Source organism: Flavobacterium branchiicola (assembly GCF_018383905.1).
Lineage (GTDB): Bacteria > Bacteroidota > Bacteroidia > Flavobacteriales > Flavobacteriaceae > Flavobacterium > Flavobacterium branchiicola.
In genome coordinates this window covers 737,546-795,216 of sequence record NZ_JAGYWA010000001.1, presented here as the reverse complement: position 1 = coordinate 795,216, position 57,671 = coordinate 737,546, and the positions used below count along the sequence as shown (strand labels likewise).

The 57,671-nt window shown below is 33.3% G+C and carries 54 protein-coding genes (2 of these 54 running past the window's edge); 20 read left to right on the top strand and 34 right to left on the bottom strand.

The features are described from left to right. The 3 genes in view from KHA98_RS03360 to KHA98_RS03350 are tightly spaced (each overlapping or abutting the next) and all read left to right on the top strand, a layout consistent with a single transcriptional unit that may run on beyond the window. Positions 1–126: the 3' end of a DUF6624 domain-containing protein gene (locus KHA98_RS03360; protein ID WP_213255267.1), read on the top strand. The gene continues 837 nt to the left of window position 1, outside the view; the window shows 126 of its 963 coding nt (coding positions 838–963); its start codon lies off the left edge, out of view; it ends in the stop codon at positions 124–126. After that, positions 123–497, top strand: coding sequence for a BlaI/MecI/CopY family transcriptional regulator (locus KHA98_RS03355; protein ID WP_213255265.1), 375 nt, complete (start codon positions 123–125; stop codon positions 495–497). Before KHA98_RS03360 ends, KHA98_RS03355 begins: the two co-directional genes overlap by 4 nt. Further along, on the top strand, positions 494–1,720 hold the full coding sequence (locus KHA98_RS03350) for a M56 family metallopeptidase (protein ID WP_246522130.1): 1,227 nt from the start codon (positions 494–496) through the stop codon (positions 1,718–1,720). The genes KHA98_RS03355 and KHA98_RS03350 overlap by 4 nt, the downstream gene beginning before the upstream one ends. A 223-nt stretch (positions 1,721–1,943) precedes the next feature. Here KHA98_RS03350 and KHA98_RS03345 read toward each other — a convergent pair whose 3' ends face one another. Beyond that, positions 1,944–3,308 carry a saccharopine dehydrogenase family protein gene (locus tag KHA98_RS03345; RefSeq protein ID WP_213255263.1) on the bottom strand — a complete coding sequence of 455 codons (1,365 nt, stop codon included), beginning with the start codon at positions 3,306–3,308 and terminating at the stop codon, positions 1,944–1,946. A 187-nt stretch (positions 3,309–3,495) separates the two neighbouring features. On the opposite strand from KHA98_RS03345, the gene KHA98_RS03340 reads away from it, so the two are divergent. Both KHA98_RS03340 and pckA read left to right on the top strand, forming a co-directional pair. Next, positions 3,496–3,882, top strand: a complete 387-nt coding sequence (locus tag KHA98_RS03340) for a DUF423 domain-containing protein (RefSeq protein WP_213255261.1) — start codon at positions 3,496–3,498, stop codon at positions 3,880–3,882. 300 nt (positions 3,883–4,182) lie between these two features. Beyond that, positions 4,183–5,787, top strand: a complete 1,605-nt coding sequence (pckA, locus tag KHA98_RS03335; RefSeq protein WP_213255259.1) for a phosphoenolpyruvate carboxykinase (ATP) — start codon at positions 4,183–4,185, stop codon at positions 5,785–5,787. A gap of 127 nt (positions 5,788–5,914) precedes the next feature. On the opposite strand, the gene KHA98_RS03330 is transcribed toward pckA, so the two are convergent. After that, a complete protein-coding gene (locus tag KHA98_RS03330) occupies positions 5,915–6,973 on the bottom strand; it encodes a phytase (protein WP_213255257.1) in 1,059 nt (352 codons plus the stop codon). Positions 6,974–7,049: 76 nt separating this feature from the next. Further along, complete coding sequence (locus KHA98_RS03325) at positions 7,050–9,860, bottom strand: TonB-dependent receptor (RefSeq protein ID WP_213255255.1); 2,811 nt, start codon at positions 9,858–9,860, stop codon at positions 7,050–7,052. A 231-nt stretch (positions 9,861–10,091) separates the two neighbouring features. On the opposite strand from KHA98_RS03325, the gene KHA98_RS03320 reads away from it, so the two are divergent. Continuing rightward, the gene (locus KHA98_RS03320) at positions 10,092–11,192 is read left to right on the top strand and encodes a DUF4407 domain-containing protein (RefSeq protein WP_213255252.1); all 1,101 of its coding nucleotides are present in this window, start codon (positions 10,092–10,094) and stop codon (positions 11,190–11,192) included. A 164-nt stretch (positions 11,193–11,356) separates the two neighbouring features. Here the strand turns inward: KHA98_RS03320 and KHA98_RS03315 are convergent, their stop codons facing one another. From KHA98_RS03315 to ruvC, 8 genes are all read right to left on the bottom strand, one after another. After that, a complete protein-coding gene (locus KHA98_RS03315; protein WP_213255249.1) occupies positions 11,357–12,073 on the bottom strand; it encodes a PH domain-containing protein in 717 nt (238 codons plus the stop codon). Between the two features lie 82 nt (positions 12,074–12,155). After that, a complete protein-coding gene (locus KHA98_RS03310) occupies positions 12,156–12,527 on the bottom strand; it encodes an MmcQ/YjbR family DNA-binding protein (RefSeq protein WP_213255247.1) in 372 nt (123 codons plus the stop codon). Between the two features lie 6 nt (positions 12,528–12,533). Continuing rightward, on the bottom strand, positions 12,534–12,884 hold the full coding sequence (locus KHA98_RS03305) for a DUF4260 domain-containing protein (protein WP_213255244.1): 351 nt from the start codon (positions 12,882–12,884) through the stop codon (positions 12,534–12,536). Next, positions 12,881–13,282: a GNAT family N-acetyltransferase gene (locus KHA98_RS03300; RefSeq protein WP_213255393.1), complete on the bottom strand. Its 402-nt coding sequence runs from the start codon at positions 13,280–13,282 to the stop codon at positions 12,881–12,883. Before KHA98_RS03300 ends, KHA98_RS03305 begins: the two co-directional genes overlap by 4 nt. A gap of 471 nt (positions 13,283–13,753) precedes the next feature. Continuing rightward, positions 13,754–14,515, bottom strand: a complete 762-nt coding sequence (locus KHA98_RS03295; protein ID WP_213255241.1) for a cyclase family protein — start codon at positions 14,513–14,515, stop codon at positions 13,754–13,756. Positions 14,516–14,538: 23 nt separating this feature from the next. Beyond that, positions 14,539–15,501: a D-2-hydroxyacid dehydrogenase family protein gene (locus KHA98_RS03290; protein ID WP_213255239.1), complete on the bottom strand. Its 963-nt coding sequence runs from the start codon at positions 15,499–15,501 to the stop codon at positions 14,539–14,541. Positions 15,502–15,516: 15 nt separating this feature from the next. Then, positions 15,517–16,656, bottom strand: a complete 1,140-nt coding sequence (gene hemW / locus KHA98_RS03285) for a radical SAM family heme chaperone HemW (RefSeq protein WP_213255237.1) — start codon at positions 16,654–16,656, stop codon at positions 15,517–15,519. A 104-nt stretch (positions 16,657–16,760) separates the two neighbouring features. Further along, a complete protein-coding gene (gene ruvC, locus KHA98_RS03280) occupies positions 16,761–17,315 on the bottom strand; it encodes a crossover junction endodeoxyribonuclease RuvC (RefSeq protein ID WP_213255234.1) in 555 nt (184 codons plus the stop codon). A 141-nt stretch (positions 17,316–17,456) separates the two neighbouring features. Here ruvC and KHA98_RS03275 point away from each other — a divergent pair, with 141 nt between their 5' ends. Next, the gene (locus KHA98_RS03275) at positions 17,457–18,401 is read left to right on the top strand and encodes a lysylphosphatidylglycerol synthase domain-containing protein (RefSeq protein ID WP_213255230.1); all 945 of its coding nucleotides are present in this window, start codon (positions 17,457–17,459) and stop codon (positions 18,399–18,401) included. Next, complete coding sequence (locus tag KHA98_RS03270) at positions 18,398–19,501, top strand: glycosyltransferase family 2 protein (protein ID WP_213255228.1); 1,104 nt, start codon at positions 18,398–18,400, stop codon at positions 19,499–19,501. Before KHA98_RS03275 ends, KHA98_RS03270 begins: the two co-directional genes overlap by 4 nt. Before the next feature lie 52 nt (positions 19,502–19,553). Here KHA98_RS03270 and KHA98_RS03265 read toward each other — a convergent pair whose 3' ends face one another. Continuing rightward, entirely contained in the window at positions 19,554–20,033 is a 480-nt protein-coding gene (locus KHA98_RS03265) for a hypothetical protein (RefSeq protein ID WP_213255225.1), read from the bottom strand. Positions 20,034–20,082: 49 nt separating this feature from the next. Continuing rightward, the gene (locus KHA98_RS03260) at positions 20,083–20,457 is read right to left on the bottom strand and encodes a hypothetical protein (RefSeq protein WP_213255223.1); all 375 of its coding nucleotides are present in this window, start codon (positions 20,455–20,457) and stop codon (positions 20,083–20,085) included. Positions 20,458–20,499: 42 nt separating this feature from the next. On the opposite strand from KHA98_RS03260, the gene KHA98_RS03255 reads away from it, so the two are divergent. Both KHA98_RS03255 and KHA98_RS03250 read left to right on the top strand, forming a co-directional pair. Continuing rightward, entirely contained in the window at positions 20,500–21,000 is a 501-nt protein-coding gene (locus KHA98_RS03255; protein WP_213255220.1) for a DUF456 domain-containing protein, read from the top strand. Positions 21,001–21,280: 280 nt separating this feature from the next. Further along, positions 21,281–21,883: a DUF937 domain-containing protein gene (locus tag KHA98_RS03250; RefSeq protein WP_213255218.1), complete on the top strand. Its 603-nt coding sequence runs from the start codon at positions 21,281–21,283 to the stop codon at positions 21,881–21,883. 67 nt (positions 21,884–21,950) lie between these two features. Here KHA98_RS03250 and KHA98_RS03245 read toward each other — a convergent pair whose 3' ends face one another. From KHA98_RS03245 to KHA98_RS03215, 7 genes are all read right to left on the bottom strand, one after another. Then, positions 21,951–22,859, bottom strand: coding sequence for a pseudouridine synthase (locus KHA98_RS03245; RefSeq protein ID WP_213255217.1), 909 nt, complete (start codon positions 22,857–22,859; stop codon positions 21,951–21,953). A gap of 324 nt (positions 22,860–23,183) precedes the next feature. Further along, complete coding sequence (locus KHA98_RS03240; RefSeq protein ID WP_213255215.1) at positions 23,184–24,140, bottom strand: geranylgeranylglycerol-phosphate geranylgeranyltransferase; 957 nt, start codon at positions 24,138–24,140, stop codon at positions 23,184–23,186. A 62-nt stretch (positions 24,141–24,202) separates the two neighbouring features. Continuing rightward, positions 24,203–24,793, bottom strand: a complete 591-nt coding sequence (locus KHA98_RS03235) for a DUF502 domain-containing protein (protein ID WP_213255213.1) — start codon at positions 24,791–24,793, stop codon at positions 24,203–24,205. A 73-nt stretch (positions 24,794–24,866) separates the two neighbouring features. Then, positions 24,867–25,805 carry a mevalonate kinase family protein gene (locus KHA98_RS03230; RefSeq protein ID WP_213255210.1) on the bottom strand — a complete coding sequence of 313 codons (939 nt, stop codon included), beginning with the start codon at positions 25,803–25,805 and terminating at the stop codon, positions 24,867–24,869. 3 nt (positions 25,806–25,808) lie between these two features. Continuing rightward, positions 25,809–26,114: a type II toxin-antitoxin system RelE/ParE family toxin gene (locus KHA98_RS03225; protein WP_213255207.1), complete on the bottom strand. Its 306-nt coding sequence runs from the start codon at positions 26,112–26,114 to the stop codon at positions 25,809–25,811. Then, the gene (locus tag KHA98_RS03220) at positions 26,114–26,332 is read right to left on the bottom strand and encodes a hypothetical protein (protein WP_213255205.1); all 219 of its coding nucleotides are present in this window, start codon (positions 26,330–26,332) and stop codon (positions 26,114–26,116) included. Before KHA98_RS03220 ends, KHA98_RS03225 begins: the two co-directional genes overlap by 1 nt. A 30-nt stretch (positions 26,333–26,362) precedes the next feature. Beyond that, positions 26,363–27,445 (bottom strand): diphosphomevalonate/mevalonate 3,5-bisphosphate decarboxylase family protein, encoded by a 1,083-nt coding sequence (locus KHA98_RS03215; protein ID WP_213255202.1) that lies wholly within the window; start codon positions 27,443–27,445, stop codon positions 26,363–26,365. A 164-nt stretch (positions 27,446–27,609) separates the two neighbouring features. On the opposite strand from KHA98_RS03215, the gene KHA98_RS03210 reads away from it, so the two are divergent. Next, positions 27,610–28,086 carry a TspO/MBR family protein gene (locus KHA98_RS03210; protein ID WP_213255199.1) on the top strand — a complete coding sequence of 159 codons (477 nt, stop codon included), beginning with the start codon at positions 27,610–27,612 and terminating at the stop codon, positions 28,084–28,086. A 40-nt stretch (positions 28,087–28,126) separates the two neighbouring features. Here the strand turns inward: KHA98_RS03210 and KHA98_RS03205 are convergent, their stop codons facing one another. The 14 genes from KHA98_RS03205 to KHA98_RS03140 form a co-directional block, all read right to left on the bottom strand. Beyond that, a complete protein-coding gene (locus KHA98_RS03205) occupies positions 28,127–28,831 on the bottom strand; it encodes a hypothetical protein (RefSeq protein WP_213255196.1) in 705 nt (234 codons plus the stop codon). A 6-nt stretch (positions 28,832–28,837) separates the two neighbouring features. Continuing rightward, the gene (locus tag KHA98_RS03200; protein WP_213255194.1) at positions 28,838–29,575 is read right to left on the bottom strand and encodes a hypothetical protein; all 738 of its coding nucleotides are present in this window, start codon (positions 29,573–29,575) and stop codon (positions 28,838–28,840) included. Positions 29,576–29,657: 82 nt separating this feature from the next. Beyond that, the gene (locus tag KHA98_RS03195; protein ID WP_213255191.1) at positions 29,658–30,323 is read right to left on the bottom strand and encodes an MBL fold metallo-hydrolase; all 666 of its coding nucleotides are present in this window, start codon (positions 30,321–30,323) and stop codon (positions 29,658–29,660) included. A gap of 60 nt (positions 30,324–30,383) precedes the next feature. After that, entirely contained in the window at positions 30,384–30,956 is a 573-nt protein-coding gene (locus KHA98_RS03190) for a Crp/Fnr family transcriptional regulator (protein ID WP_213255189.1), read from the bottom strand. A 2-nt stretch (positions 30,957–30,958) separates the two neighbouring features. Further along, entirely contained in the window at positions 30,959–31,606 is a 648-nt protein-coding gene (locus KHA98_RS03185; protein ID WP_213255187.1) for an HAD family hydrolase, read from the bottom strand. A gap of 5 nt (positions 31,607–31,611) precedes the next feature. Further along, on the bottom strand, positions 31,612–32,820 hold the full coding sequence (locus KHA98_RS03180; RefSeq protein ID WP_213255186.1) for a BaiN/RdsA family NAD(P)/FAD-dependent oxidoreductase: 1,209 nt from the start codon (positions 32,818–32,820) through the stop codon (positions 31,612–31,614). 95 nt (positions 32,821–32,915) lie between these two features. Beyond that, on the bottom strand, positions 32,916–33,593 hold the full coding sequence (locus KHA98_RS03175; RefSeq protein WP_213255184.1) for a glycerophosphodiester phosphodiesterase: 678 nt from the start codon (positions 33,591–33,593) through the stop codon (positions 32,916–32,918). 205 nt (positions 33,594–33,798) lie between these two features. After that, positions 33,799–35,466, bottom strand: a complete 1,668-nt coding sequence (locus KHA98_RS03170) for an alpha-amylase family glycosyl hydrolase (protein ID WP_213255183.1) — start codon at positions 35,464–35,466, stop codon at positions 33,799–33,801. Positions 35,467–35,685: 219 nt separating this feature from the next. Beyond that, positions 35,686–37,548 (bottom strand): glycoside hydrolase family 13 protein, encoded by a 1,863-nt coding sequence (locus KHA98_RS03165; RefSeq protein WP_213255181.1) that lies wholly within the window; start codon positions 37,546–37,548, stop codon positions 35,686–35,688. Between the two features lie 166 nt (positions 37,549–37,714). Continuing rightward, complete coding sequence (locus KHA98_RS03160; protein WP_213255180.1) at positions 37,715–39,829, bottom strand: glycoside hydrolase family 97 protein; 2,115 nt, start codon at positions 39,827–39,829, stop codon at positions 37,715–37,717. A 28-nt stretch (positions 39,830–39,857) separates the two neighbouring features. Continuing rightward, positions 39,858–42,161: a glycoside hydrolase family 65 protein gene (locus KHA98_RS03155; RefSeq protein WP_213255179.1), complete on the bottom strand. Its 2,304-nt coding sequence runs from the start codon at positions 42,159–42,161 to the stop codon at positions 39,858–39,860. Between the two features lie 193 nt (positions 42,162–42,354). Next, positions 42,355–43,014 (bottom strand): beta-phosphoglucomutase, encoded by a 660-nt coding sequence (gene pgmB, locus KHA98_RS03150; protein ID WP_213255177.1) that lies wholly within the window; start codon positions 43,012–43,014, stop codon positions 42,355–42,357. Then, positions 43,007–44,527: an MFS transporter gene (locus KHA98_RS03145; RefSeq protein ID WP_213255174.1), complete on the bottom strand. Its 1,521-nt coding sequence runs from the start codon at positions 44,525–44,527 to the stop codon at positions 43,007–43,009. Before KHA98_RS03145 ends, pgmB begins: the two co-directional genes overlap by 8 nt. A 178-nt stretch (positions 44,528–44,705) precedes the next feature. Beyond that, on the bottom strand, positions 44,706–45,737 hold the full coding sequence (locus KHA98_RS03140) for a LacI family DNA-binding transcriptional regulator (protein WP_213255172.1): 1,032 nt from the start codon (positions 45,735–45,737) through the stop codon (positions 44,706–44,708). A 236-nt stretch (positions 45,738–45,973) separates the two neighbouring features. Here KHA98_RS03140 and KHA98_RS03135 point away from each other — a divergent pair, with 236 nt between their 5' ends. From KHA98_RS03135 to KHA98_RS03095, 9 genes are all read left to right on the top strand, one after another. Then, a complete protein-coding gene (locus KHA98_RS03135) occupies positions 45,974–48,943 on the top strand; it encodes a SusC/RagA family TonB-linked outer membrane protein (RefSeq protein WP_213255169.1) in 2,970 nt (989 codons plus the stop codon). A gap of 10 nt (positions 48,944–48,953) precedes the next feature. Then, complete coding sequence (locus KHA98_RS03130; RefSeq protein WP_213255167.1) at positions 48,954–50,471, top strand: RagB/SusD family nutrient uptake outer membrane protein; 1,518 nt, start codon at positions 48,954–48,956, stop codon at positions 50,469–50,471. Between the two features lie 22 nt (positions 50,472–50,493). Then, on the top strand, positions 50,494–51,675 hold the full coding sequence (locus KHA98_RS03125; RefSeq protein ID WP_213255164.1) for a SusE domain-containing protein: 1,182 nt from the start codon (positions 50,494–50,496) through the stop codon (positions 51,673–51,675). Between the two features lie 483 nt (positions 51,676–52,158). Next, positions 52,159–52,392, top strand: a complete 234-nt coding sequence (locus KHA98_RS03120; protein ID WP_213255162.1) for a hypothetical protein — start codon at positions 52,159–52,161, stop codon at positions 52,390–52,392. Positions 52,393–52,451: 59 nt separating this feature from the next. Then, positions 52,452–53,726, top strand: a complete 1,275-nt coding sequence (locus KHA98_RS03115) for a DUF6734 family protein (protein WP_213255160.1) — start codon at positions 52,452–52,454, stop codon at positions 53,724–53,726. Between the two features lie 4 nt (positions 53,727–53,730). Next, a complete protein-coding gene (locus tag KHA98_RS03110) occupies positions 53,731–54,573 on the top strand; it encodes a hypothetical protein (RefSeq protein ID WP_213255157.1) in 843 nt (280 codons plus the stop codon). A gap of 219 nt (positions 54,574–54,792) precedes the next feature. Then, the gene (locus KHA98_RS03105; RefSeq protein WP_213255155.1) at positions 54,793–55,008 is read left to right on the top strand and encodes a hypothetical protein; all 216 of its coding nucleotides are present in this window, start codon (positions 54,793–54,795) and stop codon (positions 55,006–55,008) included. Positions 55,009–55,011: 3 nt separating this feature from the next. Next, positions 55,012–56,292, top strand: a complete 1,281-nt coding sequence (locus KHA98_RS03100; RefSeq protein ID WP_213255152.1) for a DUF6734 family protein — start codon at positions 55,012–55,014, stop codon at positions 56,290–56,292. Positions 56,293–56,294: 2 nt separating this feature from the next. After that, positions 56,295–57,671, top strand: the 5' portion of a protein-coding gene (locus KHA98_RS03095) for a vitamin K epoxide reductase family protein (protein ID WP_213255150.1). Its footprint extends 201 nt past the window's final position; 1,377 of the gene's 1,578 nt are visible here — the first part of the coding sequence; its start codon is at positions 56,295–56,297; its stop codon lies beyond the right edge, outside the window.

Sequence of the window (57,671 nt, the reverse complement as noted above, 5' to 3'; positions counted from 1 at the left end):
AGGCGCGCAGAAGTAGGACTTGGAACTATGGCAGATTATGCTGCAAAAATGAATATTGAATGGAATTTGGAGGCCTATAAAAAAGAATTAGCCGAATCGGAAAAACTTGAAAACAGTAAAAAATGACACAATTAACAAACGCAGAAGAACAATTAATGGAGCATTTATGGAAGCTTGAAAAAGCATTCATGAAAGATTTGCTCGAAGCGTATCCGGAACCAAAACCGGCAACAACAACTGTCGCAACTTTATTGAAAAGAATGATCGATAAGAAGTTTGTAGCGTACAACGAATTCGGAAATTCCAGAGAATATTATCCGCTGGTTAAAAAGACGACTTATTTTTCTAAACATGTAAATGGTCTGATTAGTAATTTCTTTAATAATTCGGCCTCGCAGTTTGCTTCTTTCTTTACAACCGAAACTGATTTATCTACTTCGGAACTGGAAGAACTCAAAAAAATCATTGATTCACAAATTCAAAAAAAGAAAAAATGATAGACTATATTTTAAAATCGGGAATTCTCCTTTTTGTATTTTTTGCTGTTTATAAATTGTGGCTGGAAAGTGAAAAAATGTTTCGTTTTAATAGAGCATATTTATTAGGAAGCATCGTTTTTAGTTTGATTATTCCGTTGCAATTATTTTCAGTCAGAACACTTTTTTCAGATCAGATTAATGTGATTCAATTAGACGGAATTGTCATCAGAACCAATAAAATAGTTTTAGACAAAATAGATTACAATGAAATAATTCTCAATTTTTTAGTTGGAATTTATAGTGTTGTTGCAGTAATTCTACTCTTTCGTTTTGTATTGAATTTGCGTGCTTTTTATAAAAAGATGAACAATAATAAAGTTGAAATTATTGCAGATCAAAAAGTGGTTTTGGTAAAAGAAGCTATTTTGCCGCATTCATTCTGGAACGCCATTTTTATAAACGAAAAAGAGTTTGAAAACGGAGAAATTCCATCGGAATTAATTGCGCATGAAAAAGCACATTTAATGCAAAAACATACGCTGGACATTCTTTTTGTTGAGGTTTTGCAAATTTTATTCTGGTTTAATCCGCTTATAATTTTGTATAAAAAAGCCGTAAAACTAAATCATGAATTTTTAGCAGATGAAGCTGTAAACAGGCAATTTGAATCGGTGTCAACTTATCAGAAATTATTATTGAGTATCGCATCAAATACCAATAATGTTGCCTTAGCGAGTACGATTAATTATCAAATAACTAAAAAACGTTTTCTTATGATGAGTAAAAAAGAATCTCCGGCAAAAGAGATATTTAAAGTATTTACAGTTGGTTTAATTTGTAGCGTGTTATTGTTTGTTTTTAGCTCAGAAATGACAGCTCAGGAAGTCGTTAAAACGGAAACTTCCGCTGATAGTAGTGTTCATAAAGTTGGAGAATTAAATGTAAAACAACCTGATTTTCCGGGTGGAATTATTGAGTTTTATAAATTCGTGGGACAAAATTTCAGAATTCCGGATGAAGCTTCAAAAAATAAAGTTGAAACAAAAATCGCAATGGAGTTTATGGTCGAAAAAGACGGAAGTCTTTCTGAAATAAAAATCGTAAAAGACGCCGGATACGGAATAGGAGAGGAAGCGATCAGAGTTTTAAAACTTTCGCCAAAATGGATTCCCGGCAGTAAAGATGGACAACCAGTTAGGATTTTGTATAGTTTGCCTATTACGATTCAGTCGGAAAAATAGGTTTTTTTAAGGTTCAAAGGGACAAAGGAACAGAGGGACATAGGCTCAAGGGGTCAAAGGCTCAAAGGTTCAAAATTTTAGCTTTAGCTAAAGCCGAATTCAAATCCTTTGTCCCTTTGTCCCTTTGAACCTTTGTCCCTTTTAAAAAAAAATATCCGCTTCTAAATTTTAGAAGCGGATAAAATAAACTAAAAAAAAATTCTAAAACAAGAACAATCCGGGGTCAGAACAAATCCGGATTATACCCAAAGTAAGGCATGGTTTGCTCATTAAAAATGACACCATACTCTTCTAATTCTTTTAATATTGGTTCATAAACTTCTTTCTTTATAGGAAGCTGAACGCCTGGAGTTGTAATCTTTCCGTTTAAAATCAACAATGTTGCCATTGCCACCGGAAGACCAACTGTTTTTGCCATTGCTGTATACGTCTGATCATCGCCAATGCAAACCATTTTAGAATCGATTTGCTTTTTTTCGCCTTTCAGTTCGTATCCAAATTTGTGATACATCACAATCATATCTTTGTCGTCTGGTTCTAAAGCCCAGCTATCGGTTAAAATCTTTTCCAGAATTTGCGCCGGAGTAGCATTAGGTAAATTCACTTTTTTATCCGGGTTAAATAAATCCAGTTCCAAAAGTTTATCCCACATAATATCATCCTGATCAATTTTTAGAATTAATCGTGTTTTAATTTCAACAGAATCTGTTGGATGATAAGGTAAAAACGAATTCATGAATTGGCGATAGCTCATGTTTTCAGAATCTTCGATAACGTAGCTGTCATCTGTCATACCCAATTGTACAAACATATTCCATGCTTTCGAGAAACCAACTCTTCTTATAGTTCCTCTGTATAAAGTCAGGATATCATCTAGTCCGTAAATGGATCTGTATTTAAGAGAATCGCGGTTAGAATAGGCTTCAAATTTTCCGTAATCTTCTACTTCAAGAAATTCGGTTCTACGAAATAAAGCACTATACGGAATGTATTTATAAGTGCCTTCCTGAATAAATTTGGCCGCACCGCCCTGACCTGCCAAAACTACATTTCGCGGCGCCCAGGTAAACTTGTAATTCCATAAATTATTATCAGATTCCGGAGCAACTAAACCACCGCAAAAAGATTCAAAAAGCAGCATTTTGCCACCTTGCGATCTAATTTCATCAATAACTTTCATGGCACTCATATGATCAATTCCCGGATCAAGACCAATCTCGTTCATGAATATCAGGTTATTCTTTTTTGCTTCTTCATTTAAAGCCTGCATCGCATCACTTATATAAGAAGCGGTTACCAGATGTTTTTTGAAATGAAGACAGTCTTTGGCGATTTCGATATGTAAATGTGCCGGAAGCATCGAAATAACAATGGAAGCTTTTTCGATTGCCAGACGTCTTTCTTCAGTATTAAAAATATCTAAAGCAATTGGCGTGGCATTGGGATGATTCTGCGTTTTCTTTTCGGCCAAAGCCAAAGATAAATCGGCTACAATAAGATGTAGGTTTTCGCTTTCTGATTTAGAAAGTAAATACCGTATTAAAGAAGATGCCGATCTGCCAGCTCCAATTATTAAAACGCTTCTCATAATTTAAATATTTAACACAAACATATTAAAATGTTATAAATATAACAATTAAAATTACATAAAATTAAATTATTTTTTTCGGAATAGCTTAAAAATAAGGGAATTTTGAAGTAAATAATTTGAAAATCGAAAGGGTTTTTACATCAGATTGAAGTATTTTTGTGTCAAATTTCAAAAGATATAAATCATGAAAAGAACAATCGTATTAACGGGAACCTTTATCGGAATGTTGGCAATTATTTTAGGCGCTTTTGGTGCTCATTTATTAAAACGATATCTTTCTGTTGATGAGTTAAATACTTTTGAAGTTGGGGTTCGATACCAAATGTACCACGCACTTTTTTTATTGTTTCTTTCAACAAGAAAAGATCTTGCCGAAAAAACCGTAAAAACAATCTATAACTTAGTTGTTGCAGGGGTTGTTCTTTTTAGCGGATCAATTTATTTATTAGCTACAAAAAGTCTTACATTATTTGATTTTAAAATTATCGTATTCGCAACTCCTCTGGGCGGATTCTTATTAATTATTGGTTGGGCAGTATTATTTCTTTCTATTTTGAGGAAAAAATCATAAAATGCCGAAAAAAAAATTCTGTATAAAAATTAATCTTTAATTTTGTCTCATAAATAACATATAGTCTTGTTTATGTGAATTAGTCTTGTTTTTTACTTTATTGAGGAAAAAATATAACAAATTCATTTTTAAGATTATAAGAAAACAAAATAGTAGGGCATATTTTTTTGTTTTGTTGAATTAAAAGATAAAATTTTACTTTTTTGATATTAATAAAAGTGAAATTGAAATATTTTTTAAGGATAAACAATAAAATCATAATTTTGCCTTTTATTAAATATCACACACAACTAAAAATTTATGGACACTAACACACTTTTCTCGCAATCGATTTCGTTAAAAGACTTAGGAATTGAAAATGCAAAGGTTCGCTACCAATTATCAGCAGATGAATTGCATGCGATTACTGTGCAGTCTGGTCAAGGTGTTGAGGCCTCTACAGGTGCTTTGGCAATTAATACAGGCGAATTTACAGGACGTTCTCCTCAGGATCGTTTTATTGTAAGAGACAGCATTACAGAAGACAAGGTTTGGTGGGGAAATGTAAATATCCCTTTTGCACCTGAAGCTTTTGAAAAATTATACAATAAGGTAACAGCATTTTTATCCAACAAAGAAGTTTTTGTTCGTGATTCTTATGTTTGTTCTGATGCAAATTACAGATTAAATGTACGTGTTGTTACAGAAACGGCGTGGTCAAACTTGTTTTGCTACAATATGTTCTTAAGACCGGAAGATGCTGAATTGGCCAACTTTACTCCGGAATGGACTGTAGTTTGTGCTCCAAACTTTATGGCAGATCCTGCTGTAGATGGAACACGTCAGTCTAATTTTGCGATTTTGGATTTTACTAAAAAAGTAGCATTAATTGGTGGAACAGGGTATACAGGAGAAATGAAAAAAGGAATTTTCTCTGCTCTTAACTTTATCTTACCGGTTTTCAAAAACACGCTTCCAATGCATTGCAGCGCCAATGTTGGAAAAGGTGGAGATACAGCTATTTTCTTTGGTTTATCTGGAACAGGAAAAACAACTTTATCTGCAGATCCGGAACGTAAATTAATTGGAGATGATGAACACGGATGGACAAGCGAAAATACTGTTTTCAATTTTGAAGGCGGATGTTATGCAAAAGTAATCAACTTGTCTGAAGAGAATGAACCGGACATTTTTAGAGCAATCAAAAAAGGAGCGCTTTTAGAAAATGTAGTTTTCAAAGCCGGAACAAACGAAGTAGATTATGATGATGTTTCTATCACTCAAAATACACGTGTAAGTTACCCAATAACTCATATTGATAATATTCAGCCGGGTTCTATTGGTCACAATCCAAAAAATATATTTTTCTTAACGGCAGATTCTTTCGGAATTTTGCCTCCAATTTCAAGATTAACTCCAGGTCAGGCGGCTTACCACTTTATTTCTGGATATACAGCAAAAGTTGCAGGAACAGAAGCAGGAGTAACAGAACCACAACCGAATTTCTCGGCTTGTTTTGGAGCACCATTTATGCCTTTGCATCCAACAAAATATGCTGAAATGTTAAGCAAAAAAATGAAAGATGCCGATGTAAAAGTTTGGTTAATCAATACAGGATGGACTGGTGGTGCATACGGAACAGGAAGCCGTATGAAACTAAAATACACTCGTGCCATGATTACTGCAGCATTAAACGGAGAACTGGATAATGTAGAGTACGTTAATCATAAAGTGTTTGGAATTGCACAACCGCAATCTTGCCCGAACGTGCCGGAAGAAATCTTAAATCCTAGAAATACTTGGGATGATAAAGAAACATACGATAAAAAAGCGTTAGAATTAGCTGGAAAATTCAAAGCTAATTTTGCCAAATTTGAAGAGTTTGCCAATGCTGAGATTTTAGCTGGTGCACCGATTACAGAATAAGGGGCAATTACTAATTCAAAATTAAAAAAGCTGTTCAATTTGAACAGCTTTTTTTGTTTGGTTTTCAGTCGCAAAAAAAAAATAAATAGAACACTGACGCCGCGACTGAAAACCTCAAAAAAAAAAATTACTTTTTAGCTTCGTCTATGCGTTTTTGAATTAAATCCCAGGCATAGTAATGAAAAGTCATTCCGTTGCTCATCGCTACAAAAAGCCCATTTTTATAATCTCCTCCTAAATTTAGGCTTGTAACATCTGCACCATCACATTCTACTGTAGAAGTTGGAACTTCAGCCAATAAAGGATAACTGTTTGGATTTCCTTTTGCACCTTCTCTTGGGTAAACCATAAAAGAATTTGCCTGTTGATTCGAAACTAGAATATATCCTGTAGAATCCGTTTTTTTGTAAATAGCAATTCCTTCATTATCAGCTTTAAAATCTTTTTGTCCAAAAAGAGCTAATTCTTTATTATCGTTTAAAGCTGGATCCGCTTTATATTTTCTGATTCCGAATTGTTCGTCACAATACAAAACAGTTCCTAATTCATTATCAACCGCAATCGCCTCAATTTCTTTTTTGCCACTGTAAGCTCCAAATTTGCGAACTACTTTTGCAACCGCATTTTTACCAGAACCCGAAAGTTCATATTGCCATAAATAACTTCCTGACGGACCTGATTTTCTTCCTACGATAGCAAAAATCTTCTTGTCGCTTGGGCGTGTGTACAATGCAATTCCCATCGGGTCGCGTAAATCTTCACCTTCAAAAACCGGAATCCCGCCATTATCAATAGCTTTTAAATCAGGTAAACTAAAAATTCTTATTTTATTGGTTTCGCGTTCTGTAGTTACTGCGATATCTGTTTTTTTCCCGTCTATAACTAATCCGTAAGCGATATCAACATTATTCGGACGTTTTAGAACTTCAGATTTTGCTATAATTTTTCCCTTTAAATCAAAAGCATACAAGCCACCATCGGTGTCTTTATCAGTTCCCACAATAATACTTTTTGAAGCATCAGTTGGATGAATCCAAATAGAAGGATCATCAGTATCGTGTGGCAAAGCTTCCGTAACCGTTGTTGGTTTTACAGCATTTGCTGCAACTGGCGCTAATTTATCATCCTTACAAGCGGTGAAGGAAAGGCTTAAAAGTAAAAAAGCTATTAAAGATTTATTTTTCATTGTGTTATCTATATTTTAATGCAATTAGACAGAGCGCTAAACACTGCCTAATTTAAGAATTTTTGAAAATTGTATTTTACAAGTCCAGTTTCAATCCGAAATTATAACGTGCCTGGTAATATTCAGCTTGTTTTGTATGCGCTTCAACACCTTGATAATAACGTAAAGGCTGATTGGTTAAGTTATTCGCTTCTGCAAAAAGACGCAATTTTGGTGTGATTTTATAAGAAGCATTTGCATCTAAGAAAAATTGCTTGTCATAATAACTGTCTTTGTAAGATTCAGAACCTAATTCATCTAAATAATCTGAAGTAAAGTTGGTTGAAACCCTTGCAGAAAAACGTTTGTTTTCCCAAGATAATGAACCATTAAACATGTGTGGAGTTGTTCCCGGAAGACTGATATCGTTTCTTTCATTTCCATCTTCATCAGCAATACCTTTTGCTTTCGATTTTGTGTAAGTATAGTTTAAATAGATGCCAAAACCTTTAAGGAATTTTCCTGGCAAGAAATCTAACTGACGTTGAAAAGCTACCTCAAAACCGTAAACATCTACCGTGTCACCATTTCTTGATTGTAAGAAGGACCAGTTTTCTCCCGCAGGAATTGGATTTACCTGATTAGGAAAATCGGCTGCAAATTTCGCATCAGTATATTGATTGTCGCTGTAGTTGTAAATGAAATCATGTAATTTTTTGTAGAAAACACCTCCGGAAATCAAACCAACAGATTTGAAATAATTCTCGGCCATGAAATCATAATTGTATGAGTATGTTGCATCAAGATCCGGGTTTCCGGCTGTAATTTCTTTATCGGCAGCAATATTGTTTACATAAGGAGCCAATGCATAATAATTTGGTCTTGCCAAAGCTGTTGTTGCAGCTGCCCTTAAAACTAAATCTTTTGTCGCATTATATTGAAAAGAGATACTTGGCAATAAATTCGTGTACGAGTTTTTCGTATTGATCTGGCTTTCTAATTCTTCTTCATCCAAAACACGATTTCCGGTATAATCAATATGAGTATTCTCCATACGGAAACCTAAAACCATTGAAAGTTTATCGTTAAAATCCTGATCCCATCTTACATAAGCAGCATAAATACTCTCTTTTGCATTGTAGTTTACTGCTAAGAATTCTGCCGGGTCTGATTCTTTGTCAAATAATGCAGGATTGTTTAAGTCTAAACTTCCTAAGAATGCAGCCGAAGCAAATGTTCCCGGTACATATTTACTTCCCGGATTAAAGTTTTTCCCATCGTAATAACTAGTTGGAACTTCAGATAATAATTCCATTGCATCATTAAGAGGTTCGTAAGAATAGAATGAATTGTTTCTTTCTTTTTCTTTTAAACGAAGTCTAAGACCTGTTCTTAATCTTCCTTTTTCTCCAGCAATTACAGAGAAAGGAAAACGGATATTTACTTTTGCTCCAAATTCACTTTCACTTGTATCATCCGTATTTTCTGTAACCGAATCAAATTTGAATTTGTCTAAAGATTCTCCGCTTGTTGTAACCAAAGGAAATCTCAAATCAGATAAATCTTCAACTATATCTAAACCTTTTTGACGGTATTCGATATAACGTTCTCCCGGACGATATTCTCTTGCTTTTGCATAATTTGCTGACCAGTCAAGATCCAGTTTGGAACTGATTAAATGTTCTCCACGAATAGAATAATTCTGAACACGCTGATCTTCTAATCTTCTGTTTTTGTTTCTGTTGTTGTCAACTCCACCTTTTGTCTGACGTTTTACACGACCTTCAAAACCGGTGATTTCTTCGCCATTGTAAATTGGTTCAATATCATCATAAGTAGTTCTGAAACGGTTTTCTCTATCGTCTCTCCAGTTATAAATGGCATTAGCAAAAATGGTATTGTTTTCGTCAAATTTATAATCTAAAGCAATAGAACCACTACGACGAATACGTTGTACATCATACTTTCTAATTTCTGAAGCTTGTAAATATTCGTTTCCGAAATCATCTTTTACCCATTCGTTTTCAATGTTATCAGATCCGTAATCTACATTATTATATGATCCGCTGAAAACTGCTCCAAGTTTATTGTCGAAAAAACGATTTCCATACACTAAACCAGCAGTATAAGAGGCATGTTCGCGAATTGGCAAATAACCTCCGGCAAGTGTTGCAGATATTCTTTCGCCATTTGGAGTTGCTCTTGTAATTAAGTTTACAGAACCTCCAATCGCATCAGCATCCATATCTGAGGTAAGTGTTTTGTTTACTTCGATAGTCGAAATCATATCAGACGGAATCAAATCCATTTGAACATTTCTGTTATCTCCTTCAGCTGATGGAATACGGTCACCATTTAAAGTAACAGAGTTCAAAGAAGGAGCCAAACCTCTAATAATAATGTTACGCGCTTCACCCTGATCATTCTGCATAGTAATTCCCGGAACACGTTTTAAGGCATCTCCAACATTAGCATCAGGAAAACGTCCAACTTGGTCAGATGAAATAACGTTCCCAATATTTTTGTTGTTTTTTTGCTGATTCAGCGCTTTGGCCTGACCTTTTAAGATGTCTCCAACAACTACTTCATTTAACTCAGTTCCCGAAGTTTTAAGCGCAAAATCGATTATGTTGTTTTTACCTTGCTCCACAGTTATATCTTGTGTAATGGCAGTATATCCAATATATTTTACAGTTACTTTATAAGTTCCTGTATTGATGTTTAATAATTCAAAACGGCCATTATAATCTGAAACCGTGTATTTGTTTTCGCCAACGATTTGAATCATCGCCCCAGGCAAAGGAAGTTTATCGTCAATATCTAATACTTTTCCTGAAATTATTGCTTTTTGAGCATAACCGGAAAAGGCCAATAGCATAAATGTTACTAATAAATAAATTTTTTTCATGGTGTGTAGTTTGATTTGGTGCGAAACTAGAACCTTTATGTTATTAAAGGAGTTGAAAAAAATTAACATAACGTTATGATTAGCCGGATAAAAAGCAGAGTTATTAATGTTAAAGTAACATTTATTAAACCTAAATAATCTAGACTCAAATAAAAACAAATCAACTATTTGCCTGATAATTAATTTTTTGGCGCTAAATTTGCCGTATCAATCAATCAAAAATCATCAATCATGTTAAAACAATTTTTTATCCTATGTTCGGGAGCAGACAGCGATCTCCTCGAAGGTTGTTCAGAAGGTGAACAAACCAAATATGTTGGTATAGGCGCCACCGTTTTCTTTACCGCAGTTATGGCTTTTCTGGCCAGTGCTTATGCGCTTTTTACCGTTTTCGACTCTATTTATCCGGCTTTAATTTTCGGGTTTGTTTGGAGTTTATTGATTTTTAATCTGGATCGTTTTATCGTTTCTACCATTAAGAAAAGAGATCGTTTCATGGACGAATTTCTACAAGCTACTCCGCGTATTGTACTGGCAATCATTATTGCTATTGTAATTTCAAAACCGTTGGAAATTAAAATCTTTGAAAAAGAAATTAATACTGTTTTATTGAAAGAGAAAAACGAAATGGAATTAGCCAACAAAAAGCAAGTTGGGAATTATTTCAAATCTGATTTAGATAAAAACAAGGCGGATATTGCAACATTAAAAGCAGATATTGTAAAGAAAGAAAAAGAAGTAGATGCTTTATATTCTACATATATAACAGAAGCAGAAGGAACTGCCGGAACCAAAAAACTAGGAAAAGGTCCGGTTTATAAGGAAAAACGTGAAAAACACGATGCATCTTTAAAAGAGCTTGAAGCTTTGAAAATAACAAACGAAGCTAAAATTGCTGAAAAAGAAAAAACAGGCAAACAATTAGAGGCCGATTTAGATAAAAAAGTTTCACAAACTCAGCCCATTATTGAAGGTTTCGATGGTTTGATGGCGCGCATCAATGCGTTGAATAAATTGCCTTGGCTTCCGTCATTTTTCATAATGTTGCTGTTTTTAGCCATTGAAACTTCGCCTATTATTGCCAAATTACTGGCTCCAAAAGGAGAATTTGATTTCAAACAGGAAGAAGCCGAAACAGCGATGAAAGCGACTTTATTACAAAATAAATATCAACGCGAATTATTAGTTAAAACCAGTGCCACAATGCATGATAAAGTATATGCTGATATTGCCGAAGATAGAGGACTATACGATTTACAGCGAAAAAATGCAAAAGAACTATTGGAACTGCAATCACATAAATTTGTAGAAAAGCAGAAAGCGACTTTGTAAGTCTTAAAGTCGAAAGTCCAAAGTCGAAAGTCTGAAAGTCTAAAAGTTGGAAGTAGAGACTTAAAAAGTAAAGCCAGAAATAGAAAAATACTATTCTGGCTTTTATAATTTACAAAGAGGAAAAAACTTTAAGACTTTCGACTTTTGACTTTAAGACTAAAAAATTACATGTAACTTAATATCTCTTTTTTATAAGCATCATATTCTCCTTGCATGATTAAACCATTATCAAGAAGTTTTTTGTAATTCTGTAATTTATCAAAAAGTTCCTCTTTAGATAAATCACTTAATTTACGATCTCCCGTTGGAGCCTGAGGCTGAATTGGTTCGAAAGTTTCAGTGTAAACTGGAGCAGCTGGCAAAATTTCAGCAAAGCTGGTTACTTCTTCTGCTTCCACTTCTTCAATTTCGTCTTCTGCTTCATCTTCGTATACAGCTTCTTCAATTATGGCAGCTTCCTGAACCGGTGCTCCTGCAGTAACTGGATTTTTCAATAAATCCATTTGCTCTTTAGCATAAGTATAAATCTTTCTGGCCTGAATTTTCGGAATGTAGTCAATAGAAACAGCTAAATCTGTTTTTGTACCAAATGAAAACTCAGAACCTAAAATGTTTTCTTTTACAAAAGTACTTGCAATATCATCCCAGGTATAATCTGTGAAGTCCATAGAAAGACCAAGATTTTTAGGTTTGCAAATGATAATTCTTTTATTAGTTAAAACTATACTGTCAGGAAAAACAGTTATTGCAGGTTTTTTTTGTACTGCTATATATCCAACTTCTTCGCCTTTCATCAATAAATCGGTGAGTTTTGAAGTGATTTTTTCAATCGCTTTTGGATCTTGTTCTTCGTTCAGAAATTTTTTAAATTGTTCTTTCATTTTTTTTAAGTTGCTAAGTTACTGTTCCGAAACCTCGGAACTAAGTCGCTAAGTTTTTTTACTGACGCTACAAATGTAATGCCTAATTTTCTAATTCGATAATTTCATTTTGAATTTTCTTTGTCAAACTTTTGAAAACCAATTCATACGAATGGTCTATAAGTTCTTTTACAAATTTATCAGGCAAATTTCCGTTTAAAGCTAAGGTATTCCAGTGTACTTTACTCATATGAAAACCCGGTTTTATTTCGTCATATTCTGCTCTGAGTTCCTGTGCACGGTCTGGATCACATTTTAAATTGACGGAAGCTTCCTCTTTTTCCCATTGTTTTAAAGAAGATAAAGCAAAAATTTTCCCGCCCACTTTAAACACCAAAATATCTTCATCAAAAGGAAAATGCTCGCTGGCTCCTTTTTTCGAAAGACAATATTCGTAAAACGTTTCTAAATTCATAATTATCTATTTACCAATTTCACCTAAATGTGTGTATTTAAAACCTTTTTCATATTTAAGACCGTATCCAAAAATACGATCCATTGCCGAATGTGAAAATAAAATAATTCCGGCTAACTGAAGCAATTCATTCTTAAAATATAAACCTAAAAGATAAAGCAGAATTGCAATTCCTTTGTGATGAAACACATTATATAAAAACGCTCCGGCTTTATTTCCAAATGCATAACCAATCATCGACAAATCGGGCGCTAAAATTAAAACCAAAAACCACCACCATTCAAAGTTTAAAAGACTGAATAAATAGATTCCAAAAATAAATAAGGCAGTTTCTTCGAGTTTGATTATTGTGTTCATTTTACGATTTTTTCCATCATCTTTTCAGGATGATTCAGTTTTGTAAATCCGAATTTTTCATATAAAAAATGAGCATCGCTGGTTGCCAAACGCCAGATTTTAACTTCCTGAAGTTGTGGTTCGTTCATCATGGTTTCAATTAAAATAGAGGAATACCCTTTTCCGCGATGTTCTTCAGTAATAAATACATCCATTAAATAAGCAAAAACGACATAATCGGTTATGACGCGCGCAAAGCCAATTTGTTTGTCATCTAAATAAATTCCAAAACAAACCGAAGCATCGATTGTGCGTTGAACTTCCTCCATTGTTCGTCCTGCAGCCCAATAAATGTCTTTTAAAAAGTTCTGAATAAACGGAACGTCGAGTTTTGTTTTATCTGTAGAAACGGTAATCATTGGTGTTTGTTTTTTAGCCACAAATTACACAAATTTTCACAAATTTCTTTTTAATATTTTGCCACTCCCGATAGCTATCGGGGTAAAATGATTTTCACAGAATCATTTTAATCCTTTAATCTGTTGCAAAAAATAATTTGTGAAAATTTGCGAAATTTGTGGTTGATTTTTTTAAATCTTATATAAAATAGGATTCGACGGACTCACATCATTTTCAAACGAAGCGATTTTGTTATCTGTATAAAAGAACGTCGAGTTTTGTTTTATCTGTAGATACTGTTATCATTGGGGGTCGGTTTTTAACCACAAATTACACAAATTTTCACAAATTATTTTTGCAAAGATTAAAAAGATTCTCACAGATTAAATCATTTTTAATCCTTTAATCAGTGGCAAAATAAAAAAGAAATTCGCGAAAATTTGTGCAATTGCTTCGCCTGTTCGCTATTGCTCGGGTCGTGGCTAACTTTTTTAAATCTTGTATAAAATCGGCTTGCTTGGACTTGCGTCATTTTCAAACGAAGCGATTTGGAGATTTAGTATATAATTTCCATTTTCAATTTCGTCTGGAACATAAATCATTTCTGTTATAGTTGCGTTTAATCTCGCATCAGCATTTAGATTTACGGTGTCTTTTACATTCCAAAACGCTTTATGAGCCAATAATTTTCCCTCGTCATGTTCTTTATCAACACTTGGCAAATCAATCAATAAATGCTTAATTTCGCTTTCGCGGATAAATATTGCAGCATCTTCAGATAAATAAGGCGGATTTGTATTCGAATATTTTCTCGATTTTTTGTCCAGCAGATTTGGAAGTGTTCTGATAATAATTGCCTCAGTCTTTTCTGTAAGTAAGTTTACAATCTGATTTTTTGTAATAACCAAATCATCTCCAATTTTCTCAGGTTCAACCGTAATCAATTTCGCAGTAAAGAAAAACTGTTTCAACGATTGATTGATGCTGTAAAAATCATTTGTAATATGTCCTAAACATTCCGTATGCGTACCATGCCCATGCGGATTAAAGAAAATATTATTAAAATTAGTCGAAGATTTTCCTTCAGAAACTTTCCCAATCCAGTCACCAAAAACTACGGGTTCAATGGAAGGTTTTTCGATATACCAGGCAATCGGATTTTCATCTGTATTGGTTAGTGGAATTGAGATATCAATGGGTTTTGATAAGTCAATTTCTATTATTTGATTATTATGATTTATAGTTGCAAGCATTTTGAATCAATTATTTTAAGATTTTATAGTACTTCTGGATTTGCAATATTAGTCGGATTATTATTGATGTAATTAATTACGTTTTGAAAAGCTTTTTCAAAATATAACTCATAGCTATTCACTTCGACATAACCAATGTGAGGCGTACAAACAACATTTGGCATTTGCAGTAATTCAAAATTCCCATCATAAATAGGTTCGTCTTCATACACATCTAAACCTGCAAAACCAGGCTTTCCTTCTTTTAGACTCGCAATTAATGCTCCATGTTCAATCAATTCTGCTCTTGCTGTATTTATCAAAGCTGCAGTTGGTTTCATTAATGCTAAATCTGCTTTCTTAACGATCTCAAATGTGGTTTCATTTAAACGTAAATGTAAAGTAATGACATCACTTTCTGAGAAAAAAGACGCTTTAGAATCTGCTTTTTGAAAACCATCTTCAACCGCTTTTTCTCTAGAACTTTCGCTTCCCCAAACTAAAACATCGGCACCAAAAACAGCAGCATATTTTGCAATTTGTTGGCCAATTTTACCGTAACCCCAAATTCCAATTGTTTTTCCTTTAATAGTTGAACCAATATTAACCTGCCATTTTCCTTGTTTCATCGCCTCAATTGCTTGCGGAATTTTACGAACAGTATTCATAATCAATGCCCAAGCCAGTTCTGACGGAGCAACTGGAGAACCAATTCCTTCTGCAACAGCAACTTTATATTTTGTGCAGGCATCTATGTCAAGATGATTTGATTTTTTACCAGTTTGGCTAATCAATTTTAGATTTGGCAATTTAGAAAGTAAATCCTCAGTAATTTGCGTTCTTTCTCGAATTAATACTATGATTTCTGAATCCTTTAAAAGAGTAGCTAATTTTAAATTGTCTTTATGGGTATAATTTAAAATTTGTACTTCGTGTCCATTTAGAATTTTGAAAGATTCAAGTTTTTCAACAGCATTTTGGTAATCGTCTAAAATTGTAATTTTCATAAAGAAAGTTTTTTATTATAAATCTAAATAAAACAAATCACTAGCAATTCCATCCGTTAAAAATTTTCCTTTTGGAGTTGGTTTGAGAATATTATTTTCAATTGAAAGTAAATTGTCATTTAAGAATTTCTGAGATTGTTTTTTTAGGTAATTCAAATATTCCAATCCAAATTCATTTTCAATTCTATCTAAAGAAACGCCCCAAATGGTTCGCAAACCCGTCATAATATATTCGTTATAACGATCTGAAACGGTTAGAATTTCAGTTTCAATAGGAAGTTCGTCATTCTGAATTGATTTTATATAAAGCGAATTATTAGCAATATTCCAGCCTCTTTTTATGCCATCGTAACTATGTGCAGAAGGCCCGATTCCGATATATTTTTTGCCCAACCAATAGGCAGAATTGTTTTTGGAGAAGTAATTTTCTTTTCCAAAATTGGATAATTCATAGTGTACGAAACCATTTTTCTGAAGCATTTCAACCAAAATCATAAAATGATTAGAAGCCACTTCATCCTGAGGTTCTGCAATTTTTCCGGTTTGTATCAATTTGCTCAAAGCTGTTTTCGGTTCAACCGTCAAAGCATAACTTGAAATATGCGGAATGCGAAAATCCAAAGCTGTTTGTATATTTTGTCTCCACATTTCATCACTCAATCCTGGAATTCCGTAAATAAGATCCAGCGAAATATTATCAAAATATTTAGTAGCTTCCTCAAGACATTTTTTGGCTTCCGCCGAATTATGGGCGCGATTCATCATCTTCAAATCATCTTCATAAAAAGACTGAATCCCGATACTTAAACGATTAATAGGACTTTTGGACAATTCCAGAATTCGTTCCGCAGACAAATCATCCGGATTTGCTTCTAAAGTAATTTCTGGGTTATCAGCAACATTATAATTTTTGTAAACTTCAGAAATTAAAAAGTTAATTTCTTCATTGCTTAGAACTGAAGGTGTTCCTCCACCAAAGTATATCGTTTCAATGATATTTTCATCCTGGGCGGTGTCAAAGGGTTTACGCATACCGATTTCTTTAGCCAAAGCCAAAACCATATCGTCTTTCTTTTTCATCGAAGTAGAAAAATGAAAGTCGCAGTAATGACAAGCCTGCTTGCAAAATGGTATGTGTATGTAGATTCCTGACATTTTTAATTAGATAATAATCATAATTAGATAATTTGGCAATTAGAAAATGAGATAATTTATTCTTTGTCTAGAGAATTATCTCATTTTCTAATTGTCACATTATCTCATTTCTTAATTCGATCTTCATTTTGTTTCACAAAAGCATCCCAACCGGTATAGCTTTTTCCTGCAACAACTTTTCCAGAATTAAAATGATGACAAACCGCAGCCGCCAAACCATCGGTTGAATCGAGATTTTTGGGTAATTCTTTTAAACCTAAAAGCTGTTGCAGCATTTTGGCAACTTGTTCTTTGCTGGCATTTCCGTTTCCGGTAATCGCCATTTTTATTTTTTTAGGTTCGTATTCCGTAATCGGAATATCTCTTGAAAGTCCGGCTGCCATGGCAACACCTTGTGCACGACCTAATTTCAGCATCGATTGCACGTTTTTGCCAAAGAAAGGCGCTTCAATAGCAATTTCATCAGGATGATGCGTTTCGATTAATTCGATCGTTCTTTCAAAAATGATTTTTAGTTTTTGATAATGATTATCATATTTAGAAAGCTGCAATTCATTCAATTGCAGAAATTCCATTTTTTTATTGGTTACTTTAATTAATCCAAAACCCATAATTGTGGTTCCGGGGTCAATACCTAATATGATGCGTTCTTTTGTCAAGAGTTTTTTGTTTCAAGTTCTTTTGTTTGCTTTGCCATTTCGGCTAAAGCCTCGGGTCAAGTTTCAAGTTTTTGAAAACCGAAACGATTCATTTTCTCATTTTCAAATTGCCACATTCTCAAATTCAATTACTTTTGCGGCATGATTTCAATTCCTCACAAAGCTAAGCAATTCCTTGTTCTTGTAGCCAAACTTTTGATTGTTGGCGGCGCATTTTATTTTATTTACAATCAGCTGGCTAACAACGATAAATTGGACTGGCAGAAGTTCATTGTTTTGTTCAAAAAAAATCAATCCGTTTTAGGAATTGGATTTATCTTGCTTTTGAGTGTTTTGAATCGTTATTTCGAGATTCTTAAATGGCAAAATCTGGCGCAGGTAATTCATAGAATTTCAGGTTACGAAGCTACAAAACAGGTTTTAGCTGCTTTGACAGCCGGAATTTTTACACCAAACGGAGTAGGAGAGTACGCAGGAAAAGCGTTGTATTATCCAAAGTCTGAAGCGAAGAAAGTAGTTTTCCTAAACCTAATCTGTAACGGAATCCAGATGATTCTGACGATTATTTTTGGAATTTTTGGGTTGTTATACTTCAATGCTCAGTTTAATGTAATTACCACCAAAACAGTTTTGATTTTATTCGGTGGATTTTTACTGATTTTGATCATTTTGTTTTCAATTAAAAAAATAAAAGTTAAAGGATATTCCATTGAAAAACTGATTCATAAAATCAATGAAATTCCAAAATCAGTTCATCAAAAAAACATCTTTTTAGGTATTTGTCGCTATTTGGTTTTTTCACATCAGTACTACTTTTTGTTTTTAGCCTTTGATGTTGATTTGCCTTATTTAACATTAATGGCGGCCATAACATCGGTTTACTTTTTGGCTTCATCATTACCTACTTTTCAGTTTTTAGATTTTGCAGTAAAAGGAAGTGTAGCCATTTATTTCTTCGGAATTTTAGGTGTAAACGAATGGATTGTGATTTTTATCAGCACTTTAATGTGGTTTTTAAATGTGGTTCTTCCGGTAGTTTTAGGAAGCTATTTTGTACTGAATTTTAAAACCAAAACGGTAGAATGATTTTTGGATTATTTGCCATATTAGCTGTTTATACCATTTGTATTGGCTTGCTTACTTATGGTTTTTTTAAAATTAAAACATTCGACAAAAAAGATTTAGAACCAAAAACGAGTTTTACCATTATAGTTCCGTTTCGTAATGAAAAAGAAAATCTGCCCATACTTTTAGAAAGTTTTACAAGATTAAATTACCCAAAGGATCTATTAGAAGTAATTCTTGTAGATGATAGTTCAAAAGAGAGATTCCAAGTTTTAAATTCCAAATTCCAAGTTTCCGTTGTTGATAATATAAGAATTTCAAAATCTCCAAAAAAAGATGCAATTACAACTGCTATGCATCAGGTAAAAACAGATTGGGTTATTACCACCGATGCTGATTGTATTGTTCCGGAAAACTGGCTTTTAATATTTGATAATTACATTCAGGAGAACAGTGTTTCAATGCTTGCAGGGGCAGTAACTTATGAATGTGAAAATTCATTTCTAGATCATTTCCAGCAATTAGATTTGACCAGTTTGCAAGGTGCCACAATTGGAAGTTTTGGACTGAATAAAGGCTTCATGTGTAACGGAGCCAATTTTGCGTACAAAAAATCATTGTTTGAAAGGTTGAATGGTTTTGAAGGAAATGACAAAATTGCCAGCGGTGACGATGTGTTTTTACTCCAAAAAGCAATTGAAAAGTTTCCTGAAGCAGTTCATTATTTAAAAGCAAAAGAAACTATCGTAAATACAAAACCAACCGAAAACTGGAAAGCATTGTTTTATCAGAGAGTTCGATGGGCGGCAAAAACAAGTTCCTACAGAAGCACTTTTGGTAAGTTTTTAGGATTAATTGTTTTCTTTGGGAATTTGAGTTTTGTAATTGGTTTTTTCTTGCTTCTTTTCGGAATTTTTGCCTATCCGGTTTTTGTTTTGTTTGCTTTTACTAAATTCCTAATTGATTTTGTTTTGCTTTACAGCACAAATCAATTCCTGACTAAAAGCCGAATAAAAAGTTTGCTTTTAAGCAGTTTGCTTTATCCTTTTTTTAGTTCAACAGTAGCTTTGTATAGTTTGTTTGGTTCTTACGAATGGAAAGATCGCCAATTTAAAAAGTAAATAAAATTCGTTCAGAATTAAACATCTGGGAAAGAAATGGAATTAAAAAATATTACTCTTTTGCTTTAATAATAACAGGTAAAATAAACTGAGTTTTTACAGGAACTCCACGTTTTATGGCAGGATTTACTTTTGGAAAATCGATTAAACGAGCACGAAGAATACTGTCAATTCTAATTGTATCATAAGCAACAGAGTCTTTTGGAAACTGAGGTTCAAATTTCATTTTTGAATTTGGAAAAACAGTTACTTTAACTTCAATTGTATCGAGCTGCGGATATAAAATGGATAAACTATCAATATCTAGTTTTTCCTGAATAAGTTGAGACATAACATCAAAAAAACATTTTTGACGTTCTTTTTTATCACTTATCGCTTCGCAATTGGCGACAGTTGGGTATTCATCGACTTCTTTCCAGTTAATTGATTTTAATTCTTTTTGTAGTAAATCTTTTTCAGACGGAATCTGCTTCTCAAAGTATTGACAAGAATTTAAAAAGAGGAATACTAAAAAAAAGGAAAACTGCTTCAAGATTTTGGCGTTGAATTGAATAAACTGTTTCTAAAATATAAAAGTACGATTATTTTTTTTGAGAAGCTTTGTATTCCAGATAATCTTCATAGTTTTCAGCAAGCCAGGTTTCTTTGTTTTTGGCTGCAACTTCCTTTTGATCAGGATATAAATGAGCAAGCCGGTCAGAGAATGTAGCAATCTGAACTGTATAATTGTAAAATTCTGTTTTTGTTAAAAGAATATTAGGATCATTTTTTTTATTGAAAAATTCGAAAAAAAGTGCATCAAATTCTTTCATCGAAAAATTTAATACTTTTTTCTTATTACTTTTATATAGACTGTCAATTAATATTTTGTCGTCAATTGATTTTTCTTTTGTTTGCGCACAAACACTAATGTTTACCAAGAAGGACAAAAGAGCTAGTTTTAATAGAATACGCATCTTTAATTTATTTAAATTGTAGGTGTAAAATTACAAAATTTTATGGAATCATTATTGTTGATACTCAGTTTTATCTGTATGGTTGTTGGTGTTTTTGGTAGTTTTCTTCCCGTTTTACCCGGATTATCAAGTTGTTGGGTAGGTTTGTTATTGTTGTATTTAACAAAAGCAGTCGAAATTAATTATTGGTTTTTGGGTATTACGCTTGTTATTACAATTATTATTACGGTTTTAGATTATATAATTCCTGCAAAAGGAACCAAAAAATTTGGTGGCAGTTCTTATGGAGTCTGGGGTACAAATATAGGTTTGGTAGTAGGTATTCTCGCGCCAATCCCTTTTGGAGTTATTATAGGGCCGTTTGTTGGCGCCTTTTTAGGGGAACTTATTTACGATTCAAAAAATCATGAGCGCGCATTAAAAGCAGCAACGGGATCATTATTAGGATTTCTGGCTTCTAGTTTTATTAACTTCATGTTTTGTATTATTTTTCTCGGTCTTTATTTGCATCTTGTGTGGGAATATCGGAATATACTCTTTTAATTCTGTAATTTTTTTAGAGCTTTTTTCTTATTTTTCTGTTTATTTTGAAAAATAATCAAATTTTCATGAAAATTTATTTCATTTCCATTTGATAACGAAACGGTTATGTTTGCTGGTACTGGCAGATTTTCACTGTTAATAACTGTTAAATGGACACGTAAATTTGTAACTAACTTTTTGGAAATGTTAAAATATTTTATATTTTTATCCTGATAAACGATAAAAAGCCCCCTTTTATCGATTATTTTGAACGGTTTTAAATAATTTAAATAAATTAACTATGACTCCCAACCTACAAATTGAACTAAGACGTTTCATTTCTTCCAACGTCGTTTCTAAGTTAAACAAGTTTTATTTTGAAAATGATGCCTTACTAATCAAAGGAATAGACGTCTCAATAGGAACAGTTTTAATGGGATTGTACAATAAAGCAAGCGAGTCAGATTTTTATAAAGAAATTACTAACCTAATCGCAGATGATTCCACTTTTTATCAGGAAGTAGATTTTACTTCTGGCAGAATTTTATCAGTCGACGATTGCTACCGCATAGAAGGAAATGCAATTCTAAAAGAAATCTTCACAAATAAGAAAGGAAGAATTTCTGAAATGATTTCAAACGAGGTCGGAATTAAAAGTGAAACCGCCAGAGAAATACTTAACTTCTCAGCACTTTTAGTAATCTCTTACCTTAAAAATAACATGCAGTTATTAGATAGCTTAAAGTTACTTCTTGAAGAACAAAAGAGAGAAATCTTAAACAGCATTCAACCCGGAATCAAAATTATCTTAGGATTTTCATGTTACGAAACTGTTGAAGATAAAAACCAATCTATCGGGAGATCAATATTTACACTTTTCGGACACAACTTTTTTAGTTTCTAAAAAAAAAAAAATCCCGTCTTACAAAAGCAAAACAGGATTAATATTTAAATTAAATTTGAAACGTTTATTAAGCGTTTTTCAAATTGATAACCTCTTGGTCTGTCAGGAAACGCCAGTTACCTCTAGGTAAATTTTTCTTTGTTAAACCTGCAAAGGCAACACGATCAATACGTAAAACATCATACTCAAAGTGTTCAAAAATAGCACGAACCACTTTTACATTTGATGAACGAAGTTTAAGACCCACTTCACTTTTTGCTTCCTTCTCGATATAACTAATTTCCTCAACAAATACACGGTGACCATCAAGAACCAAACCTTTGCTGATTTTTTCTAAATCCTCAAATTTTAAGTTTTTGTCTAGAGAAACCTGATATATTTTAGACGATTTCTGATTCGGTAAAGTAAACTTACGAATCATATCTGTATCGTTTGTAAACAACAACAATCCAGTTGTGTTTTTATCCATTCTTCCGATAGCTCCAATTTTAGCATTTGTAGCTCCGCGAACAAGCTCCAGAACGTTACGATATTCCTGACCTTCATCAAAAGCAGTCGTAAAGTTTTTAGGCTTATTCAATAAAATATATTCTTTCTTTTCCGGAGTAAGGGTAACGCCGTCAAAGTTTACGACATCATTAATTTTTACCAAATACCCCATTTCAGTCACAACATTTCCGTTAACTTTTACGTTGCCAGACTGAATATATATATCGGCATCGCGACGAGAGCAAACCCCTGAGTTAGAGATGTATTTGTTCAGACGAATTTCGTCTGACGCCTTTTGTCTCTTTGGAGCCTGATTTTGTTTCTTAACTTTTTGCTCTGCAGCTTCCTGAGCCGCTTTAACTTCCGGCTTCACTTTTTTAGGCCCCTGAGCACGTTTTGCCATAGGAGGTTTTGGCTTGCTAGAGTTTGATCTTGAGCTATTTGGTCTAGATCCGCCTCTTTTATTATTGCCTTCCTTATTGTTCATAAAATCTGTAATTTGTGCAAAGATAGTTTATTCTTGCTAAATATTCCTAAGTTCTATGTTCTTAGATTAATAGCAATCAAATTTGGAATGATCAGAAGCACCACAGAAGGCTTTTTTTGAGACATGGTTTCCCGCTTTTCGTTTCAATCTTTTATTTTTTAAAGAAAAAAATAAAAGGATTTCCACTGCAATCGGGACTAGATTCAGTGAATTGGCCTTTTTTAAACAACAAAGCTGACACAGAGCAACACAAAAAATCTTAGCGAATCTCTGCATGATAAAATAAATCCACGCAATCTGCCAAATCTGCGAGAGAAAAAAAGTTTAGTAATTAGAAATCAATTCTTTTCCGTGCCACAAAACACTTGGATTAATCAGAACAATGCAGAATACTCCAGCCACAATCAGAAATTTCAAGACATTATGAAGCACTAAAAATTGTTGTTTAGAATTTGATCTCCATAAATAAATCAGGAAAAACAATAATACAGCAAAACAGATATAAAAGTAAATATCCATATAGCCAACATCATAAACATTAACCAGAACGTAAACCGGAAATACTGTTAAAAAAGTCAAAGCAGTAATAATTTGCTTAGAAACTTTTTCACTGTATATAATAGGTATCGTGCGATAATCATTGGCCAAATCACCTTTCAGATTTTCCAGATCCTTTATCATTTCCCGAATTAAAAGCAATAAAAACAAGAAAACAGCATGTGCCGAAATCACTACAAAATGACTCATATGGTTTTCGATTTCTTCAAACGAAACTTTATTATAGAAATAAAGTAATATAGCAAAAAATGGAGTTACAGCAAGCAATGCCGACATTAGATTTCCTATAATTGGATATTTTTTTATTTTATGAGAATAAAACCAGATTAGGAAAATATAAACAGAAAAGAATAAAAAGGCACGCCAGGAAACTATTGAAGCCATTAATACAGCAAGAAAATTCAAACTGAAATAAACTGTCAGCTTTGTTTTTTGGCTAACCAAACGATCCAGCATCGATTTGTTGGGTCTGTTAATTAAATCTTTCTGGCTGTCATAAAAATTATTGATTATATATCCCGAAGCAATTGTAATAGCCGAAGCAAAAACAATTAAGAACAAATAAAAATCAAGCAAGATATCCAAAGCTCTAATTTCTGGCGCAAGTATAAATATTGCCGATAAATATTGCGCTAAAACTATAATTGGAATATTGTAACCTCTAACTACGGAAAACAGACTAACAATTTTCATTATTAAAAGTTTGTGCTGTCTGCTTAACATAAATTAAAAGTGTGATAGATTAGATTGAGGGAAGTTAAAAATATATTTTTTGAATAGAAAGTTTAGAGTTTATTTTTTAACAATTCTTTAGAACCATAGCCAAGTTTTCTAATACAGGCCAGAGCTTGTTTCTGAGTAATATCAATTTCTCTAATATCTTTTTTTTCTACAAAACACACAGATCCACTCCACGGATTTGGCGCATCGGGAATAAAAACAGTAAAGTTATTGTCGCTGATTTGTTCAATTAAAAAAGCAAATTGCCATCCTGCATCTGTGGGAACCATAATCACTTTTAAGTCTTCATTAGACTCAAAACCCATTATACTTTCGTTCATGTTTTTCATAAAAGAATAACCAGGAACAAAGCTCAAAACGCCATCTTCTAATCGCTGTATAATTTTTTTTGCATTTGCAGTTTTGGCTAGTAAACCAGCGATTAAGCAAATAAGTACAATAATGGTTATAGCAACAACTTCCTGAATCGCAAATCCCATAATTTTTACTTTTGGGAGCGAGTTGACAATTGGAACCGTGATTTTCTGAATAATATTATATCCTTTTTCTAAAAGAACCACCAGTAAAATTAAAGGCGCTAAAAAAACAATTCCTCCTAAAAAAGTCACCTTGATAATCTTTAAAATGCTTTTCATATTCTATAACTTTTTAGGATTAATATTTCAGGAAAGCATATTCAAATAACTACAATTCGTTAATTTTTTTTAATTAAAACTGATAAACTACTTCTAATTTATAGTCTTTCAAAGATGCTTTTGCGCGTTCTAAATCTTCCGTAAAACCAAGGATGTAACCACCTCCGCCAGAACCACAAAGTTTTAAATAATAATCATTTGTATCGATTCCGTTTTGCCAGATTCCATGAAATTGTTCCGGAATCATTGGTTTAAAGTTGTTTAAAACAACTTTAGAAAGCTTTTTGGTATTGGTAAACAACGATTTCATATCGCCATGTAAAAAGTTTTCTACACAGGCATCTGTATATTTTACAAACTGATTTTTAAGCATCGTACGGAAACCTTTGTCTTTTAGGTTTTCCATAAAAATATTAACCATAGGAGCCGTTTCACCAACAATTCCTGAGTCTAATAAAAACACAGCACCTTTTCCGTCAAAGCTTTGAGTAGGGATTCCGGTTGCTTCAATATTATCTTTCGAATTAATTAAAATCGGAATGCTCAAATAACTGTTCAACGGATCTAAACCAGAACTTTTCCCATGGAAAAAGCTTTCCATTTGAGAAAATATATTTTTTAGTTGTAAAAGTTTTTCGCGGGTTAAATTCTCTAAAACAGTGATTTTGTTAATTGCATATTTATCATAAATAGCTGCTACAAGTGCGCCACTGCTTCCAACACCATATCCTTGTGGGATACTGGAATCAAAGTACATTCCGGTTTCAACATCATTTTTAAGTGTGTTCAAATCAAAAGTAACCAATTCCGGTTGTTGTACATTAAGAACTTCAAGATAAGCAGCAAAACTTCTTAAACTTTTGTTCGAAGAAATTGCTTCAGCCGTTGGCTCTTCAGATTTCTTTAATGCACCGTTGTAAAAATTATAAGGGATAGAAAGTCCTTTAGAGTCACGGATAATTCCGTATTCTCCAAAGAGTAATATTTTTGAGTAAAATAGGGGTCCTTTCATGATTTATTTTATGTCTTTCTTTATTTTAATTGGGTCTTGTCTAGTGTCAAAAAAAGCAATTATCTCAACTCTTTTTGAGTTGAATTTATAATAAATTATTGTTTGTTTTGACAAGACACACTTGCGATACTTACTATTTAATTCTGATTTAGGGAAAATTTCAGGCTCTATTTGTATTAGATAAATAACTTTGTCTAGATTTGATATGAATTTATTTTTTACTTTCTGCGACCATTTTAGTTCTAGGTACTCAAATAATTCAAATAAACTTTTCTCCGCGTTTTTTGAAAAGATTATTGTTCTTTTCATTAACGATATTTTTTCATCATATCTTCATACAAAACAAATTCACCACGTTCAATTTGTCTTTCCCCTTCTTCAATTTCTTCTTTCTGTACATCAGTCAAATCATCCCACCAATCTTTCTGTTCTTTTTTGAAAATTTTTCGAATAGATTTTAAGATAGTTGGATTCTCTGTGTCAGCTAACAATTTTATTAATTCTAGTTTTTCTAATTGAATGTCCATAACCAAAAATTTAATTAAAGATACGCAAAATTACAATGCAATTGCGCCACTTCCAATTTTGTCGCAAATGTACTGACGATTCTGACAAAATACAACTAATTCGTCCTGAATAAATTGTAATACTTTTTCTTTAACATTTTCAGGATATAATACGTGTACATTTGCTCCTGCATCAAGCGTAAAACATACCGGAATTTGAGTTTCATTTCTGAATTTCCAAATCGCATTAATGATTTGCAGCGTATTAGGTTTCATTAAAATATAATAGGGCATCGAGGTCATCATCATGGCATGTAAAGTCAAGGCCTCACTTTCTACAACTTTGATGAATTCATCTAGATTTCCACTTTCAAAAATTTTGATTAAAAGGTCTAAATTTTCATGTGCCTGAGCAAAACGTCTTTCTGCATAAGGATGATTGTGCATTAAATCGTGTCCAACAGTACTCGAAACTTGTTTTTCGCCTTTATCAACCAATAAAATTGTATCCTGATAATTTTTGAAGTTTTCGTGAATAGTGTACGGAAATTCAACTCCAAATAAATCAGTACTTCCTTCAATATTTGACTGATTTCCCCAAACTACAACATTTCCTTTTACGCTTCGGCAAGCACTTCCAGAACCTAAACGAGCCAAAAGTGATGCTTTTTGATAGAAATAGTCATCTGTCATTTCAGGATTCAGCTTTTTCTCTAAACTCATAAAATTCATTGCCAAAGCCGCCATTCCAGAAGCCGAAGATGCAATTCCTGAACTGTGAGGAAAAGTATTTTGAGTATCTATAGTAAAATGATAGTCTTTCAAAAACGGCAGATAAACTTCAATTCTTTCTAAAAACTTCTGAATTTTTGGTTTAAAATCTTCTTTTGGTTTTCCTTCAAAAAGTAAATCAAAAGAAAAACTATTTTGGTTAGTTCTTTTTTCGAAACCTAATTTTGTAATCGTTTTACAATTATTTAAAGTAAAACTTACCGAAGGATTTGCCGGAATCTGGTTGTCTTTTTTACCCCAATATTTCACTAATGCAATATTGCTTGGAGCACTCCATTCAAAGTTTCCGTTTTCGATCGTCGAAGTATATGTATTTGGAATAAAATCAGCTGCTGTAAACATGAAATATAAATTTTGGCAAAGATAGCTTTTTCAGCATAAAGGATAATTTTTTCACCATATAAGTTATATAAGAAATTATAAGCGTATGCTGCTTAAATGATCTTATATAACTTATATGGTTTCAAATATCTTTTGACTATTTTTGAATTCAAAATTGAATAAAAATGAATAAGTTCGTCAAGATCGTAATAGCATTAATGGTTTGTTTAGCAGTAGGATATTCTGCAAGTACAGTAACAAGGCCAAGTGTAGAAAGCTGGTATCCAACAATTGTAAAACCATTTTTTAATCCGCCAAATTGGATTTTTATGCCGGTTTGGACCATACTTTACATTTTTATGGCTGTTGCAGCGGGATTAGTATGGGATAAAATCAAAGAACAAAATGAAGAAGTCAAAAAGGCTTTGGCATTCTTTTTAATTCAATTAACGCTTAATGCGATTTGGTCTTATTTATTCTTCGGATTAAAAAATCCGCTATTGGCTCTGATTGAAATTGCTCTTTTATGGCTGATGATTTATGAAACGTATTTGAAGTTTGTTAAAATCAATAAAATTTCGGGTTATTTATTGATTCCTTATATGGCTTGGGTTGCTTTTGCTGCAGTTTTAAACGCCAGTATTTGGTGGCTTAATAAATAGTTTCAAGTTTGAGTTTTTTTTTGTTTCAAGTTAAAAAAAACTACTTAAGCTTCTTAAACTCTTCATTTTTAGCATACAAAAAATCCATTATAATTAGAACATTTGGGTTTTCCAGAAGCGTTTTCGATTTGGGATCTGTGTCGCAAAAATCAATAAAAAGCTCTTTTTCTTCCGGTTTTATTTTTAAATTTTCGGTAAAAAAAGTTGGTGAGCAATAAGAAACAGCGAGTTTTTTAAAGCGATCATCAACTTCAATTGTTTTCTTTGGCTTACCTTTTAAAGGGACTGAAACTCGAAGAGCTTCTCTAATTGAATTATCACTAACTCCTGTATTCCAGAATAAATCTTTGGCATTTTTGCTGATTAAAACATCTGCAACAGCATCAGCCTCAACCTTAACTTTATCAAATTTGACATTATTTATTACAACTTCTTTCAATTCTTCAGGTTTCAGAACCTTTTCCACGATCATATTATTGTGGTTAATATTTTCCTGAGAAATTTTCATCCTTGAGAAAAAAGAATCTTTATAGAAAAAAATAAGACTGTCCTGCGCTTTTACCAAAATTGAAAATTCTCCCAATTCATTTGTTGTAATGCTGATTTTTGCGGTCTTATTAATTACTTCCACTTGGCTAAGAGGTGTATTCTGCGAAAGAACTTTTCCGTTTAAGACTTTTCCGTTTTGAGAAACGCTAATCTGATAAGTGAAAAAAGAAATTGTAGTAAGTAGTTTTACTTTCATCAAGCTTTAGTTTTTAATTTCGGTTTTCAGTTTTTTAAACTCTTCATTTTTAGCATATAGAAAGTCCATCAATTCTAAAACATTTGATTTCTCTAAAAGAGTTTTAGATTTTGGATCGGCATTGCAGAATTTTATAAAAAGTTCCTTTTCTTCGGAATTTATTTTTAAATTTTTGATGAAAAAGTCGGGAGGACAAGAAGCTTGGACGAGTTTCTTAAAACGATCGTCGCGAGGCTCAATTTTTTTCTTCGGTTTATCGAAAATGGGGTAACTGAAATTTATGGCATTTTTAATTTTACCGTCATAAACCGTTACCTTAGAAGTTACTTCGTCAAATTGTTTGCGAATTATAATCTTATTTATTTCTTCTTTATTATTGACGATATTTTTAATTTCCGCTTTATTAAAAACAGATCTACCAACTGTAACATTCTCCAATTCTTCGGCTTTTGGAGTCATTTCAATAATTAGATCGTTTTTTTCCAGATCTTTCAAAGTTACTTTCAATCTTGTAAAGAAGTAATTCTTTGAAAAAAACAATAAACTGTCATTCTCTTTTGCTAAAATTGAAAATTCTCCAAGCTCATTTGTTCTCGTGCTGGTTTTGGAAGTCTTGTTTATCACTTCCACTTTGTAAAGTGTTGTATTCTGGGAAAGAACTTTTCCGTTTAAAACTTTTTCGGTTTGAGAAACGCCAATTTGATAAGTGAAAAAAGAAATTGTAGTAAGTAATTTTACTCTCATTTAGTGGTATTTTGGTGAGAGTAAAATTATTAGAATAGTCTTAATGAAAACTTACGGAATCTGTAAATTCTTGTTAATTAAATTAAAGCAAGTTTTTGAATTTCTCCAATTCACCATTATTAAATAAAACCGGGCCGTGGCCAAAACACAAAATTTTGGGTTGTAATAATGCTAATTTCAAAATCGATTTTCTGTTCATTTCTCTATCAGAAGTAAATAAATTTGGAGGCTCGTGCAGACCAACTTTTGTAGTTAACAAATTCATATTTGTCATTACATCGCCAACAATTAAAACACCGTCTTTCTCTCTGAAAAAAGACAAATGACCTTTTGAGTGTCCAGGAGTTTCAATAACCGTAAATCCCCCGATTTGATCTCCTTCTTTTAGCGTTTTAGAAACAGAATGTCCTTTTCCTGCCCAGAAATTCTTCTGAAATTTCGAAATAAGATGATTCGGATTTGGATATTCTGTAGTTACATTTCCGTTTTCAGCAAATTCTTTATCAAGTTCACTGCATAAAAGCGGAATATTCAGGGTTTCGCAGATTGCTTTGCTGCTTCCCTGATGATCGGCATGAGCGTGCGTTAGTGCGTGTTGGGTAACATTTTTGTCCTTAATTGCTTTAAATATTTTATTGGCAGAAGTTCTAATTCCAGCATCAATTAAAACATCTTCAATCAAATAACAGTTTATAGCGTTTCTAGGAAATAAAGGGATTTGGTAAACGTCTTTGGCAATATTCTTCATCTTTTCAAATTTTATTTTGACAAAGATTCGAATTCGGTTTTTCAATCCACTTGATAAATGTTAAGAAATGTCCTGACGAATTCTGCTCAGTGATTCTGGAGTAATTCCAAGAAAAGAAGCGATATAAATTAAAGGCGTTCGCTGAATTATTTTGGCTGGAGCCGAAGTTAAAAAAGTCTGGTATTTTTCTTTAGCAGGAATCATTTGCAGTTTTAAAACGCGGTCTGCCATACAGAGGTAATTTTGCTCGGCCAGAATTCTCCCAACACGATCCCAATTTGGAATTTCGTTATAGAGAAATTGCATTTTTTCGAAAGTAATCGAAAGCACTTCGCAATCTTCAATACATTGAATATTCTCAAAAGAAAGCGTTTGATTGATAAAACTGGAATAAGAAGCAATAAAACCATCATCACAGCTTAAATAAGTAGTAATTTCTTTTCCATCTTTTAAGTAATAAACCCTCGCTAATCCGTTTAAAATGAAAAAGATCTTGTTGCTGATTTTTCCCATTTCCGAAAGATATTCTTTTGCATTAAATTTTTCATATTCAAAACAAGAAGCGATTGTCTCAATTTCATTTTCAGAAAAAGAGGCAATTGCTGTGATTTGTTTTTGTAATGAAGAATGCATTTCTATAAAATTTCAATTAATTCTGAAGCTGTATTCACAACCAGTTTTGCACCGCTGTTTTTCAATTCTTCTTCAGTTCTATAACCCCAAGTCACACCAACAGGAAACATATTGGCGTTTACGGCCGTTTGCATATCAATATCAGAATCGCCAACAAAAAGGATTTCTTCGGGTTTTAAATTCCATTTTTTACCAATTTCTAAAGCCTCAAACGGATTTGGTTTTTTAAGTGCTTCTGTACTTAAGCCAACCGCTGCATCAAAATGATTCGGAAATATTTCAGATGCTATTTTCTTCGTCAATTCATCTGCTTTGTTCGAGAAAACCGCCATTTTGATGTTTTGCGAAGTAAGTTTTTCTAACAATTCAACAATTCCATCATAAGGTTTTGTTTTTAACGTACACATTTCGCGGTATTCGTTAATCATACATTCAAAGCAAATATCGATTTGTTCGTCTGAATTATTAGTTGCAGGAAGTGCCTTGCTAACCAAATTTCGTAAACCGCTTCCAATAAAATATTGATACGTATCGTAAGTATGCGTTGGGAAATTTAGACTTTCAAGCACTTTATTCATTGCATCTGAAATGTCTTCTAATGAATTGACTAATGTGCCGTCTAAATCGAAAATAATTCCTTTAAATTTCATTCTAATTAAATATTTTGAGCCAGAATAAACCCGCTTGTCCAGGCGTTCTGAAAATTAAACCCTCCGGTAATGGCATCGATATTGACAATTTCTCCTGCAAAATAAAGGTTTTCATGAATTTTGCTTTGCATGGTTTTAAAGTTGATTTCCTTTAGATCGATTCCGCCAGCCGTTACAAATTCTTCTTTAAAAGTGCTTTTTCCGTTGACTTTAAATTCAGCTTTTGTTAATTGTGAAGTTAGGTTCTGTAATTGATTTTTAGATAAATCTGCCCATTTCGTTTCTGCTTCAATTCCCGAAGCCAAAACCAGACTTTCCCACAAACGATTCGGAAAATCAAAAGGGGATTTTTTAGAAACCGCTTTTTTAGCGTGTTCTTGTTTTAAGTCTTTTAGAATTTTTTCGGCATCTTCAAAATCGACGTCATTTAACCAATTTACAAAAATGGTAAACTGATAATTTTTGTCATGAAGAATGCGCGCTCCCCAAGCCGAAAGTTTCAAAATTGCCGGTCCGCTCATTCCCCAGTGTGTGATTAACAAAGGGCCTGTAGATTCTAGTTTAGTATCTTTTACGTTTACCGTTACTTGTGCCGCAACGCCAGGCAATTCTTTGATTCGCGAATCTTTAATATTGAATGTAAATAGGGAAGGAACTGGACTTACAACTGCGTGACCGTGTTCCTGAAGCATTTCCCAGATTTTTGGGTTGCTTCCCGTTGCCATTACTAATTTTTCTGTGGCGAAATTATCAGATTGTGTATCAATTTTCCAGTGATTTTCTTTTTTAAAAATCGACTGAACGCTTTGACCTGTCAATACTTTTATGCCTAATTTTTCGGTTGCTTTTAAAAAGCAGTCAATAATAGTTTGCGACGAATTGGAAACTGGAAACATTCGTCCGTCTTCTTCGATTTTTAATTCGACGCCGTGTTTTTCAAACCATTCGATGGTATCTCCCGAACAGAATTGGTGAAATGGCCCGCGAAGTTCTTTTTCTCCACGAGGATAAAATTTCACTAATTCATTGGGTTCAAAACAAGCGTGTGTCACGTTACATCGTCCGCCACCAGAAACGCGGACTTTAGAAAGCACTTCTTTTCCTCTTTCTAAAATAGCGATTTTCAGTTTCGGGTTTTTCTCAGCAATATTAATTGCTGTAAAGAATCCCGCAGCGCCTCCGCCAACGATTATTATGTCGAAATTTTTAATCATATTTTTTTGGTTGTCACGAGGGTTTTCGCCACGAATTCACGAATTATTTTTTATTGAACTCTGAACAACTTTGTCAAAGTTTCTCGTGACCGATTTTATATTTTGTCTGGATTATCAGAGATAATTCCGTTTACTTTATAACTTTTTACTTTCTGAATGTCTTCTTCTGAGTTTACTGTCCAAGGGAAAACTAAAAATCCTTTTTCCTGAATTTGCTGCACATTTTCTTTATTCAATAACTGAAAATCAGGATGAATTGCTTTTGCTTTTATCGATTCGGCGAAAGCCAAGGCTGTATCAATATCTTCTTCTGTTAAAACACCAATCGGAATATTTGGATTTAGTTTTTGAACTGCTGTTAAAGCATTCCAGTCGAAACTCGAAATGATAAAATGCTCATATTTCCAGCCTTTTTCATTGATGTATTCTTCAATTAATGAAACTACATTTTTTGAAGTATCCGCATTTTTTAACTCCACGTTGATGAAGCATTTTTTATCGACTAAATCAAAAACTTCGTTTAGAGTGGGAATTTGATGTTTGCCAGCAATTAAGAATGACTTTAGTTCGGCTAAAGTGTAAGTATTGATTTCACCTTTTCCGTTGGTCATTTTATCGATGGTTTCGTCGTGCATTACGATGATATGTCCGTCAGCGCTTAAATGAACGTCGAGTTCAATTCCGTCCGAATGTAAATCTAAGGCTTTTTGAAAAGCTTGAAGTGTATTTTCAGGTTCGTATGCTTTTGCACCTCTATGAGCTATTTTTAGCATTTGCTGCGTTTTTTTTCTAACGGCAAAGGTCGCAAAGATTTATTAGAATAAATAGCCACGAATTCACGAATTTATTTTTTACAATCTATGAGAATAAAAATTCGTGAATTTGTGGCTAAAAAAATCTCTCGCAGATTTTGCAGATTTCACAGATTTTTTTCTAAAATTATCTGCTTAATCTGCCAAATCTGCGAGAGAAAAAACTTTAAATCTTTTCTAATAAGACAATTCCGAATTCGCTGTCAATAATTATTTTTCCGTCAACAACTTTAGTTTCCTGATTAGAAAAACCGTCACGTAATTTAGTTCCGTTTTCGAAAAGAGAATACACAGAAAGTTCCTTATGGCCTTCAGGTAAATCTAAACCAATTAAGACTTTATCTGAAAATGATCCCTTAGAATATGTTCGTGAAAATAAATAAGGCTGACTGCTTAATTGCGTATGAACTCCCGCGCCGACCGCAGGATGATTTCGTCTAAATTGCCCTAATTTTTGCCAGTGTGAAAGCATTCTTTGTGTGTCGGGATTGTTCTGAATATCATCCCAATTCATATTAGAACGTAAGGTTGCATCGCCTTGCGTTCCTTCAATAACCAAAGAGCGATTCGATTCGTCTCCATAATACACTTGTGACATTCCAGATGAAAGCAAAAGCTTTGTTCCTGCCTCAAAACCTTTTACACGATTCGCATCAAAAGGCTGCCCGTCGTCATGAGAAGAAACATAATTGAGAACAGAATAGCCTTTTAAGTCATTATTTAAATGATTCGAATATTTTGAAAACAGGGCTTCATAATCGCTTTGTCCAGCATTCCATTTAAATTCAAAATTAATCATGCTGTTGAAACCGTTCTGAAAATAATTGACTTTTTTGTCTCCAAAATCGTAATCTTGTCCGCCACTGATTCCGTAACCATAAACTTCGGCAATGGTGTAAAACGAATTTTGATCTAATACTTCAAGGGGATGATGTTTTTTCCAGGTTTCAAATGCATAATCGCATTCTTTTTTGAAATCGGCCCAAACTTTTTCATCGGTATGTTTTACAGTATCACCTCTGTATCCATCAACTCCAAATTCAACGATATAATCAGTAAGCCATTTAATAATGTAATATTTTGGACTTCTTGGATACCCCGTTCTTTTAAAGAATTCATCCAGAGAAGCAATTTCTTTTTCGTAACGATCTTCTTTTTTCCATTTTTCAACTAAGAAAGGTGGTAATTCTACATTTTGTGTGCTCTCGGTTTTAACATCCGGAAGATTATCAACTAAAGTGCACATCGTGGTATTATCAAACGATTTGTAATCGCAAACAACGCCGGTTCTTACCCAGTCAGAAGGCCAAACAGGATCTTCTGGAGTTACTGGACCTGTGTGGTTGATTACACCATCTAAAATTATTCTGATGCCTTTTTCGTGTGCTTTTTTTACCATTTTAGCTAAATCTTCTTTCGTTCCGAAGTTAGGATCAAGAGCCGTCCAGTCTCTTGCCCAATAACCGTGAAAGCCGTAACTCAATCCGGTTCCTTCATCAACACCGTCGTGAATTTGCTCTACAATCGGTGTAAGCCAAATGGCATTGATTCCTAATTTTTCAAAATAACCTGATTCGATTTTTTTGGTTATTCCAATAATGTCTCCGCCTTCAAATCCGCGTAGTTTTCCGGGAGTTTTGGTTCGGTTAAAATTTAAGTCGTTTGATTTGTCGCCGTTGTAAAAACGGTCTGTAAGTAAAAAATAAACATTTGCTCCTTCCCAAACGAAAGGTGTTTTTGAAGTATTGTCGTTATTCATTGTAACTGATTTTGAGCCAGAACAACCCGTAATTATGAATACTAAAGATAAAAAAAGGAAAGTGTATTTTTTCATTATTTAGGTTTTTTTTAGACATGAATGATGTTGAAAAAAAATAGCCACAGATTAAAGGATTTAAAAGGATTTTTTTTCGTTTGCCACGAATTGCACAAATTTCCACGAATTAATTTATCAATTTAAATTTGTGAAAATTTGTGCAATTTGTGGCGAATAAAATCTGTGTTAATCGTATTAATCTGTGGCAAAAAATATTGCGCCCTTTGCGGTTAAGTTTTATTCCAATTCTAAAACCAAAGCTGATTTTGGCTCCAGTGTAATTTCAGAAGTTAAATCGAATGCTTTTCCTGTGATAACATCTTTTCCTGATTTAAAGTTTTTGATGTTTTCCTTGAAACGATTTGTTTTTACTGTTTGAGGTTTTGCATTGTTATTGAAAACTACCATTACCGTCTTGGCATCGTTATATCTGAAATACACATATGTATTATTTTCAGGAATATAATGAGTCATTTTTCCGGTATGAATCACGTCGTTTGATTTTCTCCAGTTGAATAATTTCGAACTGAAATCAAAGAAAGAGGCTTGTTGCGCAGTTCTTCCTTCTTTTGTAAAGGCATTGTTTTTATCGCCTGCCCATCCGCCTGGGAAATCCTGACGAATATCCGCATCGCCTTTTCCTTTATCACCGCCCATTCCAATTTCTGAACCGTAATAAATTTGCGGAATTCCGCGAACGGTTGCCATTAAGGTCATTACCATTTTGTATTTCGCCAAATCATATTTGTACACTTCGTTGATACGGTTTGTATCATGATTTTCAGCAAAAACCAAAAGATTATTCGTGTTTGGATATAAGTAATCCATTGCAAAATTGTTGTAGAATTTAATCAGTCCACTGTCCCAATTTGGTTCATCTTCATTAAAAACAGAACCAATTTGATCTTGCAAAGTAAAATCCATTACACTTGGAAGATTGGAATTGTAGTTTTCAATAGCTCCAATTTTACTGTCTTTTTGCCAATAAGCCAAACTCGCCTGATTGTGCATCCAGATTTCACCCACAATATTAAAATTCGGATATTCGTTTGTGATTGATTTTGCCCAATTTGCCATTGCCGCAGGATCAGAATAGTTGTAAGTGTCTACTCTAAATCCGTCAAGATTTGCGTATTCAATCCACCAAATGGCATTTTGAGTCAGGTATTTTGCAACAAGAGGATTTCTTAAATTCAAATCTGGCATTGACGGTACAAACCATCCATCAATACAAATTTCCTGATCTAATTTTGAAGCATGAGTATCCGGAATTACTTCACGTCTGTGGTGTGTTTGTGTAAAGCTTTCGAATTGATTGAACCAGGTTTTTGTTGGCATGTCTTTCATCATCCAGTGCGTAATTCCCCAGTGATTGGTTACATAATCCATAACCAGTTTCATATCTTTTTTATGCATTTCTGAAGATAGGCGAACATAATCTTCATTGGTTCCATAACGCGGATCAATTTTGTAAACATCAGATTGTGCGTATCCGTGATAAGAATGCTGTTTGTCGTTGTCTTCGCATAAAGGCGTATTCCAGATTGTGGTTGCGCCAAGAGACGAAATATAATCTAAGTTTTTAATAATTCCTTCGATATCACCGCCGTGGCGTCCGCTTGGGTCCTGACGGTTTCCTTTTTCCGTTAAAGCAGCATCACTGTCATTTTTAGAGTTTCCGTTGGCAAAACGATCCGGCATGATTAAGTAAATCAAATCAGATGAATCATAGCTTTTTCTTTCGGCAGAATTGGCTCTTCTTTCTTTAAGCGCATATTTTTGAGTGAGCGCCACTTTGTTTTTCAATTTGAATGAAAAAGTTAGTTCAGAAGCTTTTATGTCTTTTGTATCTATTGTTACAAAAAGATAATTTGGGTTTTCTGTTTTTTCTACATTTTTAATAACAACATTGTTTGAAACTGAAGTTTCGTATTGCGATATGTTTTTTCCGTAGAACATAATCTGCAGTTCCGGATTTTTCATTCCTGCGTACCAGAAAGGTGGTTCTACTTTTTGGATTTGCGCTTTCGCGGAAGCGGAAAACAACAAAACCAAAAGGAGTAATTTGTAAATATAGTGGTTGATTTTTAGGTTATTCATAGTTTTTCTTTTTAGTTCGATTTCCTGCAAGGTTTTCAAAACCTTGTAGGTATGGAATTGAGCAAAGATTTAGAAGACCTACAAGGTTTTGAAAACCTTGCAGGACTACTAAAAGTTAAAAAAAAGACAAGTAATCTTGGGGAAAATTACTTGTCTTTTATAAAAATTATTTAGTTTCGATAATGCTTATCGCATAACCTCCTCCAGGAGCAGATAACTGAGATAATTTTGATTTGTTTGTTACTGCAATTTTCTTGATTGTATAAGCTTGCGGATTTGTTTTGTAATGCGCATCTTTTGCATCAGCATAAATTGTTGCGGTATATTTTTTGCCTTTTTCAAGGAAACTGAAATCGATGTTTGATGTACGTGGAGTTTCTCCGTTTACGTTTCCTACGAACCAGTTGTTTGTTCCTTTTGCTTTACGGGCAACGGTAATAAAATCTCCTGGTTCAGCCTCGATATATTTACTCTCTGACCAATCTACTGCTACATCTTTAATGAATTGGAATGCATCAGGGAAACGGTTGTAGTTTTCCGGAGTATCTGCAGCCATTTGTAATGGGCTGTACATAGTAACGTATAAAGCTAATTGGTTTGCAATTGTACTGTTTACATGCGATTTATTGTCAGGATTCATTTTGCTGATATCCATTTCGAAGATTCCAGGAGTATAATCCATTGGACCACCGATTAATCTTGTAAATGGTAATACAGTTACGTGATTTGGTTTAGAACCTCCAAACGCTTGGTATTCTGTTCCTCTTGCTGCTTCATTTCCAATTAAGTTAGGATATGTTCTTGCGATTCCTGTTGGACGAACTGCTTCGTGGGCATTCACCATAATTTTATAATCAGCTGCTTTTTCGATAGCGTATTGGTAATGATTTACAATCCATTGATCATAATGGTTTTCACCTCGAGGTAAAATATCACCTACATATCCGCTTTTTACAGCATCATATCCGTTATCGTTCATGAATTTGTAAGCAGCATCCATGTGGCGCTCGTAGTTACGAACAGAACCAGAAGTTTCGTGGTGCATGATGATTTTTACACCTTTAGATTTTGCATATTCGTGTAAACCTTTCACATCAAAATCCGGGTAAGGCGTTACAAAGTCAAAAACATAATCTTTAGAATGTCCGAACCAGTCTTCCCAGCCTTCGTTCCATCCTTCAACCAAAACAGCATCAAAGCCATTAGCAGCAGCAAAATCAATGTATTTTTTTACGTTAGCATTATTTGCTCCGTGCGTTCCGCTTGGTTTTGCTTTTGAGAAATCAGAAACACCCAATTGTACTGTTGGAAAATCATTTGTGTACGACCAAGAGCTTTTTCCTGTAATCATTTCCCACCAAACACCAACGTATTTAACTGGTTTAATCCATGAAGTATTATCAATTTTTGATGGATCGTTTAAGTTATAAGTCATTTTTGAAGCTAAGATTTCTCTCGCATCATCGCTCACCATAATGGTTCTCCAAGGCGAGTGATTTGGTGCCTGCATATAACCTTTATCCCCTTTTGCATCTGGTGTTAACCAAGATTCGAAAACTAAGTTTTTATCATCAAGATTCAGGTGCATACAAGAATAGTTGATTAAAGCTGCTTCGTGTAAGTTGATGTAGATTCCGTCAGCCGTTTTTAGCATCAAAGAAGTTTGAACTCCTGTTGGCGAAAAGTTCTTTTGAGAAACGTTTGCCGTATATGCTTTTTCAGATAAACCTCTAATTTCAGATAATTTAGATTTTGTATAATCATATTCCTGAGTATCGTAATCTCCGGGAATCCAGAAAGCAGTATGATCTCCGGTCATTGCAAATTGAGATCTTTCTTCTTTAATTACAAAGTAAGTAAGGTTCTTTTGAGCCGGGAATTCATAACGGAAACCTAAACCATCTTCGAACAAACGAAAACGAATTACGATTTGTCTGTCTGTACTTTTTTGGTTTAAAGTAACGGCCAATTCATTATAATGATTTCTGATTTGATCTACTTCTCCCCAAACTGGTTTCCAGGTTTCATCAAAAGTGGAAGTTTTTGTATCAACAACAGTAAAATCATTCAATAAAGATTTTTTATCATCTTTAAGTTCAAGACCTAATTTACTGGTTTTTACAACTTCTTTGTTTTTGTATTTTAAATTGTAAGTTGGAGTTCCGTCGCTTTGAAGAGAAAATTCCATTACGAACTTTCCTTCGGGTGATTTTAATTGTTGTGCATTAGCTATCGAGCTAATGGCAAACAAAACTAAACTTGCGAAAAATAAGTTTTTCATGTTTTTAAGGGTTTTAGTGTATTGTAATTTAATTTATTTGTACAAATTTACTTGCAATTACAGGATTTCCGTTAACTATAATTGTTAAATCTTGATCACCATCTACTGTAAAAGTTGTTTCGTTGTGATTTACAGCTACTTTCAAAATTTGATTTCTGAAATTGATTTTAAACGAATAGCCTTTCCATTCTTTTGGAATCTTTGGTGAGAAATGCAGCTGGTCATTTTTGACACGCATTCCACCAAAACCTTCTACAATGCTCATCCATGTGCCGGCCATTGATGTGATATGGCAACCTTCTTCCACTTCTTTGTTATAATCATCCAAATCCAAACGAGAAGTTCTTAAATAAAAGGTATATGCCATGTCCATTTTATCTAACGCTGCAGCCTGAATTGAGTGTACGCAAGGTGAAAGCGAACTTTCGTGAACGGTAAATGATTCGTAAAACTCGAAATTGCGTTTTAATTCTTCTTTCGAAAAATGATCTTCGAAGAAGTAAAAACCTTGTAAAACGTCGGCTTGTTTGATGTAAGGCGAACGTAACACGCGATCCCAAGACCATTTTTGGTTAATAGGACGCTGTGATTTATCTAAATCTTTTACCGGAACTAAATCCTTGTCTAAGAAACCATCTTGCTGTAAGTAGATTCCAAGTTCCTTTGAAGTTGGGAAATACATATTACCAGCTACTTTTTTCCACTCCTGAATTTCATTCGCGGAAAGCGTAACTTTTTCTAAAACACGTTTATGATCTGCAGGATATTCTAAGGCAACTTTATTAATTTGTTCCGATGCAAAATCGATACACCATTTTGCAATATAATTGGTGTAGAAATTATTGTTGATGTTATTTTCGTATTCGTTTGGCCCTGTAACCCCAAGAATTACGTATTGGTTTTTGTCTTTAGAAAAAGAAGCTCTTTGGTGCCAAAAACGTGCAATTCCGATTAAAACTTCTAAACCTTTTTCTGGAATATATGAGTAATCTCCTGTGTAACGGTAGTAGTTGTAAATCGCAAAAGCAATCGCTCCGTTTCTGTGGATTTCTTCGTGTGTGATTTCCCATTCGTTGTGGCATTCTTCACCATTCATGGTAACCATTGGGTATAAAGCTGCACCGTTTTTGAAACCTAAATTATCTTTAGCATTTTCAATCGCTTTATCTAATTGATTGAAACGGTATGTCAATAAGTTTCTTGCAACCTGCTGATCTTTAGTAGCCATATAAAACGGAATACAATAAGCCTCAGTGTCCCAATAAGTCGATCCGCCGTATTTTTCTCCGGTAAATCCTTTTGGTCCAATATTTAATCGGCTGTCTTTTCCTGAATACGTTTGGTTTAATTGGAAAATATTGAAACGAATACCTTGTTGTGCCTTAACATCACCTTCAATCGTAATATCTGACATTTCCCAAACTTTTGCCCAGGCATCAATTTGGTTTTGAAGCAAGGTTTCATATCCTAAAGCAACAGCAGATTTAATTACTTTTTCGGCTCCAGCCAAAGTATTTTCGTGGTTTAAAGAAACCGTATAACCTCCAATTTTTTGAATTGTTGAGGTTTGTCCTTTTGCAATAATAGTTCCGTAAGTGTACTGAACTTTATCTGTTGTTGAATCTATTGTTGATGGAGAAACGTTGATGTTTTCGCCATTTGCCAAAATCGTATTGTGCATAAAAGTCGTAACTTTAAAGTGCGTTTTGAAAGTCTGAGCGGTTACAAAAGCTTCGTTTGTACCTTTTTTAACTTCTAGAGGTTCCCAGAATTTTTCTTCCCAATTCGCATCTTCATTCGTTACACCAGCATCAATATATGGTTTGTAAACGATTTTTGCGTCTTTGTTTAAAGGCGTAATATCGTATTTGATAACTCCGGCTTCATCTAAATCCAGAGAAAGAAAACGACGAATATTTACTGAAATTTCAGTTCCATTTTTAAGAACAGCTTCAAAAGAACGGTTGTACCATCCTTCTTTCATATTCAATTCTCTGCGGAAATTTCTAACTTCTGTGCAATTGTGTAAATCAAGGTTTTCTTCGTTGATTTCAATATCAATTCCAATCCAGTTTGGAGCATTAAGGACTTTGGCAAAATATTTCGGATAACCGTTTTTCCACCAGCCCACTTTTGTCTTGTCCGGATAATATATTCCTGCTATATAACTTCCCTGGAAAGTTTCGCCTGAATATTTTTCTTCAAAATTCGCACGCTGCCCCATAGCACCGTTCCCGATACTAAAAAGACTTTCAGACGATTTGACTCTTTCGACATCAAATCCTTCTTCAATTATGGACCAATTGTCTGGTTTTATATAATCTTGATTCATTTCTTAAATTAGATAATGTGGCAATTAGGGTAATTAGATAATTTGGCAATTTGATAATTAGATAATTATTTTTTTGACGCTATTTTTACCTTTTGAATTGCTTGGTGTTTTACATTTTTTTTTGTGATACAATTTGTTGAGTGGTGATTAAATTATTCTCATTTTTTGAAAATTATCTAATTATCAAATTTTCTCATTGACTAATTAAGTCGTTAATAAAGTCTGGTGTGATTTGGGTAAAATCTTTAAAAATATGATCAGCTTCATGTAAAATTGTTTCCTCACCAATTCCAACACTTACCATTTCTGCGATATTTGCTGCCTGAATTCCGGCAACAGAATCTTCAAATACTATTGAATTTTTTGGATCAATGTTTAATAATTGAGCCGCTTTTAGGAAAACTTCAGGATCGGGTTTTGCATTGGTAACGTCGTTTCCGTCAACAATAACATCGAAGTAATTGATGATCCCTGTTTTTTCTAAAATTGGTCTTGCATTTTTACTGGCAGAACCTAATGCAATTCCTTGATTTTTATCTTTTAATAGCTGAAGAATTTTAAAAACCCCTGGAAGAATCTCACTTTCATCCATATCAACTAAATAAGACAGGTATTCTTCATTTTTCTGAATTAGAAATTTGTCTTTGTCGGCCTGCGAAACCGTAACATTTCCTAATTCTAAAATGATATCTAAAGAACGAACACGACTTACTCCTTTAAGTAACTCGTTATCTTCGTGTGTAAAATTTATATTTAACTCCTGAGCGATTTTTTGCCAGGCTAAAAAATGGTATTTAGCGGTATCAACGATTACTCCATCAAGATCGAAGATGAATGCTTTTTTGTTATTCATGAATTTCAATTTTAGTTTTGTTATTTACCCTCAGCGTTAGCAATCCGGCAAATATCATCGATACTCCTCCAATCATTAGGGCGTAAATAGGTTCATTATGAAAGAATTGTTTAATTACAAATCCTAATATTGTTGCAGCTACAATTTGTGGAATTACTACGAAGAAGTTGAAAACTCCCATGTAATAACCCATTTTTGCTGCTGGCAAGGCACCGGAAAGCATAGCATATGGCATAGATAAAATACTAGCCCATGCGATACCAACACCCAGCATTGGCAAAATCAGCATTTGTTTATCACCTATAAAATAAATTGAAATTAAACCAACACCTCCTGCACAAAGTGCTAATAAATGTGTTGCTCTAACGCCTACTTTTTTTGCAATAATTGGTAATAAAAAGGCAACTGCTGCTGCAATTCCGTTATAAACGGTAAATAATACAGAAACCCAATCGGCAGCATCATTATATACTTTTGATGTTGTATCTGTTGTACCAAAAATGTGTTGTGTAACGGCTTGTGTAGTGTAAATCCACATTGAGAAAAGTGCAAACCACGAGAAAAACTGAACCCATGCTAATTTTTGCATTGTTTTTGGCATATTCAATAAATCGGTCATGATTATGGTAAAACCATTATGAACTTTTTTAGTGCGTAATTGTGATGCTATTACAAATAAAACACCCATAAAAATAAGTCCAATGAATAAAATATATAATTCTTTGGCGAGACTATTTTCGAAAATCAGAAATGAAATTAACCCTCCAATGGCTGCAAATAAGACCCCTAAAGACAATTGCTTTTTAATAGTAACACCAGATTCTGTTTCAGAATCTGCAGAAAGGTTTTGAGAATCTTTTTTGCTATTAGCCTCAAATGCATGTAATTCTTCTGGCGTATATTCTGTAGTTTTAAAAACAGTCCATAAAACGGAAAGTAAAAAAACGATTCCGCCAATGTAAAAAGACCATTTTACTGCATCAGGAATAATTCCTTCTGGTGCAGTATTGCTAACTCCGAAAACATTTGTAAAAAGATAGGGCAAAACAGAACCTACAACGGCTCCGGTACCAATAAAGAAACTCTGCATTACAAAACCTAAAGCACGTTGTTCATCTGGTAAATTATCACCAACAAATGCGCGAAAAGGCTCCATGGAAACATTTATCGAGGCATCCATAATCCATAAAGTTCCTGCAGCAATCCATAAAGTAGGAGAGTTGGGCATTATGAATAATGCGATTGAAGATAAAAGTGCTCCAATTAAAAAATAAGGGCGACGACGACCTAAACGAGTCCAGGTTCTGTCACTGAAATAACCAATTACAGGCTGAATTATTAAACCTGAAACAGGAGCAGCGATCCATAAAATTGGAATTTCGTCGATTTTGGCACCAAGGGTTTCAAAAATTCTAGAGGTATTTGCGTTTTGCAGTGCAAAACCAAATTGTATTCCCAAGAAACCGAAACTCATGTTCCAAATTTCCCAGAAACTTAATTTACGCTTTTCCATTATCGTAATTAAAGAATTAATTAGACGATAAGCGCTTTGCTTATCAAAACTTACTATTTTTTCGAAGTAAAAGTAAAAGCTTTGAGCGGCGTAAAAGTATTAATTATTTTTTTATTTATGCTAATAAAAAAGCCATAAATATTTTTTATGGCTTTAGAATGTGTTGATTTTAAGAAAATTAGTCAGTAGATTCTCTTTTTATTAAATGTGTTTCTATAACTTCTGTGGTGTAGTTTTCGTTTTCATCATCATCGTCATCGTGTTCTGCTTCGAGTCTTTCTATTAGCATTTTAGCTGCTTTATTTCCCATTTTTTCACCGCTTTGGCTAACGGTGGTAATGCTTGGTGTAGAGTATTTTGAGATGATTCCGTCAGTAAAAGCAATTACAGCCAAATCTTCCGGAACTTTAAGTCCCATTTTATTGGCCGTTTTAATAATGGTAACTGCAAACAGCTCATTTACTGCAAAAACAGCATCAAAAGCACGATCGTGTAAAAGCTGACTTATGGTGATTTCACAAGTGTCTACATCTTCGATTTTAATAATTAAATCTTCGTTGAAAGGAATTCCGTTGTCTAAAAGGGCTTTTTCGTAACCGTCTGTACGCAGTTTTCCAACACTTACATAATCTACTGTAGTTACTAATGCGATCTTTTTACGTCCGTTATCAATTAAACTCTGAACGGCTTCATAAGCAGCAGATTTATCATCGATTATAACTTTATCGCATAAAATATCATTGGTAACACGGTCAAACATTACAACCGGCATTCCCTGATTAATGACTTCTGTAATGTGATGAAAGTCGCCTTTGTATTGTGTTTCTTTAGAAAGTGACATGATAAAACCATCGATGCTTCCGTTGGCTAGCATTTCCATGTTTAAGACCTCTTTGTCGAAAGAATCATCTGACAAACAAATCACAACACTATAGCCATGTTCGTTGGCTACCTGCTCGATTCCGTTGATTACTGTAGAGAAAAAATAATGTACAATTTCCGGAATGATAATACCGATACTTTTGGTTTTTCGATTTTTTAAACTAAGGGCAATATTGTTGGGTTTATAGTTGTAAAACTTTGCAAAAGCCTGAACTTTTAATCGTGTTTCTTCGCCTATTTCTAAACTGTTTCTAAGTGATTTTGAGACAGTTGATATAGATACATCCAGTTCCTTTGCAATCTGTTTTAGGGTTATTTTACGTTTCATGATGGTTAATTGAAAAAAATCTAATTAGTAATAAAGGTATCTGAAATTTTTATATTCAGCAATTTTTGACTTAAAAGATTACAAAAAATAGAAAGTTTTCAACACTACCACGTTTTCGTAAACCAATAAAAATTGCCTCAGGTTGGGCGTGTTAATAAATTCCTAATTTTGAAATTCGAAGTAAAATTAAAAACTTAACTAACAATCACAAACTCAAACTAATTTAAACAAAAAGTATGAAAACAATTTACAAAAAGTTGTTATTTTTATTCCTATTGTTGCCATTTTCGGTGTTAGCTCAAAGCACCCTAAGTGGGACTGTTGTCGAAAAGTCAGGACAACCAATTCCGGGAGTAAATGTAAATGTTCAAGGCGCTCCAGGTGGTGCTTCTACAGATTTTGATGGAAAGTTTCAGTTATCTAATGTAAAAAAAGGAGATAAAATTCAGGTCTCTTTTATTGGATACAAAACTTACTCTGTAATCTATGATGGACAAAAATCAATAAACGTAATCTTACAGGAAGATTCAAACGAACTTAAAGAAGTTGTGGTTCAGGTAGGTTACGGTTCTGCAAAAAAGAAAGATGTAACAGGTGCGGTATCGAAAGTTACTGCAGAGAATCTGAATCAGGGAACTTTAGTAGATCCTATTCAGGGACTACAAGGTAAGGCTGCGGGTGTTTCGATCACAAAACAAGGGGGTGACCCAAATAAAGGTTTTGACGTTCGTATTCGTGGTGCTGCAGGTTTTGCTGCAGGAGGTTCGCCTTTATATGTAGTTGATGGAATTAGAGGTGTTGATCCTACAACAATTTCTCCGGATGATATCGTTTCTTATGACATTCTTAAAGATGCGGCTTCGACTGCAATTTATGGAGCTGATGGAGCAAATGGAGTTGTTTTCATTACAACTAAAAAAGGAAAATCTGGAAAAACTACAATCGAATTTAATTCTTCTATCGCTACAGATCAGGCAATAGAGCAAAAATTTGTTTCTGCTGGCGAGTATAGAGACTATATAAAAGCTCATCCAAGTATCGATTTTACGGATAATGGAGGAAGTGTTGACTGGCAAGATGAAATTTTCAGAACTGGTTTTACAAAAGTAAACAGTTTAGCTGTTTCTGGAGGAAGTGAAACTGGAAATTACAGAGGATCTATCTCAAACAGTGACTTTGAAGGGGTAATTAGAAACTCTGGAAAAAAGAGAACTGTTGGTAGATTAAATGTAACTCAAAAAGCATTTAATGATAAAATGACTATCGATATGGGGCTTTCTGCAACTATCGAACATAATGATTATGTAAATTACGGAACAGATGGTAAGGATCAGGTAATCTATCAGGCTTTCCAAAGGCTTCCAACCGATCCGGTTTATAATTCTGAAGGAGCATTGTTTGAAGCTCCTGGAACAAATAATTATTACAACCCATTACATTCTGTTAACAAAATTGAAAATAACAGAGATGCGAAGTTCTTATCTGGTAATTTAGCTTTGTCTTATGAGTTGGCAAAAGGATTAACTGCTAAGGTTTCAGGAAGTTATTTAAGAAATGACAGTGAAAGTACTTATTTTGAACCAACTTATAATTATATTTTCACAGGTACTACAGAAACACCAATTTACACAGGATACGGAAAAAGATCTTATGCTAATTGGGAGCAAGGTTTAATTGAGGCTACTTTAACTTATAAAAAGACATTTGCAGAATCGCATAATGTAACATTATTAGGTGGTTACTCTTATAGAACAACTGACAGTGACGGTTTTAATATGGAGGCTAATAATCCTACTTCTAATACTTTAGGATCTGATAATTTTGAAAACTTTGAAACTATTGTTTTAGGAAATATGAAATCTTACAAAAACGAACGTAAAGATATCGGTATGTTCGCAAGAGCTACGTATGATTTTGAATCTAAATATTATGTAACTGGAATGATTCGTAGAGATGGATCTTCAATTTTCGGGGACAATGAGCAATGGGGTTATTTCCCATCTGTACAAGTGGCATGGAATATCGCTAATGAGAATTTCCTTAAAGACAATGTAAGCGCATTAAACTTATTGAAATTTAGAGGAAGCTGGGGTATTTCTGGAAATAGTAATTTACCAGTTGATGCAAAAGACTTAGCGGTTAGACCTTCTATTCAAGGTGGTTTAGTAGCTTATGGATACAATCATAATGCTAACCCAGACTTAAAATGGGATCAAAATACAGAGGTAAACCTTGGTGTTGATTTTGGATTATTTAATAATAGATTATCAGGATCGGTTGAGTTTTACAGCAAAAAAATTACTGATATGTTAATTGCTAATACAAACGTACCAACTGAAACGAACTTCTCAAACACTACATTTATTAATGGTGGTGAGATGAAAAATTCTGGTATTGAAGCAACTTTAACTGCTAAAGTATTCAATAGCAATAATTTTAGCTGGAATACAACAGTAGTTTACACACAAAACAAGCAAGAAGTTATTGCTTTAGGAAATGATCGTTACAACTACTCATTTATTAATACTGGTTATATCTCAGGTCCTGGTTTAGTTGGTGTTCCAACTCAAAGAATGCAGGCTGGATATAAATTAGGTACATTCTTCGGATATGAATATGCGGGAGTATCTAATGGTAAATGGTTAATCAAAGGAAATGATAATCAATTACATTATTTAGAAGATGTAGCAAACTCAGATGATCAGAAAAAAGTGTTAGGAAATGCTTTACCTGATTTTGAAATGGGATGGAGTAATTATTTCAAATATAAAAACTGGGATTTAAGCATGTCATTCAGAGCTGTTGTTGGTAATGATGTTTACAACGCTACAAATCAGGTTTTTGGTAACCCAGATCAGGTAGGAACAAGAAGTGTGAACAGTGAAGCTTTACTTTTGAACGATGCTGGAATTCAGGGTGCTTACAGTACATTATCTTATTATATTGAGGATGCAAGTTTTATAAAACTGGATAACATTAATTTAGGTTATACTTTTGTAAATCCTTCATTTGCTTCGGCAATTTCAAAACTTCGTTTTTATGCTTCTATGAATAATGTATTTACTTTGACTAATTACGGAGGGGCAGATCCTGAAGTTAATTTTTCTGGAGGAAAAGACAACAAAGAAATCTTTTTTGGAATAGATAATTACAATAATTATCCAAAAACAAGAACCTTAACATTTGGTTTGAATCTTTCATTTTAATACATAAATCATGAAACTAAAAAATAAAATAACAGTATTAGGATTAAGCTTTTTAGCTTTTTCTTGTACTGATCTGGATACAACAAATAGTGAGTATTTGACTGGAGAGCAATATCCTGAAACAACAGAGCAGGCAATTAATTTGGCAACTCCGGTTTTTGCTAAAACTCAAACCATGCTAGATGGTGGTGGATGGTGGTTTGCTCAGGAATTGAGTACAGATGAGGCAGTTTGTCCTACAAGAGGTGCAGACTGGGATGATAGTGGTAAATGGAGAGCTTTATCAAGACATACTTGGGGACCAAATACTGAAGCAGTAGTAAATTTATATAATATGATTTATTCTGCAGTACCACAAGCTAATTATGCTATTGAAACTTTGACTCCTGCATCTTTAACAAATGCAAGAGTAGCTAAAGTTTTGGCTCAGGTAAAAGTTTCCAGAGCCTATTACTATTATTTGGCAATTGATAATTTTGGTGATGTTGCTTTTCCAACCACTTTTACGGGAGCAGAAGAATTTCCATCAAAAACATCAAGAGCAGAAGTTTTTGCTGCTATTGTTAAGGATATTGAAGATAATGTAGCTTTATTACCAAAACAAGGAGATGATGGTGTTGTAAGAAGCGATATCACTCAAGGAATGGGTTATACGCTTTTAGCTAAGTTATACTTAAATGCAAAAGTATACACTGGAACTGCAATGTGGGAAAAAGCAATTGCAGCTTGTGATAAAGTTTTAACATTAGGATATTCATTAGAATCTAATCCGTTGACACCATTTGCAACTCAAAATGAGAATTGTAAAGAAAATATTTATACTATCCCGTTTGATCAGGATACTTATAAAGGTTTTAATCTTCACATGCGTACTTTAATTGATTTGTCTCAACAAACTTTTAACATGAGTACAGCTCCATGGAACGGATTTGCAACTCTAGAGGCTCACTACAATACATTCCCGGCTGGAGACAAAAGATTAGCAGGAATTCTTGTTGGTCAGCAAAAAACAAAAGCAGGAGATAATATTCAGGATCCAAAATCTGGAAATGCAAATCTTGTTTTTACAGCAAATATTCCAAATCTGCAAATGACATTAGGTACTAATACACAGGAGCAAATTAGAATGGCTGGAGCAAGACCTGCAAAATGGGAAATTGCTGCTGGAGCAAAAGAAAACCTAAGTAATGATTTTCCTCTTTTCAGATTGGCAGATGTTAAACTTATGAAAGCAGAAGCTTTAGTTTGGTTAAATGGTGCTGGTGCTGGTGATGCATTAGTAAATGAAATTAAAGGAAGAGCTGGAATTACTCAAACAAGCGGTTATACCTTAAATGACATTTTAGCTGAAAGAGGACGTGAAATGATGTGGGAAGGACACCGTCGTCAGGATTTAATTCGTAACGGTAAATATGAAAATATTTGGTGGGAGAAATCAGATACAGATCCTAATCACAGGTTGTTTCCAATTCCTGAACCAGCGCTTAATGCAAACAAAAACTTATTACCACAAAACCCAGGATATTAATAATATAAAAATATAAATCAAAATGAAAAAATTAACTTTTTTATTACTAGGACTACTTGCTTTTTCTATAACTTCATGTAGTGATGACGATCCGGATATCATTGTAAATGAAAACGAAAAAATTACAACATTACCTGTTTTGGAAGCTCTTCCGGCTCCGGCAGAATTTGTTTCTCAGGAAGATGTAAACGAAGATGTTGCGGCAGGTACTTTTAAATGGTCGGCTGCAAAGTTAGAATACAATGGGCCTGTTAGTTATTACATTCAGATTGCTCCGGCAGGAAGTGATTTTTCTAGTGCTGTAGATGTGTTTTCGGCAAGTGTATCTGTTACTACAAAAGCTTTTACTTTTGGAGATTTGAATCTGGCTGTTAATAGATTAAGTCTAGCATTGGTTTCTAATGGAAAAGCTAAAGTTAAGTTTGGTACTTTAGCTGAATTTGATGTTCGTGTTAAAGCAATTGCTGAAAAATCTGAAGTAGTAGGTTACTCTACAACACAATTAATGAAAATCAATGCATACGAAAAAATCATTTTCAATACTCCGGAATTATTTTTAGTAGGAGCTCCACAAGCTTATTATGGTAAAAATGGTTGGGACGAGAAAAACGGTATTTCATTGAAATATATTGGTAAAGAAGGAACAAAACTTTTTGAAGCTTTTGTGAAAGTAAATGTTGGAGACGGATTCAAATTTACAGGTGACGGAAAAACTTGGGCAAATGGTAACTATGGTACTGATGGAGAGGTTGCTGCAATTTCAGGAGGACAAGAATTTACTTTAATTGATGGTGGTGCAAGTAAAGATCTTAAAATTGCTGAAGCTGACGGTGCAGGATTGTACTATGTACGTGTTGACATGGATGCAATGAAAGTTAAAGTTATAAAAATGAATTGGGGAGTTATTGGTGCTGCTACTGCTGGCGGATGGAATGACGAAAGCGCTATGGGTTATGATTTTGCATCAAATACATATTCATATGCTGGAACTGATATTACTGCAGGAGAAATGAAATTCAGATCTAAAAACACTGGTAACTTCATTAATGGAGTTGACGGAGTAGGTGGTGAATGGACATTCAATGTAGGTGACTTACTTTTTGTTGGTGATGGTGGTACAGGTAAAAACTTTAATGTTACTGCTGGTGCTAAACCAAAATTAACTGTAAATATTGATGGAACAGCTGTTGTTTCAGGATTGTAATAGTTAAAATAATTTTTAAAAAGGGCTGTCGAAAGACAGCCCTTTTTTTATGCAATTCTGCGAAATTAGATCTGTTTTCGGGATGAATCTTGTTTGTTTTTATATTTTAACAATTCGGTATTATTGAGGCTTTAAAAATTACAATCGAGTAAATTTTTAACTATTTTTTTATTGTAATTATTATTTGTTAACACTATAACGTTGTAGTATTGTGTACTGGGGATTGACCGTTAATCGGTAAGGTATTTTTTATATTTTTAAGAAGTCAATAGTATTATTATTGCTGAAAAACACTTAGTTTTTTGATTTATTTATCTGATTAGTTTGTAGTTGCAAATACAAATAAAAGGATTCTTAAATACAGGTTGCGCAACCTAAGACCGAACCTGAAATTGATGTCACTAAAAGATGATTTTGTAACAACCAAAAAGCGGAAGTCGAAAAGCTAATGAGTAGACATGTAAAGTATCAAAATTTATTAAAATGAAAAAAGATGTTTTGAATAGAGTCAAAGGTGCCATTTTAACCAAAGATGAAGCGAAAACTATTTCTGGTGGTTATACTGGAGGCTCGTTTATGGAAGGTAGTCCATGTTCTTTTATTATTTGCGGAGCTGTAGAAAACAGAGGTTCGGCAATCGCAACTCCATCAGGATGCACTCCACGAAACCTATACATTTATAAGCCAAATCCATCTTTATATTGTGTGGTTCTTTAATTAATAAAAAAATTTAAGGGGTTTGAAAAAACCTCTTATTTTTTCGATACTCTAAAATTATGATTGTACAAAGTTTTTGGTCAAAACCATTTTTAAGTGATTCCAATGATCCTAACAGCAGATTTAAAGGTGGATGGCTAAATGAGAAATATTTTTATTTCAGTATGGCTTTAAGTTGTTTAAAGTTTAAGGAATTCTATGGAGAAGTAAATTTATATACCGATACAAATGGAGAATCAATATTAAAAAACAAACTCGGAATACCGTATACCAATTACATAAACTGTTTTGATTCATTAGAAAATATAAACGAAAAATTGTGGGCATATCCTAAAATCCATACTTATAGTGTGCAGCAAGGGCCATTTATACATGCAGACACTGATGTTTTTATTTGGGAGAAACTACCGGAAGACCTGGTTTCTTCACCTTTATTTTGTCAAAATATTGAAGAAAATTTCCCTATTTACGGTGAGGCATTAAATGAGATTTTGAGCTTGTTTGAATGGGTTCCAACAGAATTAATCAATTCTTTATATAAACACAAAACAGTATTGGCTTACAATGCCGGAGTTATTGGCGGGACCGATTTAGATTTTTTTAAAAAGTTGTATTCTCGCTCCGATAAATTCATTAATAAAAACAAACAGCTGTTTGATAAAATAGATGTCGGAATTTTTAATATGATTTATGAGCAGCAACTGGGATTTGCAATAGCAGAAAAAAAAGGTATTCAGCCGAAATCAATGTTTCAGAATGTCGATTCTAATTTTACAACATTGGTCAATTTTCATCTGGCTTCTTTTCATTCAAAATATATTCATGCAATCGGATTTGCCAAAAAATCAATTTATGCCTGCGAGCAGATAGAGGCATTATTGATGTATGAATTTCCGGAGGAATATGAACGAATTAAAAATAACGGCATAAAACATAATTTATGGGAATCATTTTATGAAATATCTCCCAAACGAAAAGACTTTTTGTTTTCTGTTTTTAAATATGTACGAACAAATTCTTTGGAGGAGATTACTTCAATGAAATTCAAATTAAATAAAACGGCTAAAATAATTGAAAACGATAGTTTAAATAAAGTCGAATATATTTCGCCACAAACGTTAGGTCCCGAAATTTTGGAGCTTGAAGATTGGGATAATATCCTGCTGTATTTTGAAGAGGCTATTTCAGTAAAAGAATTATGCATTGAATTATTATTGGATGCAGATATTCAAGCCAAATATTCTAAAGAAGGATTAACAGATGTCTTACTATCTTTTGTATTTGACAAATGCCTGTTGCACGAAATTATTTTACCGGAATTCATCTCTAATTAATTACATGATGATTGTAAAAGTGGGGTATTTAATTTCGTATGATTATGACTATTTAAAGTATTCTCTTCCGCAAATTTATGAGAATAATAAGGTGCAGGAAATTATTTTGGTCATTGACAAAGACAGATTAACCTGGTCCGGAAATAAGTTTGAAATCCCAAATGATTTTTTTGAATGGATAAAAGCAATAGACGTACAACGCAAAATCACAATTCTCGAAGATTCTTTTTGCGACACGTCACTTTCACCCATGATAAATGAGACGATCGAACGCAATTATTTATATTCAAAAATGGGTAAATGCGATTGGTACATTCAACTGGATTGCGATGAGTACTTTATCAATTTTAGTTCGTTTATAAATGAATTAGAGAAAATTTATTTGGAGAAAAACAAAACGCTCAACCAAATTTCGGTTACAGTCAGATTTGCCAATTTGTTTAAAAAAATCGAAAAAGGCTTTCTTGTGATTTCTCCTGTAAAAGAAAACTGTTGGGTGGCAACTTCAAATCCGATTTGTTATTACGGAAGAGTCAACGAAGACAATGAAAAAATGGAGTCGGATGCAATTTTAGTGCATCAGTCCTGGGCAAGAGAAGAGGCTGAAATTTACCAGAAAATTACCAATTGGGGACATAAAAATGATTTCAATTCAGAGAGTTATTTTAAGCTATGGAAATCAATTGATGACCATAATTATAAATACATTCAAAATTTCCATCCATTAAAAAACAATAACGGAATATGGAATGAATTAAAGCTTCTAAGTATTGAAAGTATTGATGATTTATTACAATTTAATGAAAATCAAATTAGAAGAATATTCGATAAACGAAAAATACTTTAAGCATTGGCATCAAAAAGTTTAGCAATCATAAATGCCAATAGTACATATGATTTTTTGTCCAATTAATTACAGTTGCAAATGTAAATAAGAGGATTTTAAATAAGAGGTTGCGCAACCTAAGACCAAGTTTGAAATTAAAGTCATAAAAAGGAGATTTCAAAATAACCAAAAAGCGGATACCGAAAAGCTAATGAGTAGGTAATTTTTAATTAACAAAAAATGAAAAATAATTTATTGAACAAAATAAAAGGAGCTATTTTATCTATAGACGAAGCAAAAACTATTTCAGGAGGTTATGATGTTAGTCCATGTTTCCGCCCATGTTGTCCAGCAGGAACCTCATTTACAAATCCTGTTTATAATGCAAATGGATGTACAGATCCGCGTCCGATATATACGGGTAATGTATATGGTTTTTACTGTGTAAAATGCTAGTAAATGAAAATCATTCAAAGTTTTTGGTCAAAACCTTTTTTTAAAGAAAATGACGATTTGAATGCAAGATTTAAAGGAGGTTGGCTCAATGCCAACTTCTTTTTTTACTCTTGTCTGTTGAGTTGTTTAAAATTTAAGCAAAACTATGGCGAAGTTTTACTTTACACAGATGATTTAGGAAAGGAATTATTAATAGATAAACTAGAGATTCCTTATTCTAAAGTTCAATTAGATTTGAATTCTCTGCAAAATTATCCGCCAGAATTGTGGGCTTTAGGAAAAATATTGTCTTATTCGCTTCAGGAGGCTCCGTTTATTCATGCAGATACCGATGTTTTTGTTTGGGATAAACTTCCGCAACCGCTTTTGGATGCAGATCTGCTGGCTCAAAATTTTGAATTTAATTTTCCAAAGTATAAAGAAGTATTAGAAACAGCTTTAAAAGAATTTCAAAATTTTCCAAGGAATTTGTTCTCAATTTATGAGCAAACAAATGATGTTTTTGCATTTAATGCCGGAATAATCGGAGGAAATAATGTGTCCTTTTTTAAAGAGTATAAATCAAAAGTTTTTCAGATTATCGATGACAATTTAGATCAACTGAGCAAAATAGATCTTGGCGTTTTTAATATGGTTTATGAACAAATGCTGGGTTTTGAACTCGCACAGGAAAAACAAATCGAAATTAGGTTTCTTAAACCAAAAATGAATGAAGCATTTACAAATGTCATGAAATTTCATTTGGTTCCAATCAAAGAAAATTACATTCATACTGTTGGTTATGCCAAGAAATCTACCGAAATGTGCGAACAGTTAAAATACAGATTGAAATATGAATTTCCTTTAGAATATGAAAAACTAAATCGAAATCTGGTAGAGAATAACTTAAGTTCAGAGTCAGAAATTTTTGATGATGAAGAACGTTTTGATTTCTTGTCTAAAATTTATGCATGGATGGAAAATACATGTTGGGACACTATTTTAGAAACGCCCTTTCAGCTTTCAAAAACGACACGATTAAATGAGATTTCTGAAGATGAAATAGAACTTTACTATTATTCGCCTCAGCATAAAACAGAACAAAAACTAGAAATGGAAGACTGGGATTTTTTATTGCTTTTCTTTCGCGAACAAAATACAATTAATCAAATAATACTCGAAATATCAAAAGATGAATCCTTTATGCAAAGTATCTCAGTCGAAGAATTAAAAGAAAAAGTCTTCTCTTTTGTAATGGACAGATGCATTTATCATGAAATTTTATTGCCACTAAACATAGTTTAAACATGAATAATTTTAGCTATTTAAAAAGATACTTACGCAAGAATCATTACTATGATCTTGAAGAGGAGATCCTGACACAATTAGAATCACATCCTAATTTTCCGAGTTTGTATGCTATTATTGACACTTTTAATTTTCTTGAAATTGAAAATTTAGCAATAAAAGTTGAGAAAGAAGAATTTGAGAATCTTCCGGAATGTTTTATAGCTGTTGTAGATTCTGATACTGGAAAAGAAACCATTTTAGCAGAAAAATTGCAACATAAAATAAGAATTGAATTTTCAAACGGCTTTAAGAAAACAATTACAGAAACTGAGTTTTTGACGATCTGGACGGGAATTGTAGTTGCCATAGAGAAGAATGAAACAAGTAGCAAACTCCGTTTTTCAGTAAAAAATAATTGGATTGCGGGAGCCTTCTTTATGCTTTCCTTGTTTTTGGTTCTTATAAATAATGGAACAAATTTAATTTTTGCATCATTCTATTATTTATCAGCAATAACAGGACTTATAACAAGTATCTTTCTTATTAGAGAAGAAACAGGAATTCATAACGAATCTGTTTCTAAAATTTGTAACGTAAACGAAAAAACCAGTTGCAAAGCAGTATTATCTTCAAAAGGAGCGAAAATTTTTGGGGATGTAAGCTTAAGCGATATTTCTATAATTTATTTCTTGTCTATTACTTTTTTAAGCCTGTTTTTAACTTTTGAAAGCGTTTTTGCTATTTATACCGGTTTAGCATTGTTGAGTATTCCGGTTTTAATTTATTCTGTTTGTTACCAATATTTTGTTTTGAAAAAATGGTGCGTATTATGTCTTGGAATTGTTGGCGTTTTATTGTCTCAGCTCATATTGGTTTTAAGTTTTTGGACAAAATATAAGAATAGTTTTAACGCAATTAATGTTGTCTCTTTTGTTCTTGTTTTTGGACTGATGCTACTATGTTGGCTTAAATTTAAAACACTATTTAAAAAGAATATCGAATTAAAAAAGACCGAAGTAAAACACAACCAATTCAAAAGAAAAAGTCTCGTTTTTAATGCCCTGTTAAAAGATTCTCAGAAAATAGATATTGATAGTATTAATGACCTAAAAGCAGTTTTTATTGGTAAATACGATGCGCCTGTTACAATTTATGCCTTACTAAGTGCCTCCTGTGGGCATTGCCATTCGGCATTTGAAAACATTATAAAACTGACTGAAAAAAATCCAAATGAAATAAAAGCAAAACTACTTTTTAATGTAAATATTAAAAATGAAAATAATCCAAATAACAAGGTCTATCATCAGGTTGCACATTTTTATTTTAATGACGGGGAAGAAAAAGTTCAGGATGCATTAAAGGACTGGCACATCAGGAAAATGACTTTAGAAAAA

What these genes read in the sequence shown, in the direction of transcription:
- KHA98_RS03230 (WP_213255210.1), bottom strand. Translation starts at nt 25,805, where the DNA reads ATGAAAGGACCCCTATTTTACTCAAAAATATTACTCTTTGGAGAATAC.
- KHA98_RS03180 (WP_213255186.1), bottom strand. Translation starts at nt 32,820, where the DNA reads ATGATTAAAAATTTCGACATAATAATCGTTGGCGGAGGCGCTGCGGGA.
- KHA98_RS03145 (WP_213255174.1), bottom strand. Translation starts at nt 44,527, where the DNA reads ATGGAAAAGCGTAAATTAAGTTTCTGGGAAATTTGGAACATGAGTTTC.
- KHA98_RS03135 (WP_213255169.1), top strand. Translation starts at nt 45,974, where the DNA reads ATGAAAACAATTTACAAAAAGTTGTTATTTTTATTCCTATTGTTGCCA.
- KHA98_RS03185 (WP_213255187.1), bottom strand. Translation starts at nt 31,606, where the DNA reads ATGAAATTTAAAGGAATTATTTTCGATTTAGACGGCACATTAGTCAAT.
- KHA98_RS03325 (WP_213255255.1), bottom strand. Translation starts at nt 9,860, where the DNA reads ATGAAAAAAATTTATTTATTAGTAACATTTATGCTATTGGCCTTTTCC.
- KHA98_RS03195 (WP_213255191.1), bottom strand. Translation starts at nt 30,323, where the DNA reads ATGAAGAATATTGCCAAAGACGTTTACCAAATCCCTTTATTTCCTAGA.
- KHA98_RS03350 (WP_246522130.1), top strand. Translation starts at nt 494, where the DNA reads ATGATAGACTATATTTTAAAATCGGGAATTCTCCTTTTTGTATTTTTT.
- KHA98_RS03170 (WP_213255183.1), bottom strand. Translation starts at nt 35,466, where the DNA reads ATGAAAAAATACACTTTCCTTTTTTTATCTTTAGTATTCATAATTACG.
- KHA98_RS03140 (WP_213255172.1), bottom strand. Translation starts at nt 45,737, where the DNA reads ATGAAACGTAAAATAACCCTAAAACAGATTGCAAAGGAACTGGATGTA.
- KHA98_RS03245 (WP_213255217.1), bottom strand. Translation starts at nt 22,859, where the DNA reads ATGAACAATAAGGAAGGCAATAATAAAAGAGGCGGATCTAGACCAAAT.
- KHA98_RS03110 (WP_213255157.1), top strand. Translation starts at nt 53,731, where the DNA reads ATGATGATTGTAAAAGTGGGGTATTTAATTTCGTATGATTATGACTAT.
- KHA98_RS03155 (WP_213255179.1), bottom strand. Translation starts at nt 42,161, where the DNA reads ATGAATCAAGATTATATAAAACCAGACAATTGGTCCATAATTGAAGAA.
- KHA98_RS03355 (WP_213255265.1), top strand. Translation starts at nt 123, where the DNA reads ATGACACAATTAACAAACGCAGAAGAACAATTAATGGAGCATTTATGG.
- KHA98_RS03320 (WP_213255252.1), top strand. Translation starts at nt 10,092, where the DNA reads ATGTTAAAACAATTTTTTATCCTATGTTCGGGAGCAGACAGCGATCTC.
- KHA98_RS03205 (WP_213255196.1), bottom strand. Translation starts at nt 28,831, where the DNA reads ATGAAAGTAAAACTACTTACTACAATTTCTTTTTTCACTTATCAGATT.
- KHA98_RS03105 (WP_213255155.1), top strand. Translation starts at nt 54,793, where the DNA reads ATGAAAAATAATTTATTGAACAAAATAAAAGGAGCTATTTTATCTATA.
- KHA98_RS03115 (WP_213255160.1), top strand. Translation starts at nt 52,452, where the DNA reads ATGATTGTACAAAGTTTTTGGTCAAAACCATTTTTAAGTGATTCCAAT.
- KHA98_RS03130 (WP_213255167.1), top strand. Translation starts at nt 48,954, where the DNA reads ATGAAACTAAAAAATAAAATAACAGTATTAGGATTAAGCTTTTTAGCT.
- KHA98_RS03235 (WP_213255213.1), bottom strand. Translation starts at nt 24,793, where the DNA reads ATGAAAAGCATTTTAAAGATTATCAAGGTGACTTTTTTAGGAGGAATT.
- pgmB (WP_213255177.1), bottom strand. Translation starts at nt 43,014, where the DNA reads ATGAATAACAAAAAAGCATTCATCTTCGATCTTGATGGAGTAATCGTT.
- KHA98_RS03225 (WP_213255207.1), bottom strand. Translation starts at nt 26,114, where the DNA reads ATGAAAAGAACAATAATCTTTTCAAAAAACGCGGAGAAAAGTTTATTT.
- KHA98_RS03310 (WP_213255247.1), bottom strand. Translation starts at nt 12,527, where the DNA reads ATGAATTTAGAAACGTTTTACGAATATTGTCTTTCGAAAAAAGGAGCC.
- KHA98_RS03255 (WP_213255220.1), top strand. Translation starts at nt 20,500, where the DNA reads ATGGAATCATTATTGTTGATACTCAGTTTTATCTGTATGGTTGTTGGT.
- KHA98_RS03240 (WP_213255215.1), bottom strand. Translation starts at nt 24,140, where the DNA reads ATGTTAAGCAGACAGCACAAACTTTTAATAATGAAAATTGTTAGTCTG.
- KHA98_RS03300 (WP_213255393.1), bottom strand. Translation starts at nt 13,282, where the DNA reads ATGATTACCGTTTCTACAGATAAAACAAAACTCGACGTTCCGTTTATT.
- KHA98_RS03160 (WP_213255180.1), bottom strand. Translation starts at nt 39,829, where the DNA reads ATGAAAAACTTATTTTTCGCAAGTTTAGTTTTGTTTGCCATTAGCTCG.
- KHA98_RS03260 (WP_213255223.1), bottom strand. Translation starts at nt 20,457, where the DNA reads ATGCGTATTCTATTAAAACTAGCTCTTTTGTCCTTCTTGGTAAACATT.
- KHA98_RS03290 (WP_213255239.1), bottom strand. Translation starts at nt 15,501, where the DNA reads ATGAAAATTACAATTTTAGACGATTACCAAAATGCTGTTGAAAAACTT.
- KHA98_RS03250 (WP_213255218.1), top strand. Translation starts at nt 21,281, where the DNA reads ATGACTCCCAACCTACAAATTGAACTAAGACGTTTCATTTCTTCCAAC.
- KHA98_RS03315 (WP_213255249.1), bottom strand. Translation starts at nt 12,073, where the DNA reads ATGAAAGAACAATTTAAAAAATTTCTGAACGAAGAACAAGATCCAAAA.
- KHA98_RS03190 (WP_213255189.1), bottom strand. Translation starts at nt 30,956, where the DNA reads ATGCATTCTTCATTACAAAAACAAATCACAGCAATTGCCTCTTTTTCT.
- KHA98_RS03330 (WP_213255257.1), bottom strand. Translation starts at nt 6,973, where the DNA reads ATGAAAAATAAATCTTTAATAGCTTTTTTACTTTTAAGCCTTTCCTTC.
- KHA98_RS03175 (WP_213255184.1), bottom strand. Translation starts at nt 33,593, where the DNA reads ATGCTAAAAATAGCTCATAGAGGTGCAAAAGCATACGAACCTGAAAAT.
- hemW (WP_213255237.1), bottom strand. Translation starts at nt 16,656, where the DNA reads ATGTCAGGAATCTACATACACATACCATTTTGCAAGCAGGCTTGTCAT.
- KHA98_RS03100 (WP_213255152.1), top strand. Translation starts at nt 55,012, where the DNA reads ATGAAAATCATTCAAAGTTTTTGGTCAAAACCTTTTTTTAAAGAAAAT.
- KHA98_RS03215 (WP_213255202.1), bottom strand. Translation starts at nt 27,445, where the DNA reads ATGTTTACAGCAGCTGATTTTATTCCAAATACATATACTTCGACGATC.
- KHA98_RS03270 (WP_213255228.1), top strand. Translation starts at nt 18,398, where the DNA reads ATGATTTTTGGATTATTTGCCATATTAGCTGTTTATACCATTTGTATT.
- KHA98_RS03275 (WP_213255230.1), top strand. Translation starts at nt 17,457, where the DNA reads ATGATTTCAATTCCTCACAAAGCTAAGCAATTCCTTGTTCTTGTAGCC.
- pckA (WP_213255259.1), top strand. Translation starts at nt 4,183, where the DNA reads ATGGACACTAACACACTTTTCTCGCAATCGATTTCGTTAAAAGACTTA.
- KHA98_RS03120 (WP_213255162.1), top strand. Translation starts at nt 52,159, where the DNA reads ATGAAAAAAGATGTTTTGAATAGAGTCAAAGGTGCCATTTTAACCAAA.
- KHA98_RS03305 (WP_213255244.1), bottom strand. Translation starts at nt 12,884, where the DNA reads ATGAACACAATAATCAAACTCGAAGAAACTGCCTTATTTATTTTTGGA.
- KHA98_RS03345 (WP_213255263.1), bottom strand. Translation starts at nt 3,308, where the DNA reads ATGAGAAGCGTTTTAATAATTGGAGCTGGCAGATCGGCATCTTCTTTA.
- KHA98_RS03340 (WP_213255261.1), top strand. Translation starts at nt 3,496, where the DNA reads ATGAAAAGAACAATCGTATTAACGGGAACCTTTATCGGAATGTTGGCA.
- KHA98_RS03220 (WP_213255205.1), bottom strand. Translation starts at nt 26,332, where the DNA reads ATGGACATTCAATTAGAAAAACTAGAATTAATAAAATTGTTAGCTGAC.
- KHA98_RS03125 (WP_213255164.1), top strand. Translation starts at nt 50,494, where the DNA reads ATGAAAAAATTAACTTTTTTATTACTAGGACTACTTGCTTTTTCTATA.
- KHA98_RS03165 (WP_213255181.1), bottom strand. Translation starts at nt 37,548, where the DNA reads ATGAATAACCTAAAAATCAACCACTATATTTACAAATTACTCCTTTTG.
- KHA98_RS03210 (WP_213255199.1), top strand. Translation starts at nt 27,610, where the DNA reads ATGAATAAGTTCGTCAAGATCGTAATAGCATTAATGGTTTGTTTAGCA.
- KHA98_RS03295 (WP_213255241.1), bottom strand. Translation starts at nt 14,515, where the DNA reads ATGCTTGCAACTATAAATCATAATAATCAAATAATAGAAATTGACTTA.
- KHA98_RS03200 (WP_213255194.1), bottom strand. Translation starts at nt 29,575, where the DNA reads ATGAGAGTAAAATTACTTACTACAATTTCTTTTTTCACTTATCAAATT.